Genomic DNA, 57,671 nt, shown 5'->3' on the forward strand with positions numbered 1-57,671 from the left:
GGCTTTCGGCTCTGCCCGCGGCGCGGTCGGCTGCTTGGGCGTCTTCGGTGGCGGCGTTGGCCACGCTTTGCGCCTGGGCTGCGGCCTGAGCCGCGTTCTGGGCGTGTGCCTGGGCCACCGCCAGTTGCTGTTCGGCGATCGTCTTCGACGACTGCCCCTACGGCCAGTCCGGCGGCGGAGTCGGTGGTGATGTAGGGGGAACCGAGCTGGATGGCGTCGTTGGCCGGGTCGGCGACCTGGGCGGCGGCGTTGCCGGCGTCGGCGGCGGCCTGTGAGGTGGTGTAGGCGTGTCCGGCGGCTTCGTTGGAGCCCTTGACCGCGGTTGCCGCTTCGGCGTTGGCCGCGTCCGCCTGGTCCTTGGCGTCGGCGGCGTGCCGTTCGGCTTCATCGGCGAGTTCGTCGGCCTCGCGGGCCGCGGTGGCGGCGGTCTTGGCCGCGGCGATGGCTTCCGCCGCCGCGCTGGTGGCGGTCCGTAGCGCCGCGTCGGCTTTCAGTGGCGGCCTGGGCGCCGTCGGCGTCGGCGCGGGCCCGCTTGGCCGCGGCCTCCGCCCGGGTGGCGGCGGCGTCCGCGTCGGCCGCTGCCTGTGTCGCCTTGTCCGCCTCAGCGCGGGCAGAGGCCGCTGCGGCTTCCGCGTCGTCGGCTGCGGCATCGGCGTCATTGGCGGCCTGCCGGGCCGCTTGCGCGTTGTCCTCGGACTCCGATGCCTGGGCGTATGCCTCCTTCGCGTCGGCCTTGGCGCGGGCGGCGTCAGCCTTCTGCTCGGCGTCCCAGGCGTCGTCGCGCAGTTCCTTGGCCTTGTCCCGGGCGGCCTCGGCACCTTCGCGTTTGCGCGTGGCGATGGCGTCCGCGGTCTTCGCCCGGTCCCTGGCGTCGTCGGCCTCGGTGGCGTAGCCCTCGGCGGCCTTTCTGTGCTGGGCGGCTTCGGCCTGCTTCTGGGCGGCCGTCTCCTTCTCCGCCTTGGCGGTGGCCTCCTCCTTCTCCGCGCTCAGCCGCTTGGCGTGCGCGGTGGCAGCTGCGGCCTTGGCGTCGGCCTCGGCCTGCTGGGTCTCGGCGAGTTTGGCCTTCGCGGTCTCCCGGGCCTTCTTGGCAATGGCTGCCTGGGCGGCGGCGCCGGCAGCGGCGGCCTTCGCCTGGTCCTTGGCCGCTGCGGCAGCCTCGGTCCGGTACGCGGCCCGGGTCCCGGCGGCCTGCGTGACCGCCCTGGCCGTGATGGCGGCGCTGTCCCCGGCGGCGGCCTTCGTGGCCTCCAACGCCGTCTGGCCGGCCTGGTACATCGCCTCCAGAGCAGCGGCTGACGCCTTGGTCACCTGCGCCTTCTGCAGGCCGACCAGCAGCCCGCGCCCCCGGGGCACGCCGTCGCGGTCGGCGACGGCGTAGGCGGCCTGCAACTGTGCCTCGCTCTCGGCGGCAGCCGCGTTGGCCGCTTCGAGCTGGGTCTTGAGCGTGGCGAGCTGCACGGTGGCTCTGCGCTGCGCGAGAGTTAGGTTCCTTGCAGCCTGGAGGAACTGTTCCCTTGTCGGGTAGTCCAGGTCGTCCGTGCCGTTGTGCCCGTCGGGCACCAGGTCGAACTTCTGCGGGTCGGTGTCGTTGCACGTCCACATCCAGGCGTCCTGGCTGTTGGCGTATGTGTGCATGTCCAGACACTTGCCGGTGCCCGTGTTCTTCAGCGTGGTCGTGGCGCGGGCGGTGTACTGCCACCGCTGGGCGCCGCTCTGGTTGCACGTCCACTGCTGTACGACGGTGCCATTGGCGGTCCCGGAGTTCTTGACGTTCAGGCATTTGCCGGAGTTGACGTTGACCAGGGCGTCGCCCTCGATCCGCCAGTCCTGGTTCGCGCCGCCGTCGCAGGTGTACATCTGCACCACCGCGCCGTCGGCCTTGGAATCGCCGGCCACTTCCAGGCACTTGTCGGACGCGGCGTGGATGTGCACGATCAGCGGGCTGTTACCGATCCAGCCCGGTCCGCCGGCCGACCAGTAGTCCTGCCAGCGGGCGAGGTGGTCGGTGACCTCGGGGCTCTGGTTGAGGCCGCCCTGCGCGAGCGCGCTCATCTCGGAACCGCCGACCCGCAGCGCCTTCGCCATCAGACACTGGTCCTGCCGTAGCTGCTCGGCGGCCTCGGCGTCGAAACCGACATAACTGTCGGCCACCACGGTGGCGTCGGGCGAGCCGTCCGGTGCGGGCTCGGGGCCGAGCAGACCCGCCAGCACCGCGCCAGCAGCCACCAGGGGAATGAGAGGTCTGGAGACGGAACTCAGCCTGGGTAGACGGCAACTTACGCGGGAACGTGTGTGCTGTGACGATCTATCGAAAAGTATTTCGGGCGGTCTGTGACGGCGTCTAAAACGCAAGGGGGCATCCTTTGCCAGAGACGGATGCGGACGAAGTCACCGGCGTCGAACGAGAGCCAGACACCAACCGACATGCACACCGGCACGCTGCGACGGCCGCCCCCGCGGCATGACGAAGCCCCCTCGACGATGGTTCCCCCGGCCGCGTGATGACCGCGCACCGGTGAAGCAGCTCATCCCGCCCGGTGCGGCGGCCCATTCACCCAAGTCCCCGGATCGCCCAACCAGATCACCGATCGACACTTGGCTTGATCCACATCGACACACGCCATGTAATGAAGATGTGCTCACCATGTGTTTCTGGTGGGGAGGGATAGCGAAAGAGTGAATCTAGATGTAGAGGGCATTGGCTGGAACCTGTCATTCACATGAAGCGGCGCAACCAGCGCGAACGGTTCGTGGTCGACCGACAACCCTCGTGCCGCCGACCGGCGGGTCCAGCCGGTTTCCGGGTCGGGGCACTGCAGAAGCGCGGCGGCACCTACGCCGCTGGGCGGGTGGAGGCGACCCCGGAACTGGCGTTCGTCCTGCTGCGGCTCGCCGAGGACATCATCTGGCCGTCACGACCGTGGACGGGGAGACCACCGATCCGTGCGCGGACTCCTTCGCTCTGGACGAGGTCGGGTGCGTGCTGCTGTCCACGCTGCGGGACTGGCCACGGGACTTCCCCACCATGGCGGTGTTGGGCATTGCCCGCAGCACCATCCGGTTCACGGCGAACGTCATCCAGGACCCCGACTACCCGGACACCGCCGACACCCTGGAGGCGATGCGCGACGAGCGCTGGTACTGGCGCACGCGTTCCACTCCACACCCGATACCCACCGGTAGCCGCACCACCGTGGAAGTGGGAGCCGAGCACGGTATCGACCGGTCCCGGCCGGTGGGCTCCACTGAGCCCCCGCCAACTTGAAGTCGCAGGTCAAAGGGTTGGTGTGACCGATCCTCGGCGTACTCGTGCTGATCCCGGGCGACTGTCTGAGTAGTAGATCGTCCGTCAGCGCGGGCAGCGCCTGAGTCGAAAGGCAGTCGACGGAATCATCCTGCGCAGGGGATCATGCGTAGGTGTCGCCGATCGAGGCCGCAACCGATGACCTGCAAGACCTCGCTGTTCTCTGGAGTATCGGCGAGGCCCATGCTCACGATGTCGTCGAGGCTGCCTGCGCGGCACTCGTCGCCGGACTGGACAGCCCGGCACTGCGCGTTCTGGCCGGATACACACGTGCCGAGGCGGAGTACGACGTTCCCGACCTGCTTCCCGTAGTACTCGACGAGCTGGACCTTGTGTTCTACCCGCGCGACAGCGAGGCCGGGCAGGACGCTGCCGTGCGGGCGCTCGCGCACCAGATGCTGGGGGGCCGGCTGACGCCGCGAGAGCTTGCTCTGCGCATCCATCAGCGGTTCGGCCACCAGCTCCCCCTGGCCGAGCGCCTTGCTGAGCTTGATGACGAGTACGACATCGTTGAGTACGGGAACAGGACGTTAGCGCAGCTCGATGCCGAGGTCACGGCCGAAGCTCAGCGTCTGGCGCATGGTCGGCCCGACCAGAACCGACATTCGTAGCGATCGAGTCCTGAACAAGCGGTCGTCAGCAAAAGTAGGTAGCTGAACTGTCCGGTTCTTGCTTGCCGTAGTCCGGCAGCCTTCTACGATCCGGTGCATGCTGGATCCCGAGCTGCTGGAACGGATCACCGCGCGGCGCGCGGAACTAGACGAACTCGAACAGCATCTGGTCAAACATCTGGCGGAAGGGCGGGCCGAGCGGGACGAACTCGCCGTCGCCGAACGCGTCCTTGAACGGATGACCGGACAGCTCGCCGACGAACGCGCCCAGGCTGCGCCGATGCCCGCGCAGGTGGGCGGCCGGCCGGTGATGCTGATCCCGCACCGCGAGCCGGGGGTGGAGGAGGACGCCCTCCCGTGGGACTACCAGCGCATCATCGCCGCTGTGCGGCAGGCCGCCGGACCGGTCATGGCCCGTGAGGTCGGCGAGGTGGTGGGGGTGGACATCAGCGTGCGGTCCAGGCTGGAACCGCTACGCAGCAAGCTGGTGAGGCTCGTCGATCACGGCTGGCTGCGCAAACTGCCTGACGGCCGGTTCGCCACCCGCCTGTGACCAGCAAGACCGCCACTCGGAGCAGCTCGGCACGGCCGTAACCGGGGTGTTCCCGGCGGCCGTTGGAATCGTGCGACGAATACCGAAGAGCGCACCGAGAGCACCTGCCCGCTTGTCTACCAGTGCCGTCTGCCGCTGTCCACGAGCACCGTCAACCACCTCGCCGACCTGCTAGGCGCCATCTGAAGGCCGTTCGCTCCAGGTGGCGCATCCTGCCGCCCGGGAAGATCGCGGTGATCGTCCCCTGCGGGTGGGAGTGCGCGGAGCGCGCCTTCGTAGAACACGGCGGCACAAGCCATCGTCCACGGTGCAAGGGGAGCCGTTCGGGTGGCGCGGTCGTGTCCGCAGGTGCGGGGCGCTCGTTGACCGGCAGGCCAGTGAGCAAGGGAGGCCGCCGGTGGGGCGGATCAAGAAGAAGCGCCCAGCGCGTGACGCGCGCCGCCAGCCCGGGGTCCGGTCGCATGCGGCCCCGCCGTTCCCGCAGGCGGAAGTTGAGCGGGTCACGGCTGTGGGACCGCGCGATCGACACCGGGCTGATGGCAAGCGGCACGGACGTGAAGTACCACTTCACCCCGGACGGCAAGGTGCTCTCCGTCGCGGTGGGCAGGAGCGGGCAGGTGCTGGCCAACGGCGAACGGCTCACGCCGTCAGTGGCCGAACGACTGCGGGAGCAGATGCCGCTGCTGGCGGGGATGGTCACCTTCTACGAGAACAACCAGCTCGCCGGCCGCGGCCTGGACGGTGCGCCCGATGACGGCGTACTGCCCCTGCTGCCGCCCTCCGGCCCCAAGGCAATGCCGACGGTGGATGAGGAAGCCCTGACCAAGGCGCAGGCCGCCACCGCGGTGCTCGTGCGCCAGGGCAAGGTCGCCGAGCCGGTGGGCGCGATGGTGATTCCAGCCCAGAGGGGCGGAGTACTGTTCGCCGTTGGAGCCCGGGACGGCGAGCTGTACGTCAACGGGCGGCCGTTGACCCGGCAGTGGGCCGACGCGCTGCGGGCCGAGGTGCCAGAACTCGCCTCAGACATCGACCGGCTCCAGGCCATGCGCGCGGAGTGGCTGGACAACCCGCCCCAAGACCGGACACTGGCGCTGGTCGGCGGCTGCACTGACCCCAACCGCCACACCTCGCACTGAAACCGCCACCGCTGGCGGGGCGCTGACCGTGTGGCGTTGTCTGCTAGTCGCGGGGTCGGCGGCCACGGCGAGTTCACCGGTCCTGGCCTGTGCACCGCGTACGGTGAGTTCGCCGTGCACCGCACGGCACGGGGAGGGGCAGGCGGCGGGTATCGGGAACACACCGGGAGGAAGAGCGGGATGACGCAGGCCGCGGCGAGCGAGCTGGACGAACGGGTCCAGGACGCCGGTGGACTGTGCGCCTGAACGCCGCCAGCCGGGGCAGTGCGGCCGTGCGCATCTCGTGCAGCCGCCCCGCCTGCGCCGAGCAGCGTCTGCCGTCCGCGGCCGCCATCGCTCACCTCAGAGCCCACCTGCGCGCCGCTCCCGCCCCAGGGCTGGGGCGTACTGCGCATGCAGGGCCGAGGGCTGCCACACCCATCTGCCCGACACTGGTCGGCATGCGCGTGCCGAAACCTGGCGATGCGGCGGCCCAGTGGTCCTGGCCGTGATCACCGACCGGGAAGGACGGTGGTGGCACGCCATGGAGTGCTGCTCACGGTGCGCGGCCGCCACCCCCGGAGCAAAACCGTGGCCACCTCCCAGGCTCCCGGGCCGCAGACCACCGACCACCCGGCCCCCGCAACCACGGCCGCAGGCGCGGGCACTCCGCAGTTCTCCGACCGCCAGGCCGTGGCCGGGACGGGGCTTCCGGCTCCCCGCTTGGCACCTGCGCGGCGCCGCCCACCACAGGTGAAGATCGCCCAGCGTGTCGTCCCCCGCAACCTGCGGCCCGTCGCCCTGCGAGACGAGCTCATCGAACTCGGTGACCTCTTCCGCGCCTATCAGCAGCGCACCGAGCCCGACCTTGCGCTCCTCGCCGACCTCCACGAGCGCAAGGCTCGGGCCTTCACCACCTGGGCCGAAGTCAGCGGCATCGTGAGCCTGCGACTGGACGCCCGGCGCGCCGAGCAGGCCGCCACCGCCGCCCGCTTCCAGTACCAACAGCGCACCGGCGGCACCGGGGACAGTGACGAGCCGGCCGTGTCGCGCCTGTTGACCATGCCGACACAGGGGGACCACGCGCGCTCTGTCCTCGCGTACGTGGCCGACCACAGCCCGCTGCCCGGCCCGGAGGCACGGCTGCCCGTGCTCATGCTGACCCTGCACACCGCGCACACCGGTACCGGCAACCTCGTCGGCCAGGACATCACCGCGCTGGGCCTGACCGACCCGGAGGACCTGGTCGAGAAGCTGACCGGCTGCGGCTGGCTCACCCTGCCCGGCACCGCCGACGACCTGCTCGCCTCCCGCGGCCCGAGAACCCCACCCCGATCACCTTCCCCTCCCTGGTGCCCCACGAGGACAAGGCGAGCCCTTTCACGTTCGGCAAGAAAATGCGGGCCAAACTCTCCGGCTGGGTCCAGAAGGTCATTTCGGACAAGAAGCTCCGCAAGGCCAAGACCACCGCCGATACCCGGCTGCTCGCACTGACGCTGGCCACCCAGACCGACGCCTCAGGGATCCTCGGTCCAGGCGGCCAGGCCATCGCCTTGAACGCTCTCACCGCATGGGTCCCGGTCGATTCCGGCGAGCTGCAGCACCTGGTCGACCAGCTGACACAAGCGGACTGGCTCACCGACACAGCCCTCACCGATGCCCAGCTCACCGGGCAGCTGACCGAAGGCGTGCTCCTGCTCACCTGTCCCCTCCGGGCTTGAACCACAGGGCCCGTCCGAGTGAACCGGTGACGGTGTCGTCCGTGCCCGGCCGTGGTTGTGCCGGATGCTGGGGAACTGGTCCGAGGCGGGCCACGTTCCGACCGCCGCCCGATCCGGCGTACCGGAACGCAAGGAGCGTGGCATTGCACCGGCCTGCACCACCGTGATCACACCCAGCAGCTCGTCAGTGTTCGCCGGCGTGCCGGGATCGGGCCGAGGCGCGTCAGAAAGGCACTGTCGTGAGCGACCGCTCCTCGTGGGAGTCCCGCAAGCTCCGCTACTGGGCCGAGTGCAGTGGGCAGTCCCGCCGCGCCGGCCTTCGAAGCAGCCACCCGGCGCCTGCGGCCTCGCCGGCGCAGGCGCGGCTGGAGAGCCTCGTCCTCGAGCATCTGGGCACCTCCCCGAGTCTGTGCGCGCACCCTTTCGGCATCGCCTCACTGACCAGCGCCACCACGTCCCTCACCCTGCACCTCGACGCCTACATGGGCCAGGAGCGGTACTCCTTCCCCGAGCACTGTCTGAGTCGTCTGCTGCCCGCGACTCCCTCACCGGGCAGCGGGGACGATGTGCCCGGCATCCCCGGCCTGCGAGTGAGCGGCATCGATTCCAGCGGCCGACAGCTGCACCTGCATACGGTGAGAGACCCAGGGCACGCGGCAACGATCGTGCTCGTTCTGCCCCGTGGCCGGGGGGAGGGCTGGGCCGATGTCGAGCGCCAGCACCGGCACTGGTACGAAGACAACGGGCTGCGACCGCTGTGGACGGCCCCGCACCTTGATCCCGTGGAATCCGAGGACGGGAAGCTGCTGGTCAGCCTGGGCTGGGCAGGAGCGCGAGTCGTCCGAGTGCGGTGGTGATCTCATCCGTCCAGGGCCAGTGCCGGGTGAGGCGGTGGATCGGCTACCGGCCGGTGGTGACGATCTGGGCGGCTGCGGAGAACAGGCGGAACGCAGTCGCCGGGGTTCCCAAAGCCTGGCCTTGCCGGTCAGGGCGAGCATGGGCATCCAGACCAGCAGGTCGAGAGCGATCTGGATGATCTCCAGCCAGACCTTGTTCTGGGCGGTGTGGTGCAGGGGCAGGTTGCGCAGGCCGGTCGCGCGGGCGGCCCGGATATGGTCCTCGGTCCGGGCCCGCAGCCGGTGACGGAGTTCGAGTTCGGAGATCGGCTGGTCAGGGGTGTTGGTCGCGAAGCACGTGATCCGCATGCCGTCCGCGTCCGTGATCCTCAACTGGGCCCCGGGATGCGGGGCGAGGGCCAGTTGAGCGGCGGCGATGTGGTCGGCAGCGGTGTTTGAGCCTGCCCTGGAGGGTCCTCCAGCCATCGCGCTTGGCCGCACGGTTACCCGGAACAGGTCTGCGGGGCTGACCCCAACGAACTGGCGCAACACCGGTTGAGAACCGCAGGACGGCGATCCTGGGCCGAGGAGAACGTCGGGCGGGTGCTGACGACCCCCACGACGAGCCGTTCTGCCCGAGGACCGGCGCCCACCGCCGTCGGTGGATCGCTATGACCAGATGCTGACCTGCCAACCGAAAGGTTACGCATGACCGACAGCACCGCCCTCTTCGACGTCGGGGTCCCGCAGCCCCCGCAAGGACGCGGCCGCGGCCGGCGCGGTCGAGACCGTGATCGATGAAGCCTGCCGGACTCTGCACCTGCGCACGATCCGCTCCCGCATGGAGGGGCTGGCCGCTACCGCGCTGAAGGAGCGGGCCACTTTCAAGGACTTCCTGGCCGACCTGCTGGAAGCCGAGTGCCTCCAGCGCGAGGAACGCAAGAAGGCCCGGCTGGTCAGGGAGGCCAATTCTCCCGTCCCAGGCGGCTTGAGGACTTCGAGTTCGACAAGAACCCGAACATCGTCCCCGAGCAGGTCAACACCCTCGCCGACCCGGCCCGGGTGAAGGCCGGCCTGCCGCTCTGCCTGATCGGCGACTCCGGCACCGGCGAATCCCACCTGCTGATCGAGATCGGCACCGCGATCGCCGAGGCGGGCCTGCGGGTCCGCTACACCACCACGGCCAACCTCGTACACGAGCTGGCCGAGGCCGCAGACGAAAACAAGCTGAACCGGGCGCTGGCCCGATACAGGCGTGTTGACCTGCTTTGCCTGTACGAGTTCGGCTACCTCGACCTGGACAAGACCGGCGCGAGGCTGCTATTCCGGGTCTTCACCGAACGCGAGGAACGACGGGCGATCGCCATCGCGTCGAACGCCCCGTTCTGAAGCAGACCTTCACCGACCCGCGGCTCTGCTCGGCGATCGTGGACCGGGTCACCTTCAACGCGCACATCGTCGAGACCGGCACCGACAGCTTCCGTCTGGCCCAGACCCAGAAGAGACGCCGCCAAGGCTGACAGGGCCGGTCAGACACAATCCCATCATGCGTGAGCACGCGTCGGCCCCGGGAAACAGGCTCCGGGAGCGGGTTTGTGGGCGACATACTGGCCGCTGTGACGACTTACGAGACCAAGACGCGATGAGCACACCGACCCTGGTCGTCGTGAGCGGCGGCCCCGGCACGGGGAAGACCACGCTCGCCCACGAACTCGCCCGTGTCCTCGGATGCCCTGCGATCATCCGCGACGAGATCAAACAGGGCATGGTCATGTCCCGTCCTGGCTACCAGAGCGGCGGCGACGATCCCCTCAACTACCCGACCCTGGACGCCTTCTTCGGAGTACTGAAGGTGCTCTTGAAGGCCGGCATCACGGTGGTCGCTGAAGCGGCCTTCCAGGACCGGCTGTGGCGGCCGAACCTCGAGCCGCTCACTGGCCTCGCACATCTCCGCGTCATCCGCTGCAGCACCGACGCCGACATTGCCCACGACCGCATCATCCAGCGCGCCAAGGAAGACGCCCACCGGGCCGCCCATGGCGACCAAGACCTGCTCGACTCCATCGCCGCCGGAGGACACTCTCTCGACTCCTTCGTCCCGATCTCCTTGGACGTCCCCACCCTGACCGTGAACACCTCACACGGCTACCAGCCAGCTTTGCCGGACATCGCAGCCTTCGCCCGCGCATTCGCTGGCCAGACGCCATGGAGCTGCGCGACATCACGCCTGGAATCTCAGTAACCGACAAGCTCATGCACAGAGGCCGTCACCCCTCAGGGGCGCCGACCTCTTCCATGCTGAGCCCGCCCGTTCTCCGCCGACCGAGCCAATGCCCATGCCCGACGTCCACCGCGGATCGGAGAATCCGACGGTCCCGGATCGAACACGGGTCGAGATCCTGCGGTCCGCCGAGCCTCTCGGGGGCCCTCCGTCCGGTCCGGATCCGATGCGTTTCACGCTACCGTCCCGGCCCCCCACCACGGCCCGAGAACCCACCCAAACGGGGGTGGAGCCAAAACAACTTGCCGGAGCCAGGTTGACGCCCCCACCCGGGCCCCGTCACACCTCAAGTGGAGCCACTTCCAGTGTCGGGGTGGAGCCAAAACAACCTGTCACAAACATGCGGGGTCTCCTCTTCCTCTCCGCAGTCGGCGCAGGTGGCCTTCCTCGCAGGTAACGGTTGCCCTCGCCGTCGCCCGCGGGCACAGGGACAGGGGCCGTGCGTTGGAGGACGTCCCGGAGATGGTGGTCGGCTCCGTCCGGCGGGCGGTGGAGCTGCCGCGTGGGCCTTACGCGTGCGTGCGAAGGGGTGCCCGGAAATTCAGGCACCCCGCCGGCCGTCTCTCTCCCGGCGGGGTGCTCCTGGTCACTCTGAACGGCGGCCAGGCCGCTTACTGGGCCCAGTAAGCACTATCTCGCTCCTCCGGCTTGCTCTCGGCGGGGTGCTCGCTGGTGACTGCTGGCTGCGGGCCTGCTCACTACCACGTGTAGGTGCCGCTGTTGGGGTACCGAGGCGTTCCGTTCGCGCCGTCCTGCACCCACACCTTCACGGAGATCTTGGCGCCGTACACGGGGCGAGGATAGAGGTACTGTTCGGAGCTGCAGGATCCGTATCCAGATGTGGTTTGGAGCCGGAGAACCTGCGTGGAATACCGGACTTCGGCTATCGCTCGCATGCCATCAGAGTCGTCGTCGCAGACCTGCCACCCACCTCCGGAGTCCCGGTTGACGTAGACAGACGCAGAGCCGTTGGTAGTGCTGAGGACATAGTCGAATGCAGCCTTCGACTCGGATGCCTGAGCGGGCACGGTGGTAGCCCCGAGAGCGAGCGTTCCGCTGAGAGCAGCGGTCGCGAGAGCCTGACGTAGACGCATGTGAGATCCCCTCGTCGAAGGAAGTGGTGTTCGGGCTTGCACCAGCACTGCACTGGAGGATCACCCCTGTCTTGGGCGTGATTCATCGACCCAGCGGGCTGTGCTCTGGCGACCGTTTGATCAGCCAGGCATAGACAGGCTGCTGGCCAACGACAGAAGAAGCAACGAGATCAGACCAGCCCGGACAGTCGGCGAACTGTCCGGGCTGGTCCGGGCCTTGTCCGGATCGTGTCCCGGACAGATCTATCGCAGTAACTGATCGTTCCAGGATGAGTCGAGCCGTGGATCTTGTGTTCTTCCAAGGGCTGACCACGGGAGCGCGCGACGCCGGAACGGGTGTCGTACCGACCCGACGTCTCAGCCTTCACCGATCCCGATCCCGACGCCGCGGCCGCCAACATCGACCTCGCCCACCAGCACCTGACCAGGGAACGCCTAGAGGCTAAGCGCCCGTGTCGGCCGCTCCACCGCCTCCGCGATCGACGGGTCGACGGCGGCTCGGTTGCACAACGGCCTGGTGCGCGGCGAGCGCCCGAGCTTGCGGTATGAAGCAGGCCCGGTGGAAAGCCGCCGCTATCGGCTGGGCGGTCAACGGGCCACCAGCGGTCAGGTCGCCGAGGCGTCGCCTGCCGCGTCGCCGTGGGCGTCCTTGCGCGGTCGGCCGCGGGGCTTTTCCGCGGGCCAGTGCCCGCTGAGCCGCCTCAGGAAGCTGTCCGGGTCGGCGACCAGTGCGTTGAGGCACGCTACGACGAAGCCCTGCATCTCCCGGCCGCGGTTGTTCAGCGCCTGCGTGGCCCCCTGTTTCAGGGCTTCTCCGGGCCGGACGATCATGCCTGGGTCTCTGTGCCGGTCGCGTCGCTGAGGGGTCACGCGAAGAATTTTCCCATAAGTGGCTTGCCACTTATTGTGTGGAGGGGCCTGGCCGTGACGATCAGCGAATACAACAACCCCGCCCTCTACCGGGCCGCCCTCGTCGGCGCGGCGCTCGGCTCCGGCATCGGCCACGACGCGTCCGACGCCGACCTCGACCGGGCCGCCGTCGCGGCGCGGGCCTGCGCGCGCCGGTGCTCGCCGCGTCGCGCGAGGCCGTGCGGTTCGCCCTTCAGTGCCCGGTGGACTTCATGGGCGACGACAGCAACCAGGACATCGCGCAAGCCCTGTTCGACGCCGCCAGCGAGCGCCACCCGCTGGTCGTCCTCGACCACCAAGGCCGCCCGGTCGTGATGGTGCCGCGGCCCGTCGGGGAGCCGGCATGAGCGCCGGACCAGTGCGACAGCCGAGACGCGCGAGATCGAATTCGCCCCGGCACTGCCGGACGGCCTGCGGGCGGAGCCAGGCACCGGCTACCTCCAGCCGGGCGGCCTGGTCGTGCCCACCGGGTGGTCCCGCCCGCTGGACGGCGCACCCGACGAGCGGCGCCAGCACCCCGCCTACGAGGGCAGCAGCGTCCAGTGCTGGAACATCTCCACACCCGACGGGCACCGCGCGAGCCGCTTCCCCTACCTGGCCCGAGCAGACGCGGCCCCGGCCGCGGCACGCATCGCAGCCGCCCTGCCCGGCGGGGCGTGGCCCTCCGATGCCGACACCGCGGCGCTGCTGCCGCTCGCCTGGAGGCATCCGGCATGCCGGCCATGCTGCCGCTCAGCTACAGGGGCAAGCCCAACTGGGGCACCGGGCTCGGGGGGGGACATCGCCGACTTCTGGATGCCCGACACCCGGGCCGCCTACGAGCGGATGATCGACGCCCACGGGCGGATCCCGAAGAACTGCCAGGCGTGCGCCAGGACGGTGCGTCAGCAGAAGCGTCTCGGCTGGTTGCCGCGGACCAGTCACTGGCCCCTGTGGTCGGTGCGCGGCCACCGCGGACAGCGCGTCCGTCCGCACTGCCACTGCGCGGCCTGCATGCGCACCGACGTGCGCATCGGCTCCTTCGGCCCCGCCACCGATGACGTCGGCGGCACCATCCTCGGCTCCACAGCGATCTACCCCTTCAGCGCCGTCCCGGGAATCGTCAATCCCTCTGTCGACCGCGGCGAGCGTCCCTTCGCCTGGTTCACGTACTTCGTGGAAGAGGCCGGGCACGTCGTCGTCGACGAGCGTGCCGGCGTGAACCTGTGGCCGACGGGCGTGCGGCACGACGACGCACTGCTCTGCGAGACCGGAGTCACCGGCGAGTTCCGCCTCGACACCACCACGCCGCAAAAGGAGTGATTGACCGCTTAGGTCAATTCGGCGTGTAGAGGAGGCTTGTCTCACAGCACTTTCACCGGAGCGGGCCCCCGAAGGCTCCGACGACCCTGCGGCGGACGCCGTGAGACGGTGCCGGTACTGCGGTCTGCAGACCGTTACGCTGCGTATCCCGATGCTGCCCAAGCAGGTTCCGTTGGACAGTCGCCGACGGGCCCTCCCTGCTGTTCTTGACGCATGTGAACCCTTACCCGGACGTTTTGTGTGGCTGTTACTCAACCGTTCTTGAGGTTCACGAGCGCTCAAACAGTCTTACTGGCACCCTCTTCTTGTGGATGCGGGGACTTCAGCGGTTCTGGGTGCCGGGGTGGGAGTAGTGGGAACAACCCTGGCAGCGATCATTGCCGGGATAGCGGGACAGCGCCAGGTGCGAGCTGAGCATCGCCACTGGCGTCGCCAGCTGCGCCGTGATGCTTATGCCGCCTTCACGGTCAAAGCTGATGAGGTCTATGAGGCACTGCGCGGTGTCGAAGCTGAGTTAGCCAGGCCAGGCCATGATCTCGACGGGCTGCGCGGAGCTCTTGACAAGACCCGCAGGTTGGTTCGAGGAGATTTGGCCGATGCTCAGACTGCCGTCGAGCTTGAAGGGCCGGAGGAACTGACTCGCATGGCTGGTGAGTTGACCAAGTCTCTGTCGGCCTGCGTCGCGGCGATACAAGCGAGAATCATTGGCCGAGAGGGCAGTGACGCGCTCGGGGCGAACGAGTCGCATCGCATCCGGAGTTTCCTCAACCATGCATCGAACAAGCGAGAGCAGTTTGTGAGGCATGCTCGCAAGGCCATCGATGTGTGAGCGTGGGGTAACCCGCACGCTGACTCCGCCCACGCCCGTGGCCCCGGACTGCTGCCGGGGCCACGGGCAACATGGCCGAGTCCGTTGGCCACCGACCTTCGCCGACCCTGGGAGAAGCCGACGGAGCCACGAACTGACGCCCGGTCGAGTCCTCAGAGGGTTCAAGAACCTGCGCGCCAGGACCGGTTCCCCGGCCGGTGCACCGAAACCTTCCCAGCCCGGCCCTGGGAGGCCGCCGGGCTCGAAGAACCGCTGCCCAGCCACCCGCTACGACGTGGACAGAGTCCTCGCCGCGACGTCCAGGGTGTCCGGATGTTCCTGCGGGAGGAAGTCGATCAGGTCCTGGCACGGTCAGACGGGAGCGGTGGTCACCTCCGCGGAGTCCTGCGCCTGGGCGGGCAGGGTGATGGGAGCGGTCCCGGAAGGTGCGGCCGCAGCGGCCTCATCGCCCCGGGACAGGCCCAGGCGCAGATGGACGAGCCGGGCGATGTCGACGAGCGTGCTGTTGCGGTTGCGCAGCAGTTCCATGGGCGGGATCTCGACGCCGTAGCGGCGCTGGAGGGTGACCAGGAGCTCGGCTCCCATGAGGGAGTCCATGCCGTAGCTGTCGACGCGCTGGTGGGGGTCGAGCTGTTCGGGTTCCATGCGCATGACCTCCGCGAGGATCTGGCGCAGGTTGTCGGTGAGGTAGTCCACCGCGTCATCGGCGGACATCTGGCTCAGCCGTCGGGTGAGTTCCTCCTTGCTGATCTCGCCCACGGTTCCGGCCGGTACCAGTGCGGACAGGCGCGGGCTGCGGACCACGGTCATGAGGTTGCGTGCGGTGTCCCAGTTGACGGAGGCGACCGTGGCCGTCTCGGCGCCCGACAGGAGCAGCGTCTCCAGGTGGGCGAAAGCCCGCGCTGGAGTGAGCGCGTTCAGCCCCACGGCCTCCAGGGCTGTGGTCATCCCGGTGCGTGCGACGTATCCGACGTCGGCGATGGCTCCCCAGCCGACGGCCAGGGCGGGCTCGCCCGCTTGCCGACGGCTGTGCGCGAGGGCTTGGAGGTACAGGTTCGCGCCGCTGTAGGGGCCTTGGCGGAGGTTGCCGATGGTGGCGGTGCCGGAAGAGTACAGGAGGAAGAGGTCGCAGTCGCGGTCGCGCATGAGGGCGTCCAGGACGACGGCTCCGCCGATCTTGGGTTGCATGACGGCGGCCATCCGGTCGGCGTCGAGGCTGAGGAAGTCGTCGTCGTCCAGGTGCATGGCGCAGTGGACGATGCCGCGCAGCGGGTGTCCGCCGTCGTCGATGCGCTGGGCCAGGTCGGTCATGGCCGCGGTGTCGGCCGCGTCGGCGGCGTAGGCCGTGGCGTGCACGTCCAGTTCGCGAAGACGGGTGAGGATGTCGTGTGCCTCGGGGGCCTCGGAGCCCCGGCGGCTGACCAGGGCGAGGTGCCGGGCCCCGTGGCCGGCGAGCCAGGCGGCGGTGGCGGCGCCGAAACCGCCGGTGCCGCCGGTGACCAGATAGGTGCCGTCAGGGTCGAGCCTGAGGGGGGCGTTCGGGCGGTGTTCTACGAGGGGGGCTTCGTCCAGCGGGTCGAAGGTGACGACGACCTTGCCGATGTGCCGGGAGTACTGGAGGCGGCTGAAGGCATCCTGGACGCGGGCCGCGGGGTAGACGCTGTGTGGAAGAGGGCCGCAGGCGCCGGACTCGATCGCCTCGACCACATCGTCGGCGAGCTCGCGGAGCACATCGGGGCTGTGGATGAGTTTGGTGAGGTCCACGCCGAAGAAGGCGATGTTGTTGACGAACGGACGCAGCAGCAGCGGCTTGTTCTCGTACATGTCCCGTTTGCCGAGTTCGATGAACCGGCCGCCGGGCCGCAGAAGTTCCAGGCTGCGGGTCAATGCCTCACCGGCCAGCGAGTTGAGGACGACGTCGACACCGCGGCCCGCGGTGAGCTCCTTGACCTGTTCGGCGAAGTCCAGGGTGCGGGAGTCGAGCACGTGCTGGACCCCGAGGGTGCGCAGGAAGTCGCGCTTCAGGTCATTGCCCGCGGTGGCGATGACATGGGCGCCCAGGGCGTGGGCGTAGCGCACTGCCGCGAGGCCGACGGCCCCGGCACCGCCATGCACCAGGACCGTCTCACCTGGTTGGAGCCGGGCTAGGGTCTTCAGCCCGTAGACGACGGTGGCGGCGGCCACGTACACCGTGGCCGCCTCGGTGAAGTCCATGGTGTCCGGTACGCGCAGCAATCCCATCTCGGGGGCGATCGCGTGGGAGGACAGGGCGGCCAGGGCCGGGCCGAAGACCCGGTCGCCGGGCGCGAAGCGGGTGGTGTTCTGCCCGCAGGCGAGGACGGTGCCGGCGCATTCCAGGCCGACACCGTGTTCTGACACGGTGGCCACGAATGCCTCACTGGGCAGCAGGCCCGTGGCTTTCATGATGTCGCGGTAGTTCAACGCGGCGGCACGCACCTCGATGAGGATCTCATCGGGACCCGGCTCCGCGAGCGTCACTTCTTCCCATGCCAGGTGGAACGACAGGCCGGGGTTGCGGACTCGCAAGGTGTACGGCGTGCCATCGGTGGCCGGGGTGGCCACAGGGCGGTGCTGCTCGCGGGGAACGAAGCGGCCCTGGCGGGTCAGGACGATCTCGTCCTCGTCGGTCTCGGTGAGCAGTTCGCGTGCGAGGCGCCGTGCGTCCGCGGCTGGGTCGTCACTGGGCTGCAAGGCGATGCGCCGGCAGCCGGCGTCGGGGTGTTCGTTGGCGACAGTGCGTGCTACGCCCCAGGCCGCCGCGTCGAGCGGATGAGGGGTGGCGTCGGCGGTCGGCATCGCGCCGCTGGGCCTGGTCACCAGCGTGAGTCGCACCTGGACGCCGGGGACGTCCTGGCCTGCGAGGAGACAGGTTCGCATCGTCTCGGCCCGGCGGACGGCGAGGGCCGTGGCACGGCTCGCTTCCTGCTCGGTCGGCTCTCCTAGGATCATGACCACGTTCACCGTGCCGGCGGCCGAAGCGCTCGCCGCCGCCGTGAGAGCCCGCAGCCACTCCTCGCGAGTGTCGAAAGCGGCCGTCAGCCCGGTGTGACAGGCCCCGTGATCGGTGAGGAGGTCCGCCAGCGCGGCGCCCACTGCCTGCGCGTGCCCGGACTCGCTGATGACGAGGTGGGTGCTGTCAGGCGCGGACGCGGGCGGCAGAGGGGGCATGACGGAGGCGGGACCGGCGTCCGCCTGAGCGAGCAGGACGGACATCTGGTCGTGGGTCGCCGTTCCGGGTTCCGCGCCGAGTTGGACCACCTCCTGGTATCCGCAGCGCTTGAGCAGGGGAGGCCATTCGTCGCGGGGCAGCAGCAGGGAGCGCGGGCGCACATCGGTGTCGGTCTGGCCGTAGAAACTGTCCAGGAAGCCGAAAATGACGGCGACCAGTTCAGGGTCGTGGACCTCGGTGGCGAGCAGCGCTCCGCCGGGTGCCAGGAGAGCGCGGACGTGGTGGAGCGCGGTACTCAGGTCGCGGGCGGCGTGCAAGGAGAAGCCGGCCACCACCAGGTCGAAGCCAGCCGGGTGAAAGTCCTGTTCCGCCGGGTCGGTCTCCAGGTCGAGCGTGCGGTAGTCGATGAAGTCGTAGGTTGCGAAGCGGGACTGGGCGCGGGGGAAGAACAAACCGGCAATGTCGGTGAAGCAGTAGCGGGTGCGCTCCGGTGGCAGCAGCGGCAGCAGCGCGGCCGTGGTTCCTCCGGTGCCCGCCCCGACCTCCAGGACGCGCAGCGGCCGGTCGGCCGGCCAGGACCGCACCACCTCGCGAACCAGTGCCTGCGCCATACGGTTGTGCAGCCGGATCAGGGGTGACAGGTCGTAGAAGGCTTCCAGCGCCTGTGCCGACGCTTCATTGGCCAGGAGTTCGAGCGGATCGCGGCTGCCGAGCATGAGCGCGTCGACGTGCTGGAACTGATGCGTGACCAAGGCCAGGAAGTCAACGTCGGCGGGGCTGGCATCCAGCCCCAGCCGCACGATGTCCGCCGGCGTCTCCGCGGTGGCGCGCAGCCGGTACCGCCCGTCGTCCCCCCGCGTCATGAATCCCTGCTCGAGCATGGCCGGGGCCATCAGGTCCACGGCCCGCAGATGGGCTTCCTGCAAGCCGAATCCCACCAGATCCGCGGGGAAGAACGGAACGTCGGGTTCCGGCAACAACTCGCTGAGGCATCGCGCCACGGCGAGCGCCATCGCACGGCCGGGAAGGTGAGCACTCCTGTCGTAGCCGGCCTGGCGCCATGTTCCGGCCAAGTGTGCGACCCGGTCGCGGCAGGCCGCGGCGAGGTCGGCGGGAGGGGGCAGCGGAGAGGTCGCACACGGTTCGTCCTCGTGGGGAGCGGCGCGCAGTACGGTGTGGCTGACGGTGAGCGGCGTCTGGTGGGCGGCGGCGAAGCGACGCAGGCGGCAGCCGTCGAGCCGGGCGGCGACGGTGCCGTCCGGGTCGGTGAGGGTGATGTCCCAGCAGACTTCGTCGTCGGTGCGGGAGCGCTCTCGTACCAGCACGGTGCCGGTGGGGGCGGGCGTCTTCCAGACCCGTACGGCGTCGATGAAGGAGGGAAGGTAGGACTGACCGTCGGCGATCCGGTCGGCGAGCAGCGGGGCACCGGCCTGAAGTGCTCCGTCCAGCAGTCCGGGGTGCACGGTGTACGGGCTTCCCGGGGCTTCGCAGGCGTAGTGGGCGAGGACCTCTCCGTCGCCGACGCGCAGACCGGTCAGGGTGCGGAAGGCGGGGCCGTAGTCGAGTCCGGCGCGGGCACAGTCGGTGTAGTGGACGTCGGCCGGGATCCGCCGCGGGAACCGGTCGTCGTCCAGATCCGCGGACGGGCCGGGTGGCTGCGGACGGACGAGCGTGCGGACGCGGGCGCGGACGTGCGGGCGGGGCTCGGGGGAATGCTCGTCGGTGCTGGAGACGAGCAGGATGCCGGCGTCGGGGTCGAAGGAGGTCTGCACCCGCAGGGCGGAGGTATCGGGCCACGGCAGGACGAGCACGGCCTGGATGTCGAGGTGTTCCACTTCCACCGGGCCGCCCAGCGCGGCGCGACCGGCGGCCAGGGCCATCTCCACGTAGCCAGTGGCGGGCATGACCACGGAGCCGGCCACCTTGTGGTCGGCGAGCCAGGGCGCCAGCACGGCGTCCGGGTTACCGGACCACACCGGTGTGGGCGCCTGGCCGCGGATGCCCAGCAGCGGATGCTCCAGCGCCCCGCCGGCCCAAGCCTCCTTCTCGCCGCTCCAGTGCCGCTGGCGCTGCCAGGGGTAAGCGGGCAGTTCCACGGCCCGCCCCTGGCGCGGGAAGTAACGCGTCCAGTCCGTGCCGGCCCCGGTCGCGATCAGGGCCGCGCGGGCGGCGGCCAGGCTCTGCCGCCCGTCCCGCTCGCGCCGCACGGTGCCCAGGACGGCGGTACGCATGTCACGGCGGGCGCGGGCGATGCGGCGCAGATAGCCGCGTAGCACGGGGTGCGGGCCGATCTCCAGGAACACGTCCGTGCCGCTCACCAGGGCGGCCTCGACGGCGGCGGCGAAGGCGACAGGCTCACGGACGTTGCGCCACCAGTAGTTTCCGTCCAGGGCCTGGCCAGCCAGGCGGGAGCCGGTCACTGTGGAGTGAAACGGCACCAAGGCCCCGCCGGGCTGAAGGTTTTTCAGCGCGGCGGCCACGGCGGTCTCCTGGCTGTCCATGGCGGCGCTGTGGAAGGCGTAGTCGAGCCCCAGATCGCGGAAGAAGACACCGCGTTCCTCCAGGCGACGGCCCAGGTCGGCGAGCGCCTCCGGATCGCCGGCGAGGGTGGTGTCATCGCCCGAGTTGACACCGGCGATCTCCAACTTCCCGTCGTAGGAGGCGATTTCCCGCTCAGCGTCCCGGGCGCCGAGGCCGACCGCGGCCATCCGGCCGCTGCCGGCGGTGGCGGCCTGTGCCTGACTGCGCGCCACGATCACCTGTGCCGCCTGCTGCAGGCTCAGCGCGCCGCAGGCGTGGGCGGCGGCCACCTCACCCACGCTGTGCCCGAGCACCAGGGACGGCTCCACGCCCTGCTCCCGCAGCAGGGCGACGATGCCGGTCTGGAGCGCGAACAGCAGTGGTTGGGCGAACTCGGTCCTCTCAAGGCGCCACTCGTCCACGGGACGCTGGAACTGTTCGGCCACCGACCAGCCCAGTCCGGGCCGCAGTTCCTGGTCCAAGGTGAGCACCGTCTCGCGGAAGACGGGCTCGTGGGCGAACAGATCGGCGCCCATGCCGGGCCACTGCGAGCCGTTGCCGGAGAACACGAACGCCACCTGCCCGGCCTCGACCGCCTCCACCGGCACATGCGCGTCCTCTTGTCGCAGCCGCGCGGCCGCCTCGGCCGCCCCGCGGGCGAGAACGGCGGTGCGGTAGGGATGCCAGGCACGCCGGCGGCACGCCGTGAAGGCCAGATCGTAGAACTCCTCCTCGTCGGCGTCGTCAAGGCGCGCGGCCATCCGGGAGACCGCCTCGTCCAGGGCCTCCCGGCTGCGCGCGCTCACCAGCACGGGCAGTCCTTCCGCCGGGCCCGCAAGGTCGCCGCACGCCGGCTCGGGGCCGCCCGGCACCGGCTCCGGCGGTGCGGCGGGCGGAGCCTCGGCCAGGATGGTGTGGGCGTTGGCGCCGCCGAAGCCGAAGGAATTGACGCCGATCACCGGCCGTCCGTTCTCGGGCAGCGGCCGTGCCTCGGTGACCAGGTCCAGGCCGAGGCCGGTGAAGTCGATGTCCGGATGGGGCGCGTCGGCGTGGAGTGAGGCGGGGATGCGGCGGTGGCGCAGCACCAGCAGCGCCTTGCAGATCCCTGCCATCCCGGAGGCCGGCTCCAGGTGCCCGAGGTTGGTCTTGACCGAGCCCATCGGCAGCGAGCCGCTGATCCGGCGCACGCCGAGAGCCCGGCCGATGGCCTCGGCCTCGGCAGGGTCGCCGACCGGGGTGCCGGTGCCGTGGGCTTCGAAGTAGACCAGTTCGTCGGGGTGCACCCCGGCCGTGCTGTAGGCCCGGCGTAAAAGGGCTTCCTGCGCCTGAGGGTTGGGCAGGGCGAGGCCCATGGTGCGTCCGTCGCTGTTGCTCGCGCTGCCCAGGATGACGGCGTGGATCCGGTCCCCGTCGGCGCGCGCCCGTTCCAGCGGCTTGAGCAGCAGCACCCCGCCGCCCTCGGCACGTACGAACCCGTCAGCGTCCGCCGAGAACGACGCGCAGTGGCCACGCTTGGAGAGCATCGCCGCCTGGGAGAAGCCCACGTAGTGGAAGGGCGCGAGAAGGATGTTGGCGCCGCCGCACACGGCGAGGCCGCTGGTGCCTTCCCACAGGGTGTGACAGGCCCGGTCGAGCGCCACCAGCGCGGACGAGCAAGCGGTGTCCACGGCCATGCTGGGCCCACGCAGGTCGAAGGCGTGCGACAGCCGGTTCGCGGCGATGGACGAGGCGCCACCCGCCATGGTGTACGCGTTCACCGACCGTACGTCCAGGAACTGCAGCGGCCCGTAGGAGGCGTCCGAAATGCCCACGTACACGGCCGTGTCACTGCCCGCCAGACGGGCCGGGTCGACGGCGGCATCGTCCAGGGCCTCCGCGGTGAGTTCCAGGAGCAGCCGGTGCTGGGGGTCCATCTGTTCGGCTTCCTTCGGGGAAATGCCGAAGTAGGCGGCGTCGAAGCCGGAGATGTCGTCCAGGAACCCGCCGGCCGCGGTGTAGCTCTTGGCCGGGCGCGGCACCGCGGGGTCCACGAACCGGTCGGTCTCGAACCGGTCGGCCGGCATCTGTCCGACCACACTGCGGCCTTCGCTCAGCACCACCCACAGGTCGTCAAGATTGCCGATACCGCCCGGCAGGCGACATGAGACCCCGATGACGGCGATGGCTCGCTGATCGGGCAGGGCGCAGGGATCCATGGATACGACCTTCCGCAGGTAGGGGGGCGGGCCGGCAGACCATGCCGACCAAGGGCAGCACGCGGCATGCATGGTATCCACACAGTTACGCGACGTAATCGATGCTGGCAGTGCACACTCAAGCCCCATGCGACACCAAACGGCGTGACAACGGCCCGGTCCGGTCGTGTGCGACGGTACGTTCCCCGTCGTGGCGCCGTCGCGGGTTCACCCGAAGCGGTGACCGGCCGGTCGTACGGCGCGCTGCACTCGTTCCGGCGGTGATGGTCTTTGGGCTTCGGCATCCGGCATGTCCGACGGATCGCAGCCTCTACCGTTCCCCCCGCACCCCACCGGCATCGACCGGTCTCACCCCCGTACCAAGGAGCCGACCCTTGTCCATCCTGATCACCGGAGCCACCGGCTTTCTGGGCAGCCGCATCCTGTGCGAACTCCTCACCGACGCCAGTGACGAACCGATCACCGTGCTGGGGCGCGGCACTCCGCAGACGCTCCGGGCGCGAGTGGAAGCGGCACTGACCTGGCTGTCGGACGCCACGCCGCCCGACGGCGCCTTCGACCGGCTGCGCTTCATCAGCGGCGACATCAGCCAGCCGGGACTGGGACTGACATCTGAGGACCGTGCGCAGGTTCTGGACGGTCTCCGGCAGGTGTGGCACAGCGCGGCCCTGCTCACGCTCGGGGACGACCCCGCCCCGCTGCACCGCACCAACGTGCTGGGCACCTGCAACGTGCTCGACCTCTTGGAGGCCGCGCCCACGGCACATCTGCTGTACGTCAGCACCGCCTACGTCGCCGGCCGCCGCAGCAACGGGCACGTCCTGGAGAATGACCTGTCCGAGGACAGCGGCTTCATGTGCCATTACGAGGAGAGCAAGTACACGACCGAACGTCTTCTGCACGCCTGGGCGGCCAGGAAGGGACGGGAGGTCACCGTGCTGCGTCCCAGCCTGCTGATCACCGACCGGCCCATCCCCGCGGGCCTGCCGGCACAGCCGGTGAACGTCCTCACCCAATTGATCGACCAGTTGGCGAACGGCTGGACCGCCCGCGTCCACGGTGTCAAGGAGTTCCTCAAAGGCGGCCTGCGCGGCGACCGGGTCCATATCCGGCTGGAAGCCGATCCCGAGGGCACACTCAACCTGCTGCAAGTCGAGTACGCGGCCCGCGCCATGGTCCGGGCCGCGGCCACACCTCCCGATGGTCCAGGCCGAGTACGGACGCTGCACGTCACCCACCCGCAGGAGACCCGCTTCCAGACTGCGCTGGACGCCCTGTCGACGCGCTACCCCGGCTCTTCGGTCCGTGTCTGCGCCCGTCTCACCAACCCCACACGGCAGGAGCGCTCGCTGGCCGCGGAAGCCTGGCGCATGCCGGGACTGAACATGCTGCGCCGCACCTACGACCGCACAAACCTCCTGAAGGCCGTCGGCGACCTGCCCGACCCGGAGCCCATCGACCACGCCTACCTCGTCCGTGCCTTGGGCGCGGCGAAGGCGCTCCAGTCGGCCTGAGCCGTCCGGCGACCCGCCCCGTGCGCCTTCTCGTGTCGCAGGCGCGCGGGTCAGTCGTCCGGGCAGTTCCCTGGGTGCGGGATGATGGTGGTGCGGGCCGTGGTGGCCCATTCGGCGCGCGACCACAGGCCGGTGGCGTGTACGTCGGTCAGCCGCAGGTAGGGGATGGGCACGGGTGGTACCGCGGCCGTGGACAGGGTCAGGGGCAGCAGTCCGAAGACCCGGCCGCTGAGGCTTGCGGCCCGCAAGCGCACCTGTCCGGAGAGAGTGATGCGCCGCGCGGCGGTGCAGGAGCCGGGCGTGCTCTGGGTGCCGGGGTAGGCGATGCGGGCCTCGTCCAGGACCACGCGCCGGGCATGACACACCCCCTGAGGGTATGGCCCGCACAGCAGACCGGTGACGGTCAGGCCCTCGGCTCGCAGCGTGGCTCCCCCGGTGGACGTGGTGCCGGGGAGGGTGCCGCGCAGGCAGGTCGCGAGCTGGCGGGCGGCGTTCGTCAGCGCGTCGTCCGGGGGTGGGGTGCGGGGAAGGTCTTCCGCCGTGCAGGGCTGGGACGTATCGGAGGAGTTGGCGGAAAGATCGCGGTCGGGGGCCGAGGCGGACGGGGCCGTCGGCGGGTCGCCTGGTGCCGGGGCGGCGCCCGCCGGTGCGGAAGGCGTTCCCAGCAGGTGCGCGACCGGGAGCAGCAGGGCCGGGAGCAGTGCCGCGCGGCGCAGGGCCCTCACGTCCTCACCCGCGGACCGGCGACGGCCCCCTGCGTCGGCTGTGGTGTCGTAGCGTCGCCGCCCGGTCGCCAGGCGTAGGCGAGTGCCCCGCCGAGCAGCGCGAGGATCATGCCGAGCAGGAAGCCGCCGAGGTTGGCCAGCGGGTAGGACAGCAGTCCCAGAAAGACGGCGGCCGCCCCGCTCGACGTGCCGGTCGCCGGGCGCGTCCACAGCCGGACGGCGCAGCCCAGCAGGGCGGCGGCCAGCAGCAGCGCGCTGGCCCCGCTGAGCCCCTGCACGCTCAGCAGGCTGGGACGCGCCAGGGGGAAGAGACCGAGTTCGACACCGCCGGCGGCGATGAGGAGGCAGGCGGTCACCGGACGCGGGCGGCCGCCGGTCAGTCGCACGGGTGCGCACCTCGCCGTACCGACATGCCGGCGTCCGCGAGCGAGAAGGTGCCAGCGGTCAGGGACCAGGCGTTCAGCCGCAGGTTGTCGATGGTCAGGGTGCGAGCCTGCTGCCCGTAGGTGCCGGCCTGACCGGTGACCCCGGAGGAGTCCAGGGTGGCGGCGTCGCGGCCCATCTCCACGGAGCCGAAGGTCATGTTTCCGGTGAGACGGGTCAGGTCGAGCACCATGTCCTCGGCGCGTACGGGTTCGTCGGAGCCGGAGCGGATGACGAGGGTGACCGTGCCCAGCGGGGTGCGGGCGACCGCGGACTGGCATAACCCGCTGATCCGGGCGCTGCGGATGCCGACCACCGCGGCGGCGTGCCGGGTGCCCGCGCCGTCGCGGCGGAACGAGGCGAACTGTGTGGCGCCGGTGGCTTCCAGCCGTTGCGCGGTAACGGTGAAGGGCGTGCCCGCGACGGCGAAGGACACCGGGAGTTCCGCCGCGGTCGTGGTGGCAACGGTCCCGGCGGCCAGCAGTGTGGCGACGAGGGAGGCGAGCGCGAAACGCCGCCGGTCGATACGGCGGGGCCGGGACCGCTGCGGCCGGTACGCGGACCGCCGGTGGCGTAAGGTCACTCTCATGCCGCACGTCTCTTTCTCCACGCGGGACGTCGCTCCATCCCGCTGTCCGCCTGCCCAACGGGACACGGCCCAACGCGTCACCGACACTCACCCACTCGGGTGATCAGCCGGTGTCGGCGGTGGCCGGGCGGCCGGGCTCGGGCCGGACGCGGTGTCCGCCGGGACATACGGGTCCGGGTGCGGTAACGGCGTATCCGCGACGAAGCCCGCGGCCTGGACGTGCCCAGCGAGCTCGGGCGCGGCCGCGGCGAGGACGTCATCGAACTGGGCGAGGACGCTGCCGCCGTCGGCCGGGGCGGCCATGCCGCGCTCGGTCATCATCAGGCTGATCGCCCTGCCGAGCCCGAGCGGCTCGCGGCCGTCGCGGCGTACGACCGCGCCGGTGCACCGCTTCGGCGTCTCCTCCCAGGCGGCCCGTTCACCCGTGCCGCTGCCCGGGCCGCGACCAGGGCCTGACGCGCGAGGCCGACCCCGCTCAGCTCGGTGCTCACGCGATCACCGCCCCGGCCGCCTCGCCGTCCAGCGGGCGGGCGGCGAGTTCGGACAGCCGGTCCGTCCACGGCGCGGGTGCGGTCTGCTCGGTGCGCGCCACCGGCTGCTCGCGCAGCTGCTCCAGCCACGTCGCCAGCAGGTGCTGCGCGGTGCGCTCCCGGGCCGCGTCGGCGGCCTTCGTCGCGGCCGCCACGGCGTCCGCACCGTGCGGGCTGTGCTTGTACCAGCGGCGCCCCTGCTCGGCCTTGTACGCCCGCCGGGCCTCCGCCTCGGCTTCCTCGGTCCGCCCCAGCCGTCCCAGGGCGCTGCTGCGGTACTCCGGCAGCGCCTACTCCACGGTCTGGAGCGCGGCGAAGGCGAGCGCGGACGCCGCAAGGACAGGGTCCGCCTCCAGCGAGCCAGGGTCCATGAGGTCCAGGAACTCACGCCGCGTCCGCTCTAGTCGGCCTCCAGCGAGACGCGGACGTGGGCGGCGACGGCGGCGGCGTCGTCCGCGGCGTCCAGCCCGGCCTCCACGATCGCCGCCTCGGTCCGGCGCCGGAACCCGCAGTCCTCGCACAGGCCGGCCGCTGAAGTCCGCAGTCCTCGCGCGGCAGGGCCTGGCGCACCGCGTCGGCGGCGGCCGCGGCCTGGCGCTCGCGCTCCGCCCCGCTCCTGCGCAGCCGCACGGGCCGCGTCACGGCGGGTCTGCTCCGCGCGGGCCTGCTGACGCCGCTACACGAAGTCCTCCGCCTCGATGGCCGCCTGCTCCCGCAGCCGCGCTTCGCGGACACGGCGGCGCTCGCCCTCGGTCAGGTCGGGCAGCTCCTGGTCGACCTCAGTCGCGATCTTCGCCCGCCGGGCCCGCCGGATGTGCACCACGCGGCGCGAGCAGGGTGCGCACCTTGTGCCTGGTAATCGGCGTGGTGCGCCCACAAGGCCGGGACCGCTGGCCTTGGACTCCGCACCGCCCAGACGGTCACCCGCCCGAACCGGCGGACTCAGTACCCCGGACCCCGGCTCCTCCACGTAAGCGACGTGCGCGATTCTCGATGGACGCCAGGCTGGCACTGCCAGACTCACAGACTCCGTGGGTTGCCGGGGGGGTGCCTCTATGTCTTTCGTCAAGCGGTGCGAGGGCTCTTGGGCTCGTAGAAGGTTCCGTCGCGGAGCATGGCGAACAGGACGCTGATGCGGTGGCGGGCGAGGCGGAGGAGGGCCTGGGTGTGGGTTTTGCCTCGGGCTCGGCAGCGGTCGTAGTAGGTCCTTGAGGCGGGATCGTGGAGGGCTGCCAACGCGGAGAGGAACATCGCCCGTTTCAGTTGCCGGTTGCCGCCTCCGGGGGCGTGGTCGCCATGGATCGAGGTCCCCGACTGGCGGGTCGCCGGGGCGAGGCCGGCGTAGGAGGCCAGGTGGACGGCGCTCGGGAAGGAGCTGCCATCGCCGACGGTGGTCAGGAGGACTGCCGCGGTCCTGACGCCGATGCCGGGCATCGAGGTCAGGACCTGGGAAAGAGGGTGGGCCTCCAGCAGCGCCTCGACCCTGGCCTCCAGGGCCCGGCGTTGTCCGTGGACGGCGGCCAGCGACTTCGCCAGCGACGGGACGATCACGTCGAGAGTGCCGGTGCCGGGGACGACGGCAGTCTGCTCGTCGAGCGCGGTGAAGATGTCGTCGACCAGCCGCTCGGCCATGCGCGGTGCCCTGGGGCGGATGACCTCGACCAGCCTGCGGCGGCCTGCCTTGCGCAGTGCCTGCAAGGATCCGTAGCGCTCGAGAAGCCAAGTGACCGCCTGGTGGTCCAGGCGGGGGCCGAGGACGTGTTCGAGGCTGGGGTGGAACTGGGTGAGCAGGCCGCGGATGCGGTTGGAGGTGCGGCTGGCCTCTCCGGCGAGGTCCTGGCCGAAGCCGACCAGCATGGTCAGCTCCGCGGTGACCTCGTCGGCGGGGTCGAGGGTGTGCAGGGTGTGGGGCATGGTGCGGGCGGCGTCCGCGATGATCGCGGCGTCCTTCGCGTCGGTCTTGGCCTCGCCGGGGTAGAGGTCGGCGATCCGCCGCATGGCGAGCCCGGGCAGGTAGGCGACCTGGCAGCCGGCGTTGCGGGCGACGGTCAGCGGGAGGGCGCCGATGGAGGCGGGCTGGTCTACGATCACCAGGACGGTGCCGAACTTGGCCGTGAGCTTGTCGAAGACGGCCCGCAGCTTCGGTTCGCTGTTCGGCAGCGGCTTGTCGAAGACCGTCTTCCCGGCCGGGGTCAGACCGTGGCCGTGATGGGTCTGTTTGCCGACGTCCAGGCCAAGGAAGACGCCCACCCCGTCGATGCTGATCACCGTGCCCCCACATGCGTCGATGCGTGCCGGCCTCAAGGGCGGGGGTCGTTCGCGCGCAGCCACGTTATGCAGGGGGCAAAAGTCATGCCGGGCCCGGAGGCCAGCGGTCCTCTTGCAGGACCGCGAAGAAGATAACGGGGGGTTGCGGTGGGGTCCTGGCGTCGCCGGCGACGCCAGGACCCCGCGCCGCCCGTGACCGTGCGCTGCGGGGGATCAGCGCCAGGCGGCGTCTCGGGGGGTGGTCAAGGAGCCAGGGCCCGTGTCACGGCGAGGAGCAGCAGGATCACGTAACGCTCGAACCATCCCAAGGTGGTGAAGAGATTGATCTTCAGCAAGGGCTGGCGCATTGATCTGTCCCAGATGCGCTGGTCGCCGCGGCCTGCCCGGCAGCCTGGGTTACGAGCCGTCCAAAACTCGAATCATGCCGGTCGGAGCGGCCATAAGGTCATGTCATGACGACCGTTGACGACATGGGCTACGAGTTCCGCACTGCCCGGCCTGAGGACACGAGGTGGCCGTCACCGAGAACGGGTTCGCCCTCCACGAAATCCCGGTGGACCCGCCCATCCACAAGGTCTACCCAGCCGAGAACACCGACGACGCCGATGCCCCCGCGGCCGAGGGGGATCCGAACAGCCGCACCTTCGTCGCCGTCGGCACCGACGGCAGTCTGGCAGGCTTCGCCACTGTCTCCTACGCTTCGTGGAACCGACGGCTGGCCATCGAGGACATCGAAATCGCTCCGGCACATCGGGGTCGGGGCGTCGGCCGCACCCTGATCGGTCACGCCGTCAAGTTCGCCAGTGAGTCCGGTGCCGGCCACATCTGGCTTGAAGACGCTCTACGACGGCACACCCTCATCGGGCGAACAAGCCCTCTACATGAGCATGCCCTGCCCTTGAGCAGCCTGCCGACGGCTGACAGCGAAGGCCCGTACGTCGCCTGACGCGACCGTCATCCCCCTGGGGAAACGTGACCGTGAGGGTGGGGAATTTTCTGATGCCGAACCCACTTCAGGTGGGGGATTCCATGATCGTCGACACTTCGGACGCACGCGTCAGGTGGCGACTGGGCCGCGTGCTCGACCATCCGCGTACGCCCAAGCTCCTGGCCGGTGTGACACTCGCGGGCTCGGTGACCCTCGCGTTGGCGCGCGGCAACCGCCGTGTGCAGATCATGGCGGCGACGGTGATCGGCGCCTGCAACCGGCTAAGCGAGATCCGCACCCCGTACGGCCGGGACGGGGCTGACCAGATAACGGCGGTCATCACGCAGTACCGCATGCTCACGGCACTCGTGCCCGATCCGCAGGCCGCCGATGACCTTTTCCTGCGCGCGGTCAACTTCCAGGCGGGGCTCAGCTACGCCGTCTCAGGCGTCTCCAAAGCCTTCGGCAGCAGCTAGCTTCAAGGCGACGCCCTACCCGAGATTCTTCAGACGGAGGCGTACGGCCGGGGTCCTGCCGCGCAGTTGCTGCGGAGGCGCCCGCTGCTGTGCCGGGCGCTGACCGTCGGCACGGTCGCCTGGGAGGCGGCCTTCCCGCTCGTCTACCTGCTGCCACGCAGACAGGCGGCCTCGCCTTGCACGCGGACAAGCTTTTCCACGCAGGTTTCGCAGCCACCATGGAGCTGCCACGGTTCGTGCGGGGCTTTCTCGGGTCCCACGGAGCCGTCGACTACGTCCTGGACACCCGGGGGCAGCGCCGCACCTTCGAGAAGACCGTCCTCGGCATTGCCGGCGGAGCCGCCGTCGCGAGCGCGCTGATCGCCCGTGAGCGGCGCAAGGTCGCTGAGCAGCGCCGGCTCGGTCCCAAGGGGGCCTGCTGGACGCGGACCGATCCGACCGCCGGCGGTTCGGCAAGTTCCTCAAGTCCCAGGTGCACACCCTCTTCGCCGCGGTGACGGGCATTTACGAGTGGGCGCCGAACCTGGTGTCGTCGAGACTGTCTCCCGGCGGAGCACTCGCGGCGTGGGTCGATACCCACCGGTCCCTGTCCGGCCGCACCGTCCTGGACCTGGGCGCCGGTACTGGCGTCTCGGCCCTGGCGCTCGCCGACGCCGGCGCGCAGGTCGTCGCGGTCGGCGCGTCCCGCCCTTCGCTCGACGTACTGGAGAGCCGGCGCGGTGACCGCAAGGTCGACGTGGTCGAGGCGGACTTCCGGGACCTGCGACTGGACGCCACCTTCGACATCGTCACGCTGTCGCGGAACACCTTCTTCCTTGCGCAGAGCCAGGACGAGAAGATCGAGCTGCTCCGCAGCGTCGCACGGCACCTGAAGCCATCGGGTGGCGCCTTCTTGGACTGTACCGACCCTGCCGAGTTCCTCCGCACGGGCGGGGACGCGACCTCGGTGACCTATCCCCTGGGCCGCGAACGAATGGTGACGATCACACAGACATCTGACCGTGCCACCCAGGCGGTCATGAGTATCTTCCTGGTTCAGAGCGCCACGGAACTCACCGCCTTCCACGAAACGGCCACCTGGGCGACGCTTGCCGAGATACGGCTCCTGACGCGGATGGCCGGCTTGGCGGTGACCGCCGTCAACGGCTCGTACGCGGGCGAGGAGTACCGTTCGCGGTCCCGGGAGATGCTTGTGGTTCTGGAGCGGAAGTGCCCGTAGTTCCTGTACTGGCGGCGGACGACGCGACGGTCGCGCTGGGCGAGACCACATTGCTCGCGTCCACCACGTTCGAAACCGGACCGGGCGAAGTGTGGTGCGTCACGGGCGGCAACGGCACGGGCAAGACCACACTCCTGCGGGCCTTCCTGGGCAGCCGAAGCCTGACCGCCGGATCGGTCCGCGTACGCGGTGAGCGCGCCGACATGTCCAAGCCGGCGCACCGCCGCTGCCTGGCCTCACTGGTCGAGCCCATCCCCGTGGCCCGGGACATGACCCTGCGCGAACAGGTGACCCTGGTCGCCGCCTCCTGGTACGGCAACGCCCCGGAGACCACCGAGCGCGCCGAGCGGATCATCGAGCGGCTGGGGCTGTCCTCGCTCGGCGAACGGTTTCCCCACCAGGTCTCCTCCGGGCAGTCCCAGCTCTTCAGCCTCGCGCTCACCCTGGTCCGGCCCGCGGACGCCGTGCTCCTCGACGAACCCGAGCGGCATCTCGATCGTCACCGGGTGCAACTCGTGGCGGGTCTGCTCGCCGAACGGGCGAGTACGGGCACCGCGTTCCTCGTCGCGACCCACGAACCCGTCCTGATCGACGCGTGCGACGGCCGCGTGGAGCTGGGATGACGAAGCAGGACGTACAGGACACCGTGGTCTCGAGGACCGACGCCGCAGACCGCGTCCACGCCGTTTGGCACCGCTACACCCGCCGCGGCGACCGGGCCTCGGTGCACAACCGCGCATACACCGTCTACCTCGTCGCTCTCGCCGGTACCTTCTTCCTGGCGCCGGCCCTGCACGCGGCGAGCGGATCGCCGGGGCTGATCTCCTTCGGCGGACCCACCAGGGCGACCCCCGCGCTCTGCCTGCTCGTGGTGGTCGTGTGCTGGGGGGCCCAGCTCGCCGGCCGGTTCTGGGGACCACTGGTGCTCCAGCCGTTCGTGCTGCATGTCTTCATGTCCACGGACCTTCCCCCGGCGCACTACCTGTGCAGCCTCGCCCGGCGCCGGCTCATGTACGCAGGGGTGGGCCTGCTGCTGGCGACCGGAACAACGGCGTACCTGGCGACCGACCTGTTCGACCGGACGGACACCGTGGTGCCCGGCGGCGCAGTCGTGGCCGCGCTCGGTGTTCTCGCCGCTTCGACCTGGCTGTGGGGCCAGGTCCGGCCGTTCCGCGACAACCTGGTGCTCACCGGCGCCACCGGCGCCGGGGCGCTGCTCCTCGGCCTGGCGGGCGGTCAGGGCGGGGCCGGTCCGCTGTGGCTCGTCGCCGCCGCGGCGGCGGCCACCGCCGTGCTCCTCGGCCGCTCCGCCTTCCGCGCCTTGGCGACCGTGGACCTGGCCCGGCTGGCCCGAGAGTCGGCGCGCGCCTCCCAGGCGCAGACATACGTGCTGACCGGCACGCTCCACCACGCGCTGGACCTGTACCGGCCGGAGCCGCGCGGGTTCACCTCGGCACTGCTCCGCCAGGACGGACGCCTGCGCGGGTACGCGACCCAGGGCGCGGTGCGGGCCCTGCGGACCCCGGGCCGGGCGGCCGCAGCCGTACTGCTCCTACTGACCGGCGGAGCCGTCCTGACCGCGGGCACGGCCCGGGCGGACGGCAGCACGGCCTCGACGCTGTGGATCGCGGGAGCCGTCTGCTTGTACCTCGGCTCCGGCTGGATCGGTGAGACGTGGCGCGGGCTGCGCGATGAGCTGACCCTCGCCCCGCTGCTGGGCCAGTGGTGGGGCGGCGCCGCGGCCCGCGCACTGACCTGGCCCGTCCTCGCCGTGACGGCCGGGACCTGCCTGGGTGGCGGTCTGGCCGTGCTGGTCGGCCGGCCAGTGTACGACGGGCGTCCGGCTCAGACCGCGTTGCTCGTCGCGGGGACAGCCGTGCTGGTGCTCGGCGCGCGGTTCCTGCGCGAGATGAAGACGCACCTGCCGCTGTCACTGCTGCTCCCGATCATCACGCCGTTCGGAGACCTGTCCGCGCTGATGCTCGTGGCGTGGCAGTTCGACGGGTTCGTCGTCCTGCTGGCCGGTGTCGCTGTGGCGAACGCCGTGCCGTCGGCGCCCGGCGCGGCGGCGGTCGCCGCCTTGCTGACGGCCTGCTGCATCTGGGCGGGCCTGCGCCGCACGGGCTGGGCCCACCGGGGACTGCTCCGTCGCCTCCGACGGTCCTGAAAGAGCGTCTCGCCGCGGCAGAAGTGTTCGGCGTCACCGCCAAGTCCAACCGCTGCAAAGCCGACCAGGACCCTGCCACCTGGCAGCCGCCCGGGGGAAAGCTACCGCTGCCGGTACTTCACCGAGTGGGTGGCGATCATGACCCGGTGGGGACTGGCCATCGACGAAGCGGAGCAGCAGGCACCCGGCCAGCTCGCCGAGACGTGCCCGAACGAGCCCGTCACCGTCGAGCCCGGACGCTGACCCGTTCATGCCCGTCTGCCCGGCCCACTGCAGGGTCCACGGGCAACATGGCCGAACTCACCGGCAGTACGCCCGCTTACTGTCCAGGAAACCCCGCGACCACCAGCCTGCCTACCACCTCGGGTACCACTCCTGCTGTCTCCCGCTTGCTGAATCTGGTCTTCAGCCGCATCGCCACCCACTGGTCCGGGCCGTCAGGCTCCCCGCGACAATCCCTCGACGACGCCGCGGCGCTCATCGTGGAACGGCGGCGTCTCGTTCGGCGGCCGCCGTCATGGCCTCGTGGAACGCGACGGGGACGACGATGACAGGACGCCGTGCAATGCGTCCTTCAGTCGGCTTCTACAATCCCGTGAGGCCAGAGGCGGCCACGCCGGACGGTGCCCTGGTCCCGGGCCTGGCGGTGGTAGCCGAGAAGGCCCGCGCGGCTCGGGTGCGGAAGCGGTTGAGGTAGTACGTCACCCGGGCTTCTCGTCCGTCGGTGTTGTCGGCGGCGATGGCTGTTTCCCAGCGCACACGGGGACTGCCTCTTCGAACATGCCGCGTACGGTGGCGGGTTCGTACTTTTCGGAGGTGACCTCCACCAGCAGCCGTTCGGGGTCCTGTGACCGGTCGTCGGCCGGGAGGGGTTCGGACGCGCTGTCCAGCGGGGCCCGGTTGGGCAGCGTGTCGGTGGTGTCGGTGGTGTCGGTGCTGGGTTCGGGGCGAGGGCTCGTGCCGGAGGCCGCGGCGATGATGATGTCTAGTTGTTCGGCGAAGTTGCCGGCGGGGACGGGGATCTCCACGTCGGGGTGGCGGTCGTAGCCGATGGAAACGGCCGTGGCGACGAACTCGATGACGGCCTGTGCGGCAGGTGTGCCGGCGACGCGGAACGGTGTCGCTGAGGCGGCTGAGGATACGCAGGATCACGGGGAAGCTGGTATCGGTGGTCACCATGCGGTAGGCCGGGGCGTCCTGGCCGCAAGCTGCATCGTCCTCCCTGCTTGGGTGGACCGCGGCCTGGGCCTGCCACAGGGCGGCGGCGTGGGTATCGCCGCGGGCAAGGTGCTGTAGGTAGAGGCAGTAGGAGGCGGGGGCGTCGTCGGCGCCGCCGGCGTACTGCCACCAGAAGCGGGCGCCTTCCTCGGCCCCGGCGAGTTGCAGGACACAGCCCAGGATCCAGGCGGCCCGTGGCTGGGGCAGTTGGTCGGTGAGGAAGTCGGCGAGCTGTGCGGCGGTGCAGTGGGTGACGACCGCCTCGCACAGGGCGGCAAGGCTTCGTGCGGCGTCTTCGTCGGCCGGCGCGCGCCTGCCGTCGTCCCGCCCCGGCTGGCCGTCATCGAGGAGCCCGGCGTAGGCCAGGTCGTCGTACGGAACGACGTCGCAGGGAACGTGGGGACGGCGCAGCAGAAGCGACTGGGCAAGGAGGTCGTCGATGGTGCTCATATCGGAGGGATCACTCCTGGGAATCGATGTCGGGGCAGAGCTGGCGCAGGGCCCCTCGGGCGTGACGGTCCAGGCTGTGGGTGATGGCCGGGGCCAGGCCGACGATGCCGGGCACGGCGTCCGGGTCGACGCCGCACAGGCTGCACAGGACGGTGATGTCCATCTGGTCGGCGGGCAGGCGGGTGATCGTGTCGAAGAACTGTGCGAGGACGTCGATCCGGTCCAGCCGGGGGGGCGAGGTCCGGGATCTGTGCCTGGACTGCGGTGGAGAATGCCGCCGGGCGCAGGTCGGAGCGGCCGTCCGGCCGCTTCGCCGCGGCCGCGTGGACCCGGGAGCGCAGCAACTGCCAGGCGTAGCGGGGCGTGTTGGGGCTGGCGGTCGCCTCCTCCCAGGTGAGCCAGAGGATGTCGAAGGTTTGGGCGACCATCTGCTGGGCGCGGCGTTCGGTCCCCAAAAACGCTTGCGCGTAGGCGGTGTAGGGCTGCCACACGGCCTGGGTGAGCCCGAGATGGGCGACGGGCTGCTCGTCCGGGCCGAGCGGCTGGACGTCCGAGATCCGGCGGCGGATTCAGGCGGCGTCCTTCTCGGGCTCCACCGCGGCCGCCGTTCACAGCCGGCGCACCGGGCCGACGGGAATGTCCAGAGCGCGGACGACGCTGTAGGTGATCTCCCAGCCCGGGTAGTAGCCCTTGCCGCGCAGCAGTTCCGACAGCCTGGTCTTGGAGTAGCCGGAGCGGACGACGAGATCGTCCGGGGTCAGGCCGCTGGCGACGAGCCGGTTGCGGACCGGTTCCAGCCAGGTGCGGTGGACCGCGCCGGCCTCGTCGCAAATCGGCTCCGGCGGGCGGCCGCGGCGGCTAGGTGGATCTCCGTGGCTGCTCGGGGACCTGAGGCGGCTTCTTCATCACGGCTCCTCGCTCCCGGCCGGCGCGGCGCCCGCGGAAGCCGCCGGCGCCGTGTCCGGCCGCGCTCCCGGGCCGCCGCCGATCGCGGAGACGATCTGTTGGATGAGAAGCCCCAGCGAGGGCAGCAGCGCGGCCACGGCCGCGAGCTGGCCCAGCACGGTCATCACCGTGCTCCACGCGAGGACCGCCGCCAGAACGGCCACGGTCATCACCTGCCTGTTGGTCATTGCACCTTCCCTGGGAGGAAGAAGAGGTTCGGAAAGCGCTCCTCCGCGGCGGTGCTGATGCGCCGCGGAGGAGCTGGACCACAGCATGGTGCGCCGGGCGCACACCACTCAACGTGATCATGAACTTACGGAACAAAGGCGTGCGGCGACCGGACCCCTTACTCCATCAGTGCCCCGAGTACGGGCAAATCCAGGCGGAATGAACGCTTTTGGTGTCGGAGCCGTACTTTTCGTTGAGACGCTGAGAAGATGGCGCACCATGGAAGACGGCGCCCATCCCCGGCGCCCGCACCTTCCGGTTCGGAAGGCCACGCGGCCCCCTTGTGCTGAAGAACGACCGAAGGGGACCGCTCCGCTTCCGTCCAGCAGTCCACGCGCTGGGCGCAAGCGGCGGGCCGCAATGCCATTCCCGCGCCTGAGACGACATTTATGGGAGCCCCGCCAACTGCGGCTCCGGCTGTTCTCCATGTGCGTCCAGCACGCAGGCGGTCGGCTTGCGTCCAGCACGCAGGCGGTCGGCTCGCCCTCGCGGCCTTCAGCCTGGCGGACCAGGTGTCGCAGGAGACCGTTGAGCTGGTCGAAGACACCCTCTGCCAGAACAGGGTGTGCATGCCGCAGGGACTTGATGGACTGGGACGATGAAGATCCTTTCGCCTCGTGCCCTGCGGGCCCTTGGACGGTTCAACGCCGCTTATCCGTGGGATCACAACGCTCACTACCATCGCTGGATCCTGCGGCAGTTGCCGAGGCGCTTCGGTCTCGCCCTGGACGTCGGTTCCGGCAGCGGTGATCTTGCAAGGCTCTTGTCCGGACGAGCCGATGCTGTGCAGGCCGTCGATTCTGATCCGGTGATCACAGCCCAGGCCCAGAAGCTGATTCCGTCCGGGCTCCCCGTCACCTTCAGTGTCACGGATGCAATAGCCGATTTCCCTGCTGGCCCTTACGACGTCATCACGTGCGTCGCCACAATCCACCACCTGCCGTTCGCCCAGGCGCTCATCCGATTCCGCCGCCATCTGGCTCCGGGAGGGACGCTGGTGATCGTCGGCTTGTGCCGCGCCGAGACCACCGTGGACCACTTGCTCGGTGCCGTCGCCATTCCGACCAACGCCGCCATGGGCTGGCTGAAGAACAAGGGTCGCCCCTCGCCGCGGCCCGTCTCTATGACGGCCCCTACTCGCTCAGCGGACATGACCTTCAACGAGATCATCCGTGAAGCCAGAGACATCCTGCCCGGCGCACGGCTTCGGCGACGGTAGTTCTGGCGCTATACGCTTGTATGGCATAAGCCCTGAGTGGCCCGTGGCTTCCTCGACCAAGTGTCGGTGCGGGGGGCTGAGCCTGTTCCACATGCGCGAGGCCCGGGGCTGGGCCCTCCTGGGCGACACCGGCGCGACCGACCGGGCGATCGTCAGGGCACACCACCTGTACGCCAAGGGGCCGGCGGACGCCGATCCGGCCTGGCTGGACTTCTTCCAGCCAGGCGAGCTGGCCGGGCTGGAAGCGCGGCCAGGGCCGATCTGGGGCAGCACGAGCGGGCCGCCGCCGGCGCCGAGCAGGCGGTCCTGCTGCACAGCGCCGCCTTCGCGCGCAACCGCGCCCTGTGCACGGCGGACGTCGCCATCCAGCATGCGGTGAGGGAGCGACCCGAGCCGGAGGCAGCCGCCGACGCCGCGGGCCGCGTCCTGGCATACCTCCCCGAGGTGCGCTCCGACCGGCTGCTGCAATCGCTGCACGCCGTCGCGGGCGCGCTGCAGAGGCACAGCCGCGTCCCCGCGGTCGCCGACTGGATCGAGGAGTACCGCGCCATCACCGCCACCGGAGGAGGACAGGCGTGACCACCCCCCGCACCCGCACCCGCACCCGCACCCGCACCCGCACCCGCACCCGCACCCGCACCCGCACCGACATCGTGATCCGCACCTACGGTCCGGGGCAGGTTCCGCCACTGGTCGACACGATCGCCGACCTGTGGGCCGACGCCCACCCGGAGATCGTGGACACGCCCGGTGCGCAGAGCGACGGCCTGTCCGTGCCGGCGCTGCGCCGCCAGGTCCTCGCCCACGTCCGCAACCACAGTGAGGGCTTCACCCTGGTCGCGGCGTACGCGCATGGCACGATGGCCGGCTTCGGCTACGCCTTCCCCTGCACGCCGGAATACTGGTTCGGCCACGAGCTGCTGCCCCAGATCCCAGACCGGGTCCGCGCCGGGCGCCTGATGGGACTGTGCGAACTGGCCGTCTCCCCCGCCTGGCAGGGCCAGGGCATCGGCACCCGGCTGCACACCGCACTCCTCACCGCGATCAACCCCGAGTACGCGTCCCTGCTGGTACGGCCTGACAACACGGCCGGCCGCGCACTGTACGAACGGCTCGGCTACCGGTACGCGGGCGCCTACCACAACGAACCGTCCGGCCCGGTGTACGACCTGCTCCTTCTGCACGTAGCGGAATCCTGAACGCCGCTCCCGGGCGAGCGCCTGCTTCCGAGGCCAACAGGGCATGTCGAAGTCCGTTTCACGGTTCGGTGGCACGGTATACCTGCGCCAAGGCCAGCGGGGTTGAGGCTGCCGAGTTGGCAACAAAGAAGGACACCGTCCAGCGCAGCACAGGTTCACCGGCTGTTCGGCCCCCGGCCGGGCCGGGACTGTGAGGCCGTTCGGCCCATGAGCGGGCCCATAAGGCGGTGCCTCGTACCGGCACGACGCACCTGCCGGCCAGGTCCGCGCTCGACCGGTCGGACATGGGCGCGACAGCGCCAGGCCGCTCCGGCAGCCGCGGTCCGCCCAGCGTCCACGCGGCCGGCACGGCATCCGGGCGGTGCCGACGCCGGCTCCCGCCGTTCACTTGCTCGATGCACCGCAGAGTTCTTCGGCGACGGCGGCCGCCCAGGTCTCGATCGCGGTGAAGTCGCGGAAGTCACCGCCCTTGCCGTTGCGCACGATCATCCGGGCCATCCGTCCCTCGGCGCCCTCGGCGAGGCAGCCGCCGAAAGTGACGTGTTCCCGCACTCCCAGAGAGGCCATGGCCCTCTTCACGCCGGGCACGGGCTGGATGTCCCGCTCGGCGGCCGTGGCGTCGAGCGGACCGCTGCTGAAGAACCACACCGGCCGTTGGGCCAGCGCCCCGCGGTGCCGCCGTACGAAGCGGCGGGCGTCCTTGTGCCAGCGTCCCGCGTACAGACCACCCCCGACCAGCACGGCTTCGTAGGGTGCCAGGTCCGGCACGGACCGGGCGGGCAGCGCTTCGGCCGCCAGTCCCCGCGCGCGCAGCACCTCGGCCACGGACTCGGCGATCCGTGCCGTGGATCCGTTGGTCGTCCCGTAGGCGAGCACCTTGTCCCGCATGATGTCCAGCCCCTTACAGCTTGCGCAGCCAGTCGTCGGCGACCCCGTGCGACACCCGTGCGTCGTTCTCGAGCCGGGAGTCCTCGAAGCGGTGGGTGAGCCGGTCCACGACGTCGATGACTCCGTCGATCGTCCGGGTCATGGACACGGCGATCTGGGTCTCGCTCTTGCGTTCCAGCTCGCCGCGCAGTGTGACGACGCCTCCGGTCACACTGACGTCGATGTCGGCGGGGGCCAGCCACAGTCCGCGCTCCAGTACCTCGTGGATCACCTCCTCGCGGATCTCCGCGTCCGTGCGCAGGAACATGCCCAGCAGGTCGTGCCGGGTGACGATGCCGGCCAGGCGGTCGTCCTCGTCGAGCACGGGCAGCCGGTTCACCCGGTGCCCGACCATGGTGCGGGCGGCCTCGATGACAGTGTCCTGCGCGTGCACGGTGACGGCGGGGGCGGTCATCAGCCCGCCCGCCGTCCGGGCCCGGGCCTTCGCCGCGCGCCGCCGGGCACCGGCCGTCAGTGCCGGGAGCCGATACCGCGGGGCCGGGTCGTACGGCAGCGGCGTCTCGGCCTGGTGGACCATCAGGTCCGTCTCGGAGACGACGCCGATGACGTGCTCGTGATCGTCCACCACGGGCAGTCCGCTGATCCGGTGGTCGGCGAGCAACCGGGCGACCTCCTTGAAGGGGGTGCCGTACCGGGCCCGGACGACGTCGACGGTCATCACGGAGCCGACCTTGGGGTGCCTCATGTCCGTTCCTCCTCAGCGCAGTCGGCGCAGATAGGGGTCCTGCGGCCGGCGTGGCAGCAGGCGTAGCCGGGTGTCCAGCACGGTGATCCCGCCGGGTGTGGCGAGGACCGGGTTGAGATCGGCCTCGGCGAGCTGCGGCAGGTCCGCGGCCATCCGGGACAGCCGGTGCAGCACCTGTTCCAGGCCCTCCAGGTCGACGGGGCCGCCGCCGAGCGCGCCGAAGAGCACCGGTGCGCAGTGCGGGGCGGCGATCAGGTCGTGCACGTCGTGTTCGGTGAGCGGGGCGAGGCGGGCCGCGTGGTCGGCGAGCACCTCGGTGGCCGTGCCGCCCAGCCCGAACACGACGAGCGGACCGAAGACGGCGTCCTGGACGACACCAGCGAACAGTTCGGTGCCGCGCTCGGCGAGCGGCTGGACGACCACACCGGTCATCAGTCCTTCGAAGCGGGTCCGCAGATCCTGGAAGGCCGCCCGTACCTGGGTCTCGTCGCGCAGGTCGAGGTGGACGGCATTTTGCAGGCTCTTGTGCACCAGTCCCGGCCAGTGGGCCTTCAGGACCACCCGTCCGTCCGCGCCGCGCAGTTCACCGGCGGCGCGTACGGCCTCGTCCTCCGTCTCGGCCCAGCCCCAGGGCAGTTGGGGAATGCCGTAGCAGGCGAGGAGCGCGGCGCAGGTGTGCGGGTCGGGCCAGCCCCCGTCCGGGTGCGCGGTGAGGAAGCCCTCGGCCAGTTCGCGGGCCCGGACCGGGTCGATGCCGTCCAGGGCCACCACGGTTCCGGCGGGCCGGGCGAGCCAGGCCGCCCGGCGGACGGCATGGGCCAATGCCCCCGCCGCCGCGTGGAATGCCGCGTACGACGGGACCGTGCCCCCGTCGGAGGCGGGCAGCAGGGTGACGGGCAGGGCTTGTTCCAGGCGTACGAGGAGGGCGGGTTTGGCCCGGCGGCCGGGTCCGCGGGTGACGGCCCGCACCAGGTCGTCACCGGTGGCGGCGGCGACTGCGGTGGGCACGAGGGCCACCAGGACGGCGTCGACGCCCGGATGGTCCATGAGCCGGTCCAGGCACGCGCCGAGCGCGTCCTCGGTGACGGCGGCGGTGGTGTCCACGGGGTTGCCGGTGGCGGCCCCGGCGGGGAGTACGGCGAGCAGGTCGTCGACCAGCCCGGGGGTGAGCGGGGGCACGGTGAGGCCGGCCTCGGCGCAGGCGTCCGCGGCCAGGACGCCCGCGCCGCCCGCGTTGGTGACCACGACGACGCGGGAGCCCGTCGGGAGCGGCTGGGCGTGGAACAGGGCGGCGGTCTCCAGCAGTTCGCCGATGGACCGGGTCGCGGTGATGCCGGCCTGCGTGAACAGGGCCTGGCGGGTCAGCGCACCGGTGGCCGCGGCGGCGGTGTGGGACGCGGCGGCGCGGCGGCCGGCGTCGGTGCGGCCGGCGTCGACGGTGAGGACGGGCATCCGGCGGGTGACGCGCCGGGCGGTGCGGGAGAAGGCCCTCGGGTTGCCGAAGGACTCCAGGTGCAGCAGGGCCAGGTCGGTGCGGCCGTCGCTCTCCCACCACTGGAGCATGTCGTTGCCGCTGACGTCGTACTTGTCGCCGAGCGAGACGAATGTCGAGACGCCGATGCCCAGCCGGGACAGCCCCTCCAGCAGGGCGATGCCGACGCCGCCGGACTGCGCGGCGACGCCCGCGGTCCCGGGGGCCGGGTGGACGGCGGCGAAGGTGGCGTCCATCCGGAGGGCCGGATCGGTCTGGGCGATGCCTAGGCAGTTGGGGCCGACCAGACGCATGCCGTGGGTGCGGCAGGCGCTGAGCAGCGCCTGTGCCTGGCCGGGGTCCAGGTCGGCGCTGACCACGACCAGGGCCCGTACCCCGGCCTTGCCGCATTCCTCGGCCACGGCGGGCACGGTGTCGGCGGGAGCGGCGATCACCACCAGGTCGGGAGTGACCGGCAGTTCGCTGACCGACGGGTGGGACGGCACGCCCAGAATCGCTTTGGCGGCCGGATTGACCGCGAACAGGCGTCCGGTGAAACCGCCCTCGTGGAGATGGTGGAGCAGGGCACGTCCCACCGAACCGGGCCGCCGGCCGACCCCGACGACGGCGACCGTCCGCGGCGTCAGCAGCGGCGTCAGGCTGGCGATGTCGGCGGCCCGGCCCCGGGCTTCGGTCGCCGCGAGATAGGTCTCCTCCTCGTCCAGCGCGATGACGCAGTGGGTCTCGGGACCGTCGGGACGCCGGACCACGCTGAGGCCGAGGTCGGTGAAGAGACGCAGCACCTCGTGGTTCTCGCTCAGGGCGTCGGCGGTGAAGGCGGTGATGCCGTCCTGCCGGGCCGCGGAGACCAGGTGCTCGACGAGCAGTGTGCCCACGCCCCGGTGGTGCAGACCCTCGGCGACCGCCAGGGCCAGTTCGGCGGTGCCGGGCGCGGTGGCGTCGGCGTGGTACTCGGCCAGACCGATGACCTGTTCCGCCCGTTCGGCCAGCAGGGCCCGGTGGCCGCGCCGGGCCGGCCCGCAGACGTGGTCGGCGGCCAGGCCCGCGGAGCGGGGACTGACGGCGAAGAAGCGCATGCGGAGGTTCTCCGGTGACATCTCCTCGTAGAGCCCCTGGAGCTGGTCGTGGTCCGCGGCTTCCACGGCCCGGATGCGGACGGTGGTGCCGTCCGCGAGGAGGGCGTGGACCGGTGGGCGGTACGGCGTGTCGTCCTTCATCACGGTTTTCCTCCGAGTCCGGGCCGGTCGGTCCCTTCCGACGCTTCGAGCATCCGCCGCGGCGAGCGCGGCTCCCATGGGCTGACCGGGTCCGGTGGGAGGGCCGGTAGGCCCCGGTTCCCGGCGTCCGCCGCGCGACGGGCCGGTGGTTCCCAGGCCCGCGCCTTGGCGGGTACGCCGGGCGATCGACTTGGTGCGAAGCGGCAGGGGCTGCCGGGCGGGCGCGGCCGTCGGCGGGTGTGCCGGTGCGGTATTCCGTCCGTCGGAACGCCGTCGGCGGCCCCGGTCGCGAGGGCCCGCGCAGTCACCCGGTCCGGGCCATCAACAGGGCGCACACGTGCGGTTCGCCGCCGGCCGGAGACGTACGCCGCGGCTCCGACGCGGGGCGGGGCCCGCCCTGTACGGGGCGAGGGGATCAAGAGGACTGCCGTGGTCCGTTCGGTCGCCTTCCTCCGACCGCCTCTATGCCGGAGTCGTCCCCGGGCCCGACGAACCGGGCTCCGGGCCGAAGGTCCCGGTTCACGCAGCCGCCGGCCGAGGACGACTCCGTAGCCCGGTCGACACGCCACGGCGGCCGCCGACGTGGACGGGCCGCGGCCCGGCAGCCAGGGACGGTCATCGCGCTGCGGTGTCCGGCTCCCCTCCCACCGGTACCTGCCACACCAATCGCGTTCCGCCGCTCTCCGCAGTGGTCGTCTGCATGTCGCCGCCGAGCTTGTGGGCTCGTGCCGCCATGTTGTCGAGTCCGCTGCGGCGGCCTCCGGGCGGGATGCCGACGCCGTTGTCCGTGACCGTCAGGCGCAGCTTCTTGCCGTCGGTCTCCAGGATCACGTCGGCACGGTCCGCCCGGGCGTGCCGGGCGACGTTGGTGAGGGACTCGGTCAGGACCGCCATGACGTGATCGGCGGTCTCCTTCGGCACGTGCGTGTCGAGCAGTCCCTCCATCCGGACGCCGGGAGCGAAGCCCAGGACCGGTGCGGCCTCGCCGACCGCCCTTACGGCGCGGGCGCGCAGGCCGGACGCCGTCTCGTCGTCCCGGGTCCGCAGCCCGAAGATCGTCGACCGGATGATTTTGATGGTCTCGTCGAGGTCGCCCACCGCGCGCTGCACCCGCTCGGCGGCTCCCTCGTGCTGGATGAAGCGGCCGGCGCTCTGCAGTGTCATGCCGGTGGCGAACAGCCGCTGGATGGCCAGGTCGTGCAGGTCCCGGGCGATGCGGTCGCGGTCCTCCAGCAGGGCGATCTGCTCGGCGTCCTGGCGGCGTTCGGCCAGTTCCATGGCGACCGCTGCCTGGGCCGCGAACACCTGCAGCGGCGCGATCTCCTTCTCGGTGAGTTCGGACCGGCCCGCCTCCCGGACCAGCAGCACCACTCCCCGGACGTCGTCACCCGCGCCGATCGGAACGGCCACCGCCGGCCCCAGGCCCCCGAACCGCGGTGGCCCGCCCGAGATCCGCGGATCGTGGGAGACGTCCGGACTGCTCACCGGCGCACGCCGCACGAATGCCTCGCCGACGAGGCTGCCCTCCACGGGCAGCACCGCCCCGCTCAGCACCTCGGCCTCCCGCCCGATCGCCAGCTCCACCACCAGCGTCCGGGTGTCCGCGACGGGCATGGCCACCACGGCCAGGGCGGCGGCGGTGATCTCCCGGGCCCGTTCGGCGATCAGCCGCAGCACACCGGTCTGGTCGGCACCGGACATCAGGGTGTGGGTGATTTCGGCGTTCACCTGGAGCCAGCGTTCGCGCAGCCGGGACTCCTCGTAGAGGCGGGCGTTGTCGATCGCCACGCCGGCCGCCACGGCCAGCGTGGCCAGCACCGATTCGTCGTCCTCGTCGAACTGCTGGCCGCCGCGCTTCTCCGTCAGGTACAGGTTGCCGAAGATATGGTCGCGCACCCGGATGGGGACACCGAGGAAGGTGTTCATCGGGGGGTGATGGGCCGGGAAGCCGTACGAGGCCGGGTGGTCGGAGAGCTTGGGCAGGCGCAGCGGCTCGGGGTGGCGGATCAGCTCGCCCAGGATGCCGTGGCCCTCCGGGTAGGGGCCGATCCGCGCGATCTGCTCGGCGTCGACGCCGACGGTGTGGAAGGCGGACAGCCGCTTGCCGTCGGGCCCGATCACGCCGAGCGCGGCGTACTCGGCGTCGACCAGTGCCGCCGCGGCCTCCACGATGCTGCGCAGCGCCTGTTCCAGGTCGAGCTCCCGGCCGACCGACAGCACCGCTTCGAGCAGGCTGTGCACCCGGTCCCGGGTCCCCCGCGCCGCGTCCAGCCGGGCCTGGAGCTCCTCCAGCAGCTCGTCCAGCCGCAACTGCGGCAGCCGTACCCGAGCCGCGCCGGCTTCCTCGGCACCTCCCACGGCTGACCCTCCAACGCCCCACCGCACTGCCGGCAGTCATGCCGCTTGCCCTGCAACGGTATCCGCTCGAACGGGCTGATGGTACGGGGTCGCTCCCGGCGGGGGCCGGGCGAAATGGTCAGTTCCGGGGCAGCCGGGCCGCCACGTAGGAGGTGAGGTCGAGCAGGCGGTTGGTGTAGCCCCACTCGTTGTCGTACCAGCCGAAGACCTTGACGAGGTCACCGTGGGTCTGGGTGAGGGGGGCATCCAGGACGCAGGACGCCGGGTCGCCGACCACGTCACGCGAGACGATCGGGGCGTCCGACACCCGCAGCACGTCCTTCAGCACTCCCTCGGCGGCCTCCCGGTAGGCGGCGTTGACCTCCTCCTCGCTCACCGCGCGTTCGAGGACCACGGTCAGGTCGGTCAGCGAGCCGTCCTCGACGGGGACGCGCACCGCGCTGCCGTCCAGCGTGCCCGCCAGCTCCGGCAGGACCAGACCCACGGCACGGGCGGCACCCGTGGTGGTGGGAATGATGTTCACCGCCGCCGAACGGCCGCGGCGCAGGTCCTTGTGGGGGCCGTCCAGGACCACCTGGTCGTTGGTGTAGCCGTGGATGGTGGTCATCAGGCCCCTGACGACGCCGAAGTGGTCGTCGAGGACCTTCACCATGGGGGCCACGCAGTTGGTGGTGCAGGACGCGTTGGAGATTACGTGGTGCTGTTCGGGGTCGTAGGTGCCCTCGTTGACGCCCATGACGATCGTGGCGTCGACGTCCTTGCCCGGCACGGACAGCAGGACCTTGCGCGCGCCGGCCGCCAGGTGCAGGCCGGCCCGCTCGCGGGTGCGGAAGCGGCCGGTCGACTCGATCACCACGTCCACCCCGAGGTCGCCCCAGGCCAGCGCGGCCGGATCACGCTCGGCGGTCACCCTCATCCGGTGGCCGTCCACGGTGATGGAGGTGTCGTCGTGCTCGACGGCGCGGTGCAGCCGCCCGTACGTCGAGTCGTAGGTCAGCAGGTGCGCCAGCGTCGCCGGGGAGGTGATGTCGTTGACCGCCACCACCTCCAGCGGGGTGCCGGTGCCGGCGGTCCGTTCCAGGACACAGCGCAGGTAGTTGCGGCCGATGCGGCCGAAGCCGTTGATGCCCACACGCACAGTCATGTCTTCCGTCCTCCCCTGAGGCAAGGTACGACGCCCGGGGTCGTCCCGGGATCGCTCCCAGCCTCGCGGCCGGGTTCCCGCCCGGACAGGGGCCGTGCGGGGGCGGTCCGCGGGACCTTCGGCCCGGTACGGCCCGCCGCCGCGCGCTCGGACGGCGACGGCGACGGAGCTGCCCTGACGAGGACGGCCGGCCCGCCGCGACGGCGGGTGTGCTGCCGGACCCGAGCACGTCCGCCGGGGGGGGCCGCGCGCACCGACCGGGCGGCCGGCAGGTACGAGGACACCGTTCCGGTCCGGAAGGGTAGCCCGACGTCCGCCGTCGACCGGGTCGCCGACTTCTACGGCGGCTACATCGACGGGCTGCACGACTCGGGCCACGGCCGGCTCACCGACGCCCTGCGCGTCCATTACCTGACCGCCGAGCTCCGGGAGAGGCTGGCCCGCTGGGAGGCCGGCCGTCGTCCGGACGTGTGCTCCGCTTCCGCGGAGTGCCGGCGGCCTGGGAGGTCGCCTACACCGACAGCGCAATGGGCAAGTGCCGGACCCGTGTGACGCTCACCTGGCGGGCTTCGGGCAACCGTGTGCACCGCACCCGCCTGACGGTCCAGTCGGACCTGGCCACACGGCTCATCTCCGACATCCGGCCCGGCGACTGACCCGGCGCCGGGCCGGCCGTAGCGAGCCGGCCGACGAGTCGCCGTCGACGACCGGTCCGCGCGCCCGGCAGCCGGCCCGTCGCACCGAAGCGGGTCCGGGGCCGGTACCACGCTCTCGGCGCGTGGCACCGGCCCTCGTGTTACCGGAACGGGGAGCGGAAGGGACCACCCGCTTCCCGCGGGTCCTGGTTGCGCGGTGCGCGGCACCCGTCCGCTTCTCCACGTCCTTCTCAGGTCCTTTCCACTGATGCCAGGAAAGCACCGCGGCCCGCGCGGACGGTGGGGCCGAGCGGGTCCGTCCGGCCGTGTCGCGGGTCCGAGCGGCCCGGCGGCGTGCGTCACGGCAGCATCAGCCGGCATGTTCCCCCGGGCGGGGGGCGCTCACGGTCCGTTCGGCGAGCCGGACGTCGATCGGCGTCCGGTCCGACTCCGGCACCGTGACCTCCCGTTGCCCGTGCTCCTTCCTCAGTAGTGGGGAACGACCGCGACCGGGCAGCCGGCGTGATGGATCACCGCGTGGGCGACCGGACCGGTGCGCCTGATCGACGCGTCCTCGGTGACACGACGGCCGACGACCACGAGTCCGGCCCCGCTGGCCGCCCGCACCAGGGCACTTGCGGGCCGGGCCGGCACCACCCGTTCCAGGACCTCGACGTCCGGATACTTGTCGCGCCACACCCGCAGCACGTCGGCCAGCAGGTCCTGCCACTCCCCCGCCTGCCTCGGCTCGTCCAGCAGACCGATCTCGCCCGGTCCGAGGGTGAGCGGGCCGGTGGCCCGCCAGGCGTGGAGGGCCTTGAGCCGTGCGTGGCGGCTGCGGGCCTCGGCGAAGGCGAACTCGAGGAGTTCGTCGCACGGGTACTCGACGTCGACGCCGACCACCACGTCCCGGTACGCGGTCCGCACGGAGGCGCCGCCGTCGGCCGACGGAAGATGTTCGTCCGCCGCCTGCTCGCCCGCCCGCACGAGCACGACCGGGCAGGTGGCCCTGGCGACCACGCCCAAGGCCACCGACCCCACCAGGAACCCGGTGAAACCGCTCAGCCCCCGGGAGCCCAGCACCAGCAGCTCGGCGGTGCCGGCAGCCGCCAGCAGGGCCGTCGTCGCCGGTCCCGCGACCTGTTCGTCATGCAGGCGTACTTCGGGACAGGCCGCTCGGACCCGCTGTTCCGCCCGGCGCAGAACGTTCCTTCCCGTATGGCGCCGGACCGCGTCCGCGGCTGCTCCGGCCCTCGCCCGGGGGTACCGGTTCCAGGCGTGCACCAGCCGCAGCTCCCGGCCGCGGCGTACCGCCTCTCGCGCCGCCCACTCGGCCGCCGCGAGGCTCTCGGCGCAACCGTCGACTCCGGCGACAACGGGTGCGAGCATGACGTTCACCTCCCTGAAGCGGGTGTTCTCCGCGCTGTCAGCGTCTCGCCGCCGCCGAGCCCCGGAAAGGGGCCGAGGGTCCCTGTCGGCGGTCGTCGGGCCCTTTGGGCCTGCGCCACCGCCCGGTGCCGGGCCGGACCTCCGCTCGCTCCCGCCCGGGACCCGCCTCATCGGGGCCGGTCGGCCCACCGGCGCCGTCTCGTCGGCCGGTGCCGTCTCCCGCGCTCCGCTGCCATCTTCGAACGGACAGCGGGACGAGGCGGGGCGCGCGGACCAGTACGGCTCTGCTCACGGAGGTGGATCGTCATGAACGAACCCTTGGTCGTCGTCTGGGTCGGCCCGTCCGCTCCCGGCCGCGCCGTGGCCGACTGGGCGGCGCACGAGGCCCGTCTGGCCGGGCGTCCGCTCCGTCTGGTCCCGGCCGCGGGACCGGAACCGGTGCGGGACGCCGCGCTGATCGTCCTGGACGCCGGGGAGGCCGGACGCGCCCCGGCCGCGGCCGACCGGGCGCTCGTCGACGCGACCGCCTGTCCGGTGGTGTTCGTCCCGGCCGGCCTGCACGTCGAGGCGCTGGTGCGCCGCTCCCGCGACGTGACGCTCGGCCTGGACGCCCGGAGGCCGGCGGACGAGGCGGTCGGCTTCGCCTTCGCCGCCGCCCGGACGCGGCGGCTGCGGTTGCGCGCCGTCCACGCCTGGGCACTGCCGCCGCGTGCCGCCGCTTCGCTCTTCGGCGTACCGGAGGACAGCCGCGCCGCCTGGGAGGACCAGGAGGTGCAGATGCTGTCCGACACGCTGCGGCCGTGGCGCGCCAGGTACCCGGACGTCCGGGTACTGGAAGACGTGCGTCTGCTTCCGCCGGCCCGCTCCCTGGTCGCCGCCTGCCATGACAGCGAGCTGGTGGTCCTGGGGCGGCACCCCGGCCAGGGGTCCGGAGCGCCCGCGCGGCTGCTGGCCCGGCAGGCCCGGCGTCCCGTCGCCGTCGTCCCGTCTCCTCTCGCCGGACGTCCGGGTCCGCGGTCCGCGCCGTCCGGCCGGCACGGTCGGGAGAGCGGATGACAGGCGGTCCCGTCGGGTCCGGTGCGGCGGGGTACCGGTGGTGCCCTGGAAGGCACGGCGGTCGGCGGACCGTCGAGCGCGTGGTGCCGTGCCTCGCTCGCCTGCCGGTGGAGGACCGCGTCCCGCGCGGGCCCAGGTGGGGCCGGACGACCCTGCAACGGGGCCCTGCGGCCCGTGTCCCGGTACCCGGCCGCGCGGGACGCTGATGACAGGAGCCCGACGGCGCGCGGTACCGGGCGGCGTCGTGGACATCGGGTCCGGACGGGCTCCGGGCGCGGCGCGCGTTCGTCGCGGCGCGGTCCGACGGAACGTCACCGGCCGAGGAGGCCCAGGACAGGAGAGGACCGGAACAATGACCACGACCATGGCCATCACCCTGACCACGGCCCTGCCGGCCGATCACCGCGAGCGCCTCATGAGCGAAGCGCGCGAAGTCTCCTTCGAGGCGGGTGCCCGGTTGTTCGAGGAGCGCCGGCGGGCCGACCGGTTCTGGGTGATCCGCAGCGGCACCGTCACGCTCGACGCCCGGGTTCCCGGCCGCCGGGCCGCCGTGATCGATTCGGTGAGCCACGGCGAACTCCTCGGCTGGTCCTGGCACTTCCCCCCGTACCGGTGGCATCTGGGCGCCGAGGCGCTGAGTCCGGTGCGGGCCTGGGAGTTCGACGCGGACACCATACGGGCGATGTGCGCCGAGGACCCGGAGTTCGGCCGGTCGATCAGCTTCTGGGTCGGCTCGGTGACGGCCCAACGGCTGCACGCGACCCGCACCCGGCTGCTCGATCTCTACGCCCCTTACGGCAGCGGGCACCGGGTGTGACCGGTGCGCACAGGAGGATTCTCATGTCACGCAGTCCGCACACCGTGAGCGACGTCATGACGCACACCGTCGTGGCGGTGGGCCGCGGCGCGTCGTTCAAGGAGATCGTCAGACTGATGCGGCAGTGGAAGGTCAGCGCCCTGCCCGTGCTGGAGGGCGAAGGGCGCGTCGTCGGCGTCGTCTCGGAGGCGGACCTGCTGCCGAAGGAGGAGTTCCGCGACAGTGACCCCGACCGGCTCACGCAGTTGCGGCGGCTGCCGGACCTGGCCAAGGCGGGCGCCCTGACCGCGGGCGAGCTGATGAGCACGCCTGCCGTCACCATCCAGGCCGGCGCCACGCTGGCGGAGGCGGCTCGCGTCATGGCGCTGCGGCGGGTCAAGCGTCTGCCCGTGGTCAGCGACGGAGGCATGCTCGAAGGCGTGATCAGCCGCGCGGACCTGCTCAAGGTCTTTTTGCGCTCCGACGAGGAACTCGCCGAGGAGATCCGCCGGGACATCGTCGTCCCTCTGCTCCCGGCCTCCCCCTCGTCGGTCCGGGTGACCGTCTCGGACGGCAGGGTGACTCTGACCGGCCGACTGCGGGACCCGTCGCTGGTGCCCGTCGTCGCCCGTCTCGTCCGCGCGGTCGAGGGCGTCGTCGACGTCGACTTCGATCCCACGGGCGGCGACGCGGTGGGCCGGTCCGCCTGACCGACCGGGCCGGCACCCGAGTACGCGGGGAGGGGCGGGTGCCGGCCCGGTCACGCATGAGCCCGTCGGCCCGACGGCGGACGGAAGACACCGATGCCCCCGCGGACGCGGTGCCGGCGGCTCAGGGCGGCAGCTCCACGCCGTACAGGGTGCGCCCGCCGACCAGTTCCCGGCCGGTGACCAGGTCGGCCTCGATGCGGATGAAGACCTCCACGGGCCAGGGAACCCACGACCGGGGTCCGGTGCGGACCAAGTGCGCGTGCTCGTCCGGGTCGGTCACCACCGAGGCGGGACCGGTGACGACCACGCTCCAGCCCGACTGGGCCGCCACGTCGACCTCGTCGGCCTCGAAGGCCACCACGGCGCCGTCGACGGCACGGACCAGCTCGGAGGAGGCGGAGGTGCGCAGCAGCACGGCACCGTCCTCGGCCAGGAGGAAGTTGACCGGCAGCACGGCGGGCAGGGCGTCGCGCGTGTGCACGATGCGGCCCACCGCCGCCCGGGCCAGTCGGCGCAGGCTCTCCTGCCGGTCCAGTTCGCGGAAACCGTCATTGCGGTACATCAGCCGGTCGTCTTCCCGTGTGTCGTCCGGTGCGGCCTCCCATCCTTCCCGCGGCCGGCGGCCGGCGGCGAGGGCCGGCCGTCCCCGGCCCGCCGCCGAACGTCCCTGACCCGGCCGGAGAGCCAGGTCCGGTCGGTCCCTCGACGTCCCTGCTCGGCCCATGACATGACCGCGTCCCGGCTGCCGGGTTCGGAGCAGGAGCGTACGTGCACGGGGCGGACGCTGGTGAGCACCGAGGTGCGGCGCGGTGAGCGTGTCACGGTGTGGCTGGACGGCCGGGACCGGCTCGTTTCCACGCCGACCGGGCGGGTCGACGCCGCCGTTGAGTCCGCGCTCTTCGGCCTCGGCGCCGCTCTCGTCGTCTCCGGTGCCGCCTTCGGCACGGCCTCCCTCGCCCGCCGGCGCCTGGACCGGCGGCGCCTGGCGCAGTGGGACGAGCAGTGGCGGCTGGTCGGCCCGCGCTGGAGCCAGCGGGCGGGCTGACGGTTCGCGACGGGAGGTGGCCTCGTCTCCGCGCGCCCCCGGTGAGAACCACCCGACCGGCTCCTTTCCGGGGGCCGGTCGTCCCTGTACGGACCGGCCGTACCGCGTTGCACTGGTATCAGCGTGGCGGAGCCGTCACGGCGCCGCCGTAGCCCGTAGGAGGTGGCGTCGTATGCGCGCGAGGAACATGACCGGCGACCGGCTCACTCCGCAGGCGGAGCCCGGCGGCCATCTGGTGGGCCGGCGTCCCGCCCCGCCCGCCGGCCCCCTGGCGACCGCCGGGCCGGCTCCCCGCCTCCCGTCGCGGGGGTACGCCGTAGAGGTGCCCGCCGGGGCGCTGCGTCTGGCGGGAGCGCTGGAGGTGCCCGTCGGCGCCCGGGCCATGGCCGTGCTGACCACGGGCAGCGGCCGGCATCGGCGGGAGATGTCCGCCGCACTGCGCCGCGCGGGCCTGGGGACGCTGGTGCTGGAGCTGCTGCACCCGGCGGAGTCGGCCGTCGGCCACAACGCCTTCGACATCGTCCTGCTGGCCCGCCGCCTGGGCGCGGCCTGCGACTGGCTGCACGGGGAGACGGGACTCCCCGTGGGCTGCGCCGCCACGGGCACGCGGGCGGCCGCCGCGCTGGAGGCGGCGGCCGGTCACGACACCGTCCGTGCCGTGGTCTGCCTCAGCGGACGGCCGGAACTGGCACGCCCGTCCTCGCTGGACCGGGTTCCGGTTCCTGTCCTGCTCGTCACCGGTGGTCGCGGCACCCGGCTGCTCGGCCGCAACCGGCTGGCCGCCGACTGGCTGCGCTGTCCGCACCGCGTGGTCGAGATACCCGACGCAGCGGACCCGGTCTTCTCGGGCGACGCCGCGTGCCGCGTCCTCGCACTGGCGACCGGCTGGCTCACCGGTCACCTGGGCGGCGGCACCACGGCTCCCGCGCCACCGGCTCCTCGGACATGGACGTGACCGTGTCCCCGGTGGCCGAGCCCGCCGGTCACCGGGGACACCGGCCTACCGGGCTCCGGTGCGCGGTCCGGCCCGGGGAACGCGCACGCCCTGCGGAACCACCCCGCCGCCGGTGAACACCGGTGGGCACGGCACGTCGTCTTCACGGCACCCGGGCCGCCGCGCCGGTGCACGGAGGTCCGGTCACCCGCTCCGCGCCGTCCGGCGGCGGGCGGGCGCACGGTCACACCGTGTCGGGCACGACCGCGACCGGGCAGGCGGCGTGGTGCAGAACCGTGTGACCGACCCGTCCGAGACGGTGCCCGAACTGACCGGGGCGGCGCCGGCCGACGATCAGGAGGTCCGCCTCGTGCGAGGCGGCAAGCAGTACCCGGCGGGCGGAGCCCTCGGCCGTGTGCCGGCGCAGGTCCACGCCGGCCGGGGCGTCGGCGAGCGCGGCCTCCAGGTGCTTGACCGCCCGTTCCTCGTACAGGCGCTCGGGCGTGCCCGTGAGCAGCGGGTGGTCGACCGTGTCGTGGGTGGGGCACCGCCACGCCCGTACCGCGTCCAGGGCGGCCCCGCGCCGCAGCGCCTCCTCGTAGGCGAAGCGGACCGCCGTCGTCGGCGTGTCGGCCGCGCCGACGACGATCCGGCCGTGCCGGCCTCCGGCAGCGCGGTGGTCGTGCCGGCCGCTGATCACGACGACCGGGCAGTCCGCCTCGGTGGCCACGGTCAGGCTGACCGAGCCGAGCAGCAGGCCGGTGAGTTCGCCGCGCCCGCAGGTGCCGACGATCACCATCGAGGCGTTGCGGGCCTCGCGCAGCAGGACGTACTCCGGTTCCTCGGCCACCGCTTCGGTGGTGACGGAGAGGTCCGTGTGGTGGTGGCGGGCGTGGCGGGCCGCGGCGGTGAGGATGTCCGCGGGGGTCACGCGCTCGGACGGCTCGCCGAGTTCCCGGGCGAGGGCGGTGCCCTCGTAGCGTTCCCAGAGGTAGGCGTGGACGATCCGGAGGGGAACTCCGTGCAGGGCGGCCTCGTCGGCCGCCCAGTCGACGGCCCGCAGGCTCGCTTCGGAGCCGTCGACGCCGACGACCAGGGGCAGGTACACCGTTCTCAGCCTCCCGCGCCGAGGTCGAACACGATGCGGGCCTTGACGTGACCGCGCAGCACCTCGTCGACGGCCTCGTTGACGGCGGCGAGCGGGCGGGTCTCCCGGATGACCCGCGTGCGGCCCGCGGCGTGCAGTTGGAAGACCTCGGCGAGGTCCTGCCGGGTGCCGACGATCGAACCGATCACAGAGGTCCCGTTGAGGACGGTGTCGAAGATCGGGACCTGGAGGGTGCCGTGCGCCGGCAAGGCCACCATGACGAGCTTTCCGCCGCGCCGCAGGCCGGAGTTGACGGCCGCGAAGGCGGCCGGGTTCACCGCGAGGGCGAGGGCCGCATGGGCGCCGCCGTGGCGCTTCAGCTCGGCGCCGACATCCTGGGTGCGGGCGTCGATGAGCAGGTCCGCGCCGAGTTCCCGGGCGAGTTCCAGCTTGTCGTCGGTGACGTCGATGGCCGCGACGGTGGCGCCGGCGATCTTCGCGTACTGCACGGCCAGGTGCCCGAGCCCTCCGACGCCCGAGACGGCGACGAACTGGGCGGGCCGCACGTCCGCGACCTTGAGGGCCTTGTACGTGGTGACGCCCGCGCAGGTCAGCGGAGCGGCGTCGAGGGCGCTGACGCCCTCGGGCACCAACTGGGCGAAGTCGGCGGCGGCGAGCATCTTCTCGGCGTAGCCGCCGTCGCAGCCGTAGCCGGTGTTGACCTGGCTCTCGCAGAGGGTCTCCCAGCCGGACAGGCAGTGCTCGCACCGCCCGCACGCCTGGCCGAGCCACGGCACGGCGACGCGCTGTCCGACGGTGAGGTGGGTGACGCCGTCGCCGAGCTTCTCGACGAGGCCGACGCCCTCGTGGCCGGGAACGAACGGCGGGGTGGGCTTGACCGGCCAGTCGCCGTGCGCGGCGTGGATGTCGGTGTGGCACAGCCCGGACGCCTCGACGCGTACGCGGATCTGGCCAGGGCCGGGCTCGGGATCGGGGCGGTCCTCGATGACCAGCGGAGCGCCGAACTCCCGGACGACGGCTGCCTTCATGATGTTCTCTCTTCCTGCGGGCCGGTCGTCGTCAGTCGTGCGCGACGACGGCGACGGGGGCGGTGGCGTGGTGCATGACCGCGTGGGCGACGGAACCGATGTGCACGCCGAACGGACTGCGGCGCACCCGCCGGCCGATGACGACGAGCGAGGCGTCGTGGGACGCGTCGACGAGGTGGCCCGCGGGGCTGCCGAGCCGGGAAACCTCCTTGACCTCGACGTCCGGGTACTTCTCCCGCCAGGGCAGCAGCGTCTCGGTCAGCGCCGCCGTCTGCTCGCGGGTGATGTCCTCGCGGGGGTCGACGCCGGCGGCCAGGCTGTAGACGTAGTACGGCGGCAGGTTCCAGCCGCGCAGGACGGTCAGCGGGGCCTCGCGGCGCCGCGCCTCCTCGAAGGCGAAGGCGAGCACGGTCCCGTCGGGGCTGTCGGTGTCCAGTCCGAGGACCACGGGGCGGAAGCCGGTGGCGGTGGAAGGGATGCCGGCGGGGTCCTTGAGGTGTTCGTCGGCGGCCTGTTCGCCCGCTCGCACCAAGACGACGGGGGTCTCGGTGCGGGCGATCACCGACTGTCCGACGGAGCCGACGAGGAAGCCGCCGAGTCCGCCCAGGGCGCGGGAGCCGAGCACCAGCAGACCGGCGTCGCGGGCGGCTTCCACGAGCACGTCGGCCGGGGCGCCGGACCGCTGCTCGGTGGTGACGCGGAGTCCGGGGTGGCGCAGCCGCAGTCCTTCCGCGGCCTCCCGGGGGATCCGCTCGGTCCAGTGCGCGTGGGTCTCCGGGCCGAGGAGCGGGGCCTGCGCCATCGGTTCCGGCACCGGCTGCCACACGTGCAGCAGCACCATCGGCAGGTCCCGCAGCACCGCTTCGCGGGCGGCCCACTCGGCAGCCGCCCGGCTCTCGGTGGAGCCGTCCAGTCCTACGATGATCGTGTCGGGCATCAAGCCCACCTCCTGTGGCGTTCGTTGCGCTTCCAGCGTCTCTTCCGGCCCTCGCGGCCGGACAGGGGCCGTTGGTCCCGGGGAGGGACCGACGGACCCCGTCGGGCGGGCTGGCGGGGTCCGCCGACCGACCCCACCAGCCCTGTTCAGCGCAGCCACCCGTGGTCGCGGACGAGGGGCAGGCGGGCCCACAGGCGGCCGAGACCCAGCGCGTCACCGGCCGACATCACGGCCAGCGCGATCAGCACCACGGCGTAGACGAGGTGGTAGTCGGCGAACGGGTTCGTCGACATGCTCGCCGACCCGTCCGACAGATGCTTGGCCGGCGGCCACTCCGCGACCCACATCAACGCCATCATCACCGTCCCCGCCGCAGCCGCCAGTCGCAGCGCCACCCCAGCGGTCAGGGCCAGCCCGATCCCCAGCAGACCCAGCATGAACAGCCAGTCCGCCCAGGCGTCTCCCGCCCACGAATGGAACGTCGACTCCATCGGACCCACCGCCACGTTCCCCAGGAACCCCTCGGTGGGCGAGCCCCCGTCGACCCAGCCCTTGCCGGACTGCGTCGCGTAACCGAAACCGAACGTCTTGTCCAGGAACGCCCACAGGAAGACGAACCCCATCAGCACCCGGGCAGAGGCCAGGACATACGCCCGCGCGGTGAGCGCCCCGGCCCCCGCCGACACGGCCGGCTCAGGCCCGGAAGCCGCGTGATGCCTGCGCAAGGACGGCAGGTGAAACCCTCCACTGCGATGAGTGGGCTGATGCACGGCCATGATGATGATCCCTCCGGGAAAGGTCCGGTCGGTGCCTGACACCACTCACTCTTCCGGCCGGCGCCGGTCCCTGCCCGGTGCCGATGGTCCGCACTGCGCGGCTCAACAGCCCCATCGGGCAGGGACGTTCGGCCACCGCCGGAACGGGAGGGCCGAACGGGGCCGCGCCGGGCCCGAACAGCCCCTCGCGGCCGCGCGGGCGCGGGCCGAGGCTGGGAAGGGCCATCCACCAGCTCTGCCGGTCCCGGGCAGAGGCGGGAAGGAGTCCCGATGAGCGCCACGTCACTCGATGCCCCGGTCCTGGAACGACTGGTGGCGGCAGCCGCGGCCGCGCCGTCCCTGCACAACACGCAGCCCTGGCGGTTCGGCCTCGATCCGGGCACCCGCACCGTGCGGATCGACGCCGCCGCGGACCGGATACTGCGCCACACCGATCCGGTGGGACGCGCCGTGCACCTCTCCGTGGGCTGCGCCGTCCTCAACCTGCGGGTCGCGGCGGCCCATTTCGGCTGGCAGCCGGTGACCCGCCTGCTGCCCTGCCCGGACCGGCCCGCGCTGCTCGCCCAGGTCCGCCTCGCCGACACGACGCGCGGCGCACCGGCGGACGGTCTGTTCGAGGCCGTGTGGCGCAGGCACAGCAGTCGTTTCCCCTTCTCCGGGCGCCCGCTGCCCGCGGACCTGCTCGCGGAGCTGACCGAGGCGGCCCACATGGAGGGCGCGGTCCTTCGCTTCCCGGGGCCGAAGGGAACCGATCGGCTGCTGCGTGCCACGTGGGAGGCGGAGAGCCGCAACCGGGCGGACGCCGACCGCGCCGCCGAGAGCCGCCGTCTGGTGAGCGGTCCGCGTCCCCCGTCG

48 protein-coding genes and 5 pseudogenes (1 of these 53 running past the window's edge) are annotated in these 57,671 nt (G+C 71.6%); 28 read left to right on the plus strand and 25 right to left on the minus strand.

The window, feature by feature from the left end; translation table 11 throughout:
- Window positions 1–2,352 (minus strand): annotated as a pseudogene (locus IE316_RS33800) (RICIN domain-containing protein); the annotation flags it as partial.
- A 568-nt stretch (window positions 2,353–2,920) separates the two neighbouring features.
- On the opposite strand from IE316_RS33800, the gene IE316_RS33805 reads away from it, so the two are divergent.
- From IE316_RS33805 to IE316_RS33830, 6 genes are all read left to right on the plus strand, one after another.
- A complete protein-coding gene (locus IE316_RS33805) occupies window positions 2,921–3,265 on the plus strand; it encodes a hypothetical protein (RefSeq protein ID WP_190208396.1) in 345 nt (114 codons plus the stop codon).
- A gap of 152 nt (window positions 3,266–3,417) precedes the next feature.
- Window positions 3,418–3,915: a hypothetical protein gene (locus IE316_RS33810; protein ID WP_190208397.1), complete on the plus strand. Its 498-nt coding sequence runs from the start codon at window positions 3,418–3,420 to the stop codon at window positions 3,913–3,915.
- Between the two features lie 97 nt (window positions 3,916–4,012).
- Window positions 4,013–4,468, plus strand: a complete 456-nt coding sequence (locus IE316_RS33815; protein ID WP_190208398.1) for a hypothetical protein — start codon at window positions 4,013–4,015, stop codon at window positions 4,466–4,468.
- Window positions 4,469–5,004: 536 nt separating this feature from the next.
- A complete protein-coding gene (locus IE316_RS33820) occupies window positions 5,005–5,604 on the plus strand; it encodes a hypothetical protein (protein WP_229910669.1) in 600 nt (199 codons plus the stop codon).
- A gap of 1,331 nt (window positions 5,605–6,935) precedes the next feature.
- Window positions 6,936–7,304, plus strand: a complete 369-nt coding sequence (locus tag IE316_RS36150) for a hypothetical protein (RefSeq protein WP_308438954.1) — start codon at window positions 6,936–6,938, stop codon at window positions 7,302–7,304.
- 239 nt (window positions 7,305–7,543) lie between these two features.
- Window positions 7,544–8,161, plus strand: coding sequence for a hypothetical protein (locus IE316_RS33830; protein ID WP_190208399.1), 618 nt, complete (start codon window positions 7,544–7,546; stop codon window positions 8,159–8,161).
- Here IE316_RS33830 and IE316_RS33835 read toward each other — a convergent pair.
- Window positions 8,115–8,551 (minus strand): annotated as a pseudogene (locus IE316_RS33835) (transposase); the annotation flags it as partial. The gene IE316_RS33830 and the pseudogene IE316_RS33835 sit on opposite strands and share 47 nt — an antisense overlap.
- Before the next feature lie 379 nt (window positions 8,552–8,930).
- On the opposite strand from IE316_RS33835, the pseudogene istB reads away from it, so the two are divergent.
- A pseudogene (gene istB, locus IE316_RS33840) lies at window positions 8,931–9,660 on the plus strand (IS21-like element helper ATPase IstB).
- A gap of 122 nt (window positions 9,661–9,782) precedes the next feature.
- Entirely contained in the window at window positions 9,783–10,382 is a 600-nt protein-coding gene (locus IE316_RS33845; RefSeq protein ID WP_190208400.1) for a P-loop nucleotide/nucleoside kinase family protein, read from the plus strand.
- Window positions 10,383–12,121: 1,739 nt separating this feature from the next.
- Here IE316_RS33845 and IE316_RS33850 read toward each other — a convergent pair.
- Window positions 12,122–12,346 carry a hypothetical protein gene (locus IE316_RS33850; RefSeq protein ID WP_190208401.1) on the minus strand — a complete coding sequence of 75 codons (225 nt, stop codon included), beginning with the start codon at window positions 12,344–12,346 and terminating at the stop codon, window positions 12,122–12,124.
- Between the two features lie 257 nt (window positions 12,347–12,603).
- Between IE316_RS33850 and IE316_RS33855 the strand changes: the two genes are divergently transcribed.
- From IE316_RS33855 to IE316_RS35760, 4 genes and pseudogenes are all read left to right on the plus strand, one after another.
- Window positions 12,604–12,771 (plus strand): hypothetical protein, encoded by a 168-nt coding sequence (locus IE316_RS33855; protein WP_190208402.1) that lies wholly within the window; start codon window positions 12,604–12,606, stop codon window positions 12,769–12,771.
- A gap of 448 nt (window positions 12,772–13,219) precedes the next feature.
- Entirely contained in the window at window positions 13,220–13,726 is a 507-nt protein-coding gene (locus IE316_RS33860) for a hypothetical protein (RefSeq protein WP_190208403.1), read from the plus strand.
- Between the two features lie 352 nt (window positions 13,727–14,078).
- Window positions 14,079–14,555 (plus strand): hypothetical protein, encoded by a 477-nt coding sequence (locus IE316_RS33865; protein ID WP_190208404.1) that lies wholly within the window; start codon window positions 14,079–14,081, stop codon window positions 14,553–14,555.
- An 84-nt stretch (window positions 14,556–14,639) separates the two neighbouring features.
- A pseudogene (locus tag IE316_RS35760) lies at window positions 14,640–14,844 on the plus strand (NF041680 family putative transposase); the annotation flags it as partial.
- Window positions 14,845–14,906: 62 nt separating this feature from the next.
- On the opposite strand, the gene IE316_RS33870 reads toward IE316_RS35760, so the two are convergent.
- Window positions 14,907–22,460 (minus strand): type I polyketide synthase, encoded by a 7,554-nt coding sequence (locus IE316_RS33870; RefSeq protein ID WP_190208405.1) that lies wholly within the window; start codon window positions 22,458–22,460, stop codon window positions 14,907–14,909.
- Window positions 22,461–22,834: 374 nt separating this feature from the next.
- Between IE316_RS33870 and IE316_RS33875 the strand changes: the two genes are divergently transcribed.
- Window positions 22,835–23,974 (plus strand): SDR family oxidoreductase, encoded by a 1,140-nt coding sequence (locus IE316_RS33875; RefSeq protein ID WP_190208406.1) that lies wholly within the window; start codon window positions 22,835–22,837, stop codon window positions 23,972–23,974.
- 50 nt (window positions 23,975–24,024) lie between these two features.
- Here the strand turns inward: IE316_RS33875 and IE316_RS33880 are convergent, their stop codons facing one another.
- Genes IE316_RS33880 through IE316_RS33890 form a run of 3 tightly spaced genes read right to left on the minus strand, consistent with a single transcriptional unit; the run spans window position 24,025 to window position 25,711 of the window.
- Window positions 24,025–24,699: a hypothetical protein gene (locus IE316_RS33880; RefSeq protein WP_190208407.1), complete on the minus strand. Its 675-nt coding sequence runs from the start codon at window positions 24,697–24,699 to the stop codon at window positions 24,025–24,027.
- Window positions 24,696–25,085, minus strand: a complete 390-nt coding sequence (locus IE316_RS33885; protein WP_190208408.1) for a DUF6114 domain-containing protein — start codon at window positions 25,083–25,085, stop codon at window positions 24,696–24,698. The genes IE316_RS33880 and IE316_RS33885 overlap by 4 nt, the downstream gene beginning before the upstream one ends.
- Window positions 25,076–25,711, minus strand: a complete 636-nt coding sequence (locus IE316_RS33890; protein ID WP_190208409.1) for a DUF6230 family protein — start codon at window positions 25,709–25,711, stop codon at window positions 25,076–25,078. The genes IE316_RS33885 and IE316_RS33890 overlap by 10 nt, the downstream gene beginning before the upstream one ends.
- Before the next feature lie 219 nt (window positions 25,712–25,930).
- On the opposite strand from IE316_RS33890, the gene IE316_RS33895 reads away from it, so the two are divergent.
- Window positions 25,931–26,167 carry a hypothetical protein gene (locus tag IE316_RS33895; RefSeq protein WP_190208410.1) on the plus strand — a complete coding sequence of 79 codons (237 nt, stop codon included), beginning with the start codon at window positions 25,931–25,933 and terminating at the stop codon, window positions 26,165–26,167.
- A 31-nt stretch (window positions 26,168–26,198) separates the two neighbouring features.
- On the opposite strand, the gene IE316_RS35765 is transcribed toward IE316_RS33895, so the two are convergent.
- From IE316_RS35765 to IE316_RS33910, 3 genes are all read right to left on the minus strand, one after another.
- Entirely contained in the window at window positions 26,199–26,396 is a 198-nt protein-coding gene (locus tag IE316_RS35765) for a hypothetical protein (RefSeq protein WP_229910670.1), read from the minus strand.
- Between the two features lie 521 nt (window positions 26,397–26,917).
- Window positions 26,918–27,064, minus strand: coding sequence for a hypothetical protein (locus tag IE316_RS33905; RefSeq protein WP_190208411.1), 147 nt, complete (start codon window positions 27,062–27,064; stop codon window positions 26,918–26,920).
- Between the two features lie 242 nt (window positions 27,065–27,306).
- Window positions 27,307–28,509 carry an IS110 family RNA-guided transposase gene (locus IE316_RS33910; RefSeq protein WP_190208412.1) on the minus strand — a complete coding sequence of 401 codons (1,203 nt, stop codon included), beginning with the start codon at window positions 28,507–28,509 and terminating at the stop codon, window positions 27,307–27,309.
- Window positions 28,510–29,020: 511 nt separating this feature from the next.
- Between IE316_RS33910 and IE316_RS33915 the strand changes: the two genes are divergently transcribed.
- The 5 genes from IE316_RS33915 to IE316_RS33935 all read left to right on the plus strand — a co-directional run bounded on the left by IE316_RS33915 (window position 29,021) and on the right by IE316_RS33935 (window position 33,299).
- Window positions 29,021–29,455 carry a GNAT family N-acetyltransferase gene (locus IE316_RS33915; protein WP_308438956.1) on the plus strand — a complete coding sequence of 145 codons (435 nt, stop codon included), beginning with the start codon at window positions 29,021–29,023 and terminating at the stop codon, window positions 29,453–29,455.
- Window positions 29,456–29,538: 83 nt separating this feature from the next.
- Entirely contained in the window at window positions 29,539–29,913 is a 375-nt protein-coding gene (locus tag IE316_RS33920; RefSeq protein WP_190208413.1) for a hypothetical protein, read from the plus strand.
- 472 nt (window positions 29,914–30,385) lie between these two features.
- Window positions 30,386–31,132, plus strand: coding sequence for a class I SAM-dependent methyltransferase (locus IE316_RS33925; protein WP_229910671.1), 747 nt, complete (start codon window positions 30,386–30,388; stop codon window positions 31,130–31,132).
- Entirely contained in the window at window positions 31,123–31,755 is a 633-nt protein-coding gene (locus IE316_RS33930; protein WP_190208414.1) for an ABC transporter ATP-binding protein, read from the plus strand. Before IE316_RS33925 ends, IE316_RS33930 begins: the two co-directional genes overlap by 10 nt.
- Window positions 31,752–33,299, plus strand: a complete 1,548-nt coding sequence (locus IE316_RS33935) for a hypothetical protein (protein WP_190208415.1) — start codon at window positions 31,752–31,754, stop codon at window positions 33,297–33,299. The genes IE316_RS33930 and IE316_RS33935 overlap by 4 nt, the downstream gene beginning before the upstream one ends.
- Before the next feature lie 701 nt (window positions 33,300–34,000).
- On the opposite strand, the gene IE316_RS33940 is transcribed toward IE316_RS33935, so the two are convergent.
- The 4 genes and pseudogenes from IE316_RS33940 to IE316_RS35775 all read right to left on the minus strand — a co-directional run.
- A complete protein-coding gene (locus IE316_RS33940) occupies window positions 34,001–34,327 on the minus strand; it encodes a hypothetical protein (protein ID WP_190208416.1) in 327 nt (108 codons plus the stop codon).
- Window positions 34,328–34,977: 650 nt separating this feature from the next.
- The gene (locus IE316_RS35770; RefSeq protein ID WP_229910672.1) at window positions 34,978–35,130 is read right to left on the minus strand and encodes a hypothetical protein; all 153 of its coding nucleotides are present in this window, start codon (window positions 35,128–35,130) and stop codon (window positions 34,978–34,980) included.
- A gap of 742 nt (window positions 35,131–35,872) precedes the next feature.
- Window positions 35,873–36,100 (minus strand): hypothetical protein, encoded by a 228-nt coding sequence (locus tag IE316_RS33950; protein WP_190208417.1) that lies wholly within the window; start codon window positions 36,098–36,100, stop codon window positions 35,873–35,875.
- 495 nt (window positions 36,101–36,595) lie between these two features.
- Window positions 36,596–36,691: pseudogene (locus tag IE316_RS35775) on the minus strand (IS5 family transposase); the annotation flags it as partial.
- Window positions 36,692–36,738: 47 nt separating this feature from the next.
- On the opposite strand from IE316_RS35775, the gene IE316_RS33955 reads away from it, so the two are divergent.
- The 3 genes from IE316_RS33955 to IE316_RS33965 all read left to right on the plus strand — a co-directional run bounded on the left by IE316_RS33955 (window position 36,739) and on the right by IE316_RS33965 (window position 38,558).
- On the plus strand, window positions 36,739–37,359 hold the full coding sequence (locus tag IE316_RS33955) for a class I SAM-dependent methyltransferase (protein WP_190208418.1): 621 nt from the start codon (window positions 36,739–36,741) through the stop codon (window positions 37,357–37,359).
- 375 nt (window positions 37,360–37,734) lie between these two features.
- Complete coding sequence (locus IE316_RS35780; RefSeq protein WP_229910673.1) at window positions 37,735–37,938, plus strand: hypothetical protein; 204 nt, start codon at window positions 37,735–37,737, stop codon at window positions 37,936–37,938.
- Window positions 37,935–38,558: a GNAT family N-acetyltransferase gene (locus tag IE316_RS33965; protein ID WP_190208419.1), complete on the plus strand. Its 624-nt coding sequence runs from the start codon at window positions 37,935–37,937 to the stop codon at window positions 38,556–38,558. Before IE316_RS35780 ends, IE316_RS33965 begins: the two co-directional genes overlap by 4 nt.
- A 384-nt stretch (window positions 38,559–38,942) precedes the next feature.
- Here IE316_RS33965 and IE316_RS33970 read toward each other — a convergent pair whose 3' ends face one another.
- From IE316_RS33970 to IE316_RS33995, 6 genes are all read right to left on the minus strand, one after another.
- Window positions 38,943–39,446: a flavodoxin domain-containing protein gene (locus tag IE316_RS33970; RefSeq protein ID WP_190208420.1), complete on the minus strand. Its 504-nt coding sequence runs from the start codon at window positions 39,444–39,446 to the stop codon at window positions 38,943–38,945.
- A gap of 13 nt (window positions 39,447–39,459) precedes the next feature.
- Window positions 39,460–40,191, minus strand: a complete 732-nt coding sequence (locus tag IE316_RS33975) for a CBS domain-containing protein (protein WP_190208421.1) — start codon at window positions 40,189–40,191, stop codon at window positions 39,460–39,462.
- 12 nt (window positions 40,192–40,203) lie between these two features.
- Window positions 40,204–42,900 (minus strand): bifunctional acetate--CoA ligase family protein/GNAT family N-acetyltransferase, encoded by a 2,697-nt coding sequence (locus tag IE316_RS33980; protein WP_190208422.1) that lies wholly within the window; start codon window positions 42,898–42,900, stop codon window positions 40,204–40,206.
- 615 nt (window positions 42,901–43,515) lie between these two features.
- Window positions 43,516–45,258 carry a sensor histidine kinase gene (locus tag IE316_RS33985; protein WP_190208423.1) on the minus strand — a complete coding sequence of 581 codons (1,743 nt, stop codon included), beginning with the start codon at window positions 45,256–45,258 and terminating at the stop codon, window positions 43,516–43,518.
- Window positions 45,259–45,376: 118 nt separating this feature from the next.
- Window positions 45,377–46,402: a type I glyceraldehyde-3-phosphate dehydrogenase gene (gene gap, locus IE316_RS33990; protein ID WP_190208424.1), complete on the minus strand. Its 1,026-nt coding sequence runs from the start codon at window positions 46,400–46,402 to the stop codon at window positions 45,377–45,379.
- A gap of 1,121 nt (window positions 46,403–47,523) precedes the next feature.
- Entirely contained in the window at window positions 47,524–48,426 is a 903-nt protein-coding gene (locus IE316_RS33995; RefSeq protein ID WP_190208425.1) for a universal stress protein, read from the minus strand.
- A 306-nt stretch (window positions 48,427–48,732) separates the two neighbouring features.
- Here IE316_RS33995 and IE316_RS34000 point away from each other — a divergent pair, with 306 nt between their 5' ends.
- From IE316_RS34000 to IE316_RS34010, 3 genes are all read left to right on the plus strand, one after another.
- Window positions 48,733–49,482 carry a universal stress protein gene (locus IE316_RS34000; RefSeq protein WP_190208426.1) on the plus strand — a complete coding sequence of 250 codons (750 nt, stop codon included), beginning with the start codon at window positions 48,733–48,735 and terminating at the stop codon, window positions 49,480–49,482.
- Between the two features lie 352 nt (window positions 49,483–49,834).
- A complete protein-coding gene (locus IE316_RS34005) occupies window positions 49,835–50,299 on the plus strand; it encodes a Crp/Fnr family transcriptional regulator (protein ID WP_190208427.1) in 465 nt (154 codons plus the stop codon).
- A 23-nt stretch (window positions 50,300–50,322) separates the two neighbouring features.
- A complete protein-coding gene (locus IE316_RS34010) occupies window positions 50,323–50,988 on the plus strand; it encodes a CBS domain-containing protein (protein ID WP_190208428.1) in 666 nt (221 codons plus the stop codon).
- 121 nt (window positions 50,989–51,109) lie between these two features.
- On the opposite strand, the gene IE316_RS34015 is transcribed toward IE316_RS34010, so the two are convergent.
- On the minus strand, window positions 51,110–51,550 hold the full coding sequence (locus IE316_RS34015; protein WP_190208429.1) for a pyridoxamine 5'-phosphate oxidase family protein: 441 nt from the start codon (window positions 51,548–51,550) through the stop codon (window positions 51,110–51,112).
- 165 nt (window positions 51,551–51,715) lie between these two features.
- On the opposite strand from IE316_RS34015, the gene IE316_RS34020 reads away from it, so the two are divergent.
- Window positions 51,716–52,033 (plus strand): hypothetical protein, encoded by a 318-nt coding sequence (locus tag IE316_RS34020; RefSeq protein ID WP_190208430.1) that lies wholly within the window; start codon window positions 51,716–51,718, stop codon window positions 52,031–52,033.
- A gap of 172 nt (window positions 52,034–52,205) precedes the next feature.
- The gene (locus IE316_RS34025) at window positions 52,206–52,988 is read left to right on the plus strand and encodes an alpha/beta hydrolase (protein WP_190208431.1); all 783 of its coding nucleotides are present in this window, start codon (window positions 52,206–52,208) and stop codon (window positions 52,986–52,988) included.
- A gap of 223 nt (window positions 52,989–53,211) precedes the next feature.
- Here the strand turns inward: IE316_RS34025 and IE316_RS34030 are convergent, their stop codons facing one another.
- The 4 genes from IE316_RS34030 to IE316_RS34045 form a co-directional block, all read right to left on the minus strand.
- Complete coding sequence (locus IE316_RS34030) at window positions 53,212–54,075, minus strand: universal stress protein (protein WP_190208432.1); 864 nt, start codon at window positions 54,073–54,075, stop codon at window positions 53,212–53,214.
- Window positions 54,076–54,080: 5 nt separating this feature from the next.
- Window positions 54,081–55,103: a zinc-dependent alcohol dehydrogenase gene (locus tag IE316_RS34035; RefSeq protein WP_190208433.1), complete on the minus strand. Its 1,023-nt coding sequence runs from the start codon at window positions 55,101–55,103 to the stop codon at window positions 54,081–54,083.
- A 31-nt stretch (window positions 55,104–55,134) separates the two neighbouring features.
- Entirely contained in the window at window positions 55,135–56,040 is a 906-nt protein-coding gene (locus IE316_RS34040; RefSeq protein ID WP_190208434.1) for a universal stress protein, read from the minus strand.
- Between the two features lie 146 nt (window positions 56,041–56,186).
- Window positions 56,187–56,816 carry a DoxX family membrane protein gene (locus IE316_RS34045; protein WP_190208455.1) on the minus strand — a complete coding sequence of 210 codons (630 nt, stop codon included), beginning with the start codon at window positions 56,814–56,816 and terminating at the stop codon, window positions 56,187–56,189.
- A gap of 270 nt (window positions 56,817–57,086) precedes the next feature.
- Here IE316_RS34045 and IE316_RS34050 point away from each other — a divergent pair, with 270 nt between their 5' ends.
- Window positions 57,087–57,671 carry the 5' portion of an Acg family FMN-binding oxidoreductase gene (locus IE316_RS34050; protein WP_190208435.1) on the plus strand. It continues 399 nt past the right edge of the window, so only the first 585 of its 984 coding nucleotides appear in the window; the start codon lies at window positions 57,087–57,089; the stop codon falls past the right edge of the window.

The organism is Streptomyces fumanus (assembly GCF_014655295.1).
Lineage (GTDB): Bacteria > Actinomycetota > Actinomycetes > Streptomycetales > Streptomycetaceae > Streptomyces > Streptomyces fumanus.

Excerpts from the sequence above, each read along its gene's own strand:
- IE316_RS33980 (WP_190208422.1), bottom strand. The coding sequence starts at position 42,900 with ATGAAGGACGACACGCCGTACCGCCCACCGGTCCACGCCCTCCTCGCG.
- IE316_RS33820 (WP_229910669.1), top strand. The coding sequence starts at position 5,005 with ATGGCAAGCGGCACGGACGTGAAGTACCACTTCACCCCGGACGGCAAG.
- IE316_RS33870 (WP_190208405.1), bottom strand. The coding sequence starts at position 22,460 with ATGGATCCCTGCGCCCTGCCCGATCAGCGAGCCATCGCCGTCATCGGG.
- IE316_RS33815 (WP_190208398.1), top strand. The coding sequence starts at position 4,013 with ATGCTGGATCCCGAGCTGCTGGAACGGATCACCGCGCGGCGCGCGGAA.
- IE316_RS34045 (WP_190208455.1), bottom strand. The coding sequence starts at position 56,816 with ATGGCCGTGCATCAGCCCACTCATCGCAGTGGAGGGTTTCACCTGCCG.
- IE316_RS33860 (WP_190208403.1), top strand. The coding sequence starts at position 13,220 with ATGCCCGACACCCGGGCCGCCTACGAGCGGATGATCGACGCCCACGGG.
- IE316_RS34000 (WP_190208426.1), top strand. The coding sequence starts at position 48,733 with ATGAACGAACCCTTGGTCGTCGTCTGGGTCGGCCCGTCCGCTCCCGGC.
- IE316_RS33935 (WP_190208415.1), top strand. The coding sequence starts at position 31,752 with ATGACGAAGCAGGACGTACAGGACACCGTGGTCTCGAGGACCGACGCC.
- IE316_RS35770 (WP_229910672.1), bottom strand. The coding sequence starts at position 35,130 with ATGGACATCACCGTCCTGTGCAGCCTGTGCGGCGTCGACCCGGACGCC.
- IE316_RS34035 (WP_190208433.1), bottom strand. The coding sequence starts at position 55,103 with ATGAAGGCAGCCGTCGTCCGGGAGTTCGGCGCTCCGCTGGTCATCGAG.
- IE316_RS34005 (WP_190208427.1), top strand. The coding sequence starts at position 49,835 with ATGACCACGACCATGGCCATCACCCTGACCACGGCCCTGCCGGCCGAT.
- IE316_RS33970 (WP_190208420.1), bottom strand. The coding sequence starts at position 39,446 with ATGCGGGACAAGGTGCTCGCCTACGGGACGACCAACGGATCCACGGCA.
- IE316_RS33845 (WP_190208400.1), top strand. The coding sequence starts at position 9,783 with ATGAGCACACCGACCCTGGTCGTCGTGAGCGGCGGCCCCGGCACGGGG.
- IE316_RS33995 (WP_190208425.1), bottom strand. The coding sequence starts at position 48,426 with ATGCTCGCACCCGTTGTCGCCGGAGTCGACGGTTGCGCCGAGAGCCTC.
- IE316_RS34025 (WP_190208431.1), top strand. The coding sequence starts at position 52,206 with ATGCGCGCGAGGAACATGACCGGCGACCGGCTCACTCCGCAGGCGGAG.
- IE316_RS33850 (WP_190208401.1), bottom strand. The coding sequence starts at position 12,346 with ATGATCGTCCGGCCCGGAGAAGCCCTGAAACAGGGGGCCACGCAGGCG.
- IE316_RS34015 (WP_190208429.1), bottom strand. The coding sequence starts at position 51,550 with ATGTACCGCAATGACGGTTTCCGCGAACTGGACCGGCAGGAGAGCCTG.
- IE316_RS34040 (WP_190208434.1), bottom strand. The coding sequence starts at position 56,040 with ATGCCCGACACGATCATCGTAGGACTGGACGGCTCCACCGAGAGCCGG.
- IE316_RS33920 (WP_190208413.1), top strand. The coding sequence starts at position 29,539 with ATGATCGTCGACACTTCGGACGCACGCGTCAGGTGGCGACTGGGCCGC.
- IE316_RS34010 (WP_190208428.1), top strand. The coding sequence starts at position 50,323 with ATGTCACGCAGTCCGCACACCGTGAGCGACGTCATGACGCACACCGTC.
- gap (WP_190208424.1), bottom strand. The coding sequence starts at position 46,402 with ATGACTGTGCGTGTGGGCATCAACGGCTTCGGCCGCATCGGCCGCAAC.
- IE316_RS33975 (WP_190208421.1), bottom strand. The coding sequence starts at position 40,191 with ATGAGGCACCCCAAGGTCGGCTCCGTGATGACCGTCGACGTCGTCCGG.
- IE316_RS34020 (WP_190208430.1), top strand. The coding sequence starts at position 51,716 with ATGACCGCGTCCCGGCTGCCGGGTTCGGAGCAGGAGCGTACGTGCACG.
- IE316_RS33955 (WP_190208418.1), top strand. The coding sequence starts at position 36,739 with ATGAAGATCCTTTCGCCTCGTGCCCTGCGGGCCCTTGGACGGTTCAAC.
- IE316_RS33890 (WP_190208409.1), bottom strand. The coding sequence starts at position 25,711 with ATGAGAGTGACCTTACGCCACCGGCGGTCCGCGTACCGGCCGCAGCGG.
- IE316_RS33950 (WP_190208417.1), bottom strand. The coding sequence starts at position 36,100 with ATGACCAACAGGCAGGTGATGACCGTGGCCGTTCTGGCGGCGGTCCTC.